The 57,061-nt window shown below is 72.7% G+C and carries 49 protein-coding genes and 1 pseudogene (1 of these 50 cut by a window edge); 13 read left to right on the top strand and 37 right to left on the bottom strand.

Annotation, left to right across the window (positions count from 1 at the left end; translation table 11 throughout):
• A protein-coding gene (locus tag ABZX75_RS27195) for a DUF1684 domain-containing protein (protein WP_355414982.1) crosses the window boundary here: on the bottom strand, positions 1-595 show its 5' portion. The gene continues 221 nt to the left of window position 1, outside the view; 595 of the gene's 816 nt are visible here — the first part of the coding sequence; the start codon lies at positions 593-595; the stop codon falls past the left edge of the window.
• A gap of 78 nt (positions 596-673) precedes the next feature.
• Complete coding sequence (locus ABZX75_RS27190; RefSeq protein ID WP_355414980.1) at positions 674-1,915, bottom strand: DUF5685 family protein; 1,242 nt, start codon at positions 1,913-1,915, stop codon at positions 674-676.
• Between the two features lie 286 nt (positions 1,916-2,201).
• Here ABZX75_RS27190 and sepF point away from each other — a divergent pair, with 286 nt between their 5' ends.
• Positions 2,202-2,651 (top strand): cell division protein SepF, encoded by a 450-nt coding sequence (gene sepF, locus ABZX75_RS27185; RefSeq protein WP_355414978.1) that lies wholly within the window; start codon positions 2,202-2,204, stop codon positions 2,649-2,651.
• Positions 2,652-2,660: 9 nt separating this feature from the next.
• On the opposite strand, the gene ABZX75_RS27180 is transcribed toward sepF, so the two are convergent.
• Positions 2,661-3,833 (bottom strand): acyl-CoA dehydrogenase family protein, encoded by a 1,173-nt coding sequence (locus ABZX75_RS27180; protein ID WP_355414976.1) that lies wholly within the window; start codon positions 3,831-3,833, stop codon positions 2,661-2,663.
• Between the two features lie 619 nt (positions 3,834-4,452).
• Entirely contained in the window at positions 4,453-6,183 is a 1,731-nt protein-coding gene (locus tag ABZX75_RS27175; protein ID WP_355414973.1) for an MFS transporter, read from the bottom strand.
• Positions 6,184-6,471: 288 nt separating this feature from the next.
• On the opposite strand from ABZX75_RS27175, the gene ABZX75_RS27170 reads away from it, so the two are divergent.
• Both ABZX75_RS27170 and ABZX75_RS27165 read left to right on the top strand, forming a co-directional pair.
• The gene (locus tag ABZX75_RS27170; protein WP_355414971.1) at positions 6,472-7,581 is read left to right on the top strand and encodes a glycosyltransferase family 39 protein; all 1,110 of its coding nucleotides are present in this window, start codon (positions 6,472-6,474) and stop codon (positions 7,579-7,581) included.
• A gap of 271 nt (positions 7,582-7,852) precedes the next feature.
• Complete coding sequence (locus ABZX75_RS27165) at positions 7,853-8,971, top strand: phosphatase PAP2 family protein (RefSeq protein WP_355414969.1); 1,119 nt, start codon at positions 7,853-7,855, stop codon at positions 8,969-8,971.
• A 324-nt stretch (positions 8,972-9,295) separates the two neighbouring features.
• Here the strand turns inward: ABZX75_RS27165 and ABZX75_RS27160 are convergent, their stop codons facing one another.
• The 3 genes from ABZX75_RS27160 to ABZX75_RS27150 form a co-directional block, all read right to left on the bottom strand.
• Entirely contained in the window at positions 9,296-10,276 is a 981-nt protein-coding gene (locus ABZX75_RS27160) for a YafY family protein (RefSeq protein ID WP_355414967.1), read from the bottom strand.
• 143 nt (positions 10,277-10,419) lie between these two features.
• Positions 10,420-10,959: a hypothetical protein gene (locus ABZX75_RS27155; protein WP_355414965.1), complete on the bottom strand. Its 540-nt coding sequence runs from the start codon at positions 10,957-10,959 to the stop codon at positions 10,420-10,422.
• Positions 10,960-11,222: 263 nt separating this feature from the next.
• The gene (locus tag ABZX75_RS27150; RefSeq protein ID WP_355414963.1) at positions 11,223-12,083 is read right to left on the bottom strand and encodes a transglycosylase family protein; all 861 of its coding nucleotides are present in this window, start codon (positions 12,081-12,083) and stop codon (positions 11,223-11,225) included.
• 334 nt (positions 12,084-12,417) lie between these two features.
• On the opposite strand from ABZX75_RS27150, the gene ABZX75_RS27145 reads away from it, so the two are divergent.
• Entirely contained in the window at positions 12,418-13,230 is an 813-nt protein-coding gene (locus ABZX75_RS27145; protein ID WP_355414961.1) for a hypothetical protein, read from the top strand.
• Between the two features lie 247 nt (positions 13,231-13,477).
• Positions 13,478-13,876 (top strand): hypothetical protein, encoded by a 399-nt coding sequence (locus ABZX75_RS27140; RefSeq protein WP_355414959.1) that lies wholly within the window; start codon positions 13,478-13,480, stop codon positions 13,874-13,876.
• Positions 13,877-13,891: 15 nt separating this feature from the next.
• On the opposite strand, the gene der is transcribed toward ABZX75_RS27140, so the two are convergent.
• From der to ABZX75_RS27120, 4 genes are all read right to left on the bottom strand, one after another.
• On the bottom strand, positions 13,892-15,352 hold the full coding sequence (gene der, locus ABZX75_RS27135) for a ribosome biogenesis GTPase Der (RefSeq protein ID WP_355414957.1): 1,461 nt from the start codon (positions 15,350-15,352) through the stop codon (positions 13,892-13,894).
• 75 nt (positions 15,353-15,427) lie between these two features.
• On the bottom strand, positions 15,428-16,015 hold the full coding sequence (locus ABZX75_RS27130; protein ID WP_355415006.1) for a lysophospholipid acyltransferase family protein: 588 nt from the start codon (positions 16,013-16,015) through the stop codon (positions 15,428-15,430).
• A gap of 56 nt (positions 16,016-16,071) precedes the next feature.
• Positions 16,072-16,824, bottom strand: a complete 753-nt coding sequence (gene cmk, locus ABZX75_RS27125; RefSeq protein WP_355414955.1) for a (d)CMP kinase — start codon at positions 16,822-16,824, stop codon at positions 16,072-16,074.
• A 305-nt stretch (positions 16,825-17,129) separates the two neighbouring features.
• On the bottom strand, positions 17,130-18,218 hold the full coding sequence (locus ABZX75_RS27120; RefSeq protein WP_355414953.1) for a prephenate dehydrogenase: 1,089 nt from the start codon (positions 18,216-18,218) through the stop codon (positions 17,130-17,132).
• A gap of 255 nt (positions 18,219-18,473) precedes the next feature.
• Here ABZX75_RS27120 and ABZX75_RS27115 point away from each other — a divergent pair, with 255 nt between their 5' ends.
• From ABZX75_RS27115 to ABZX75_RS27105, 3 genes are all read left to right on the top strand, one after another.
• A complete protein-coding gene (locus tag ABZX75_RS27115) occupies positions 18,474-18,815 on the top strand; it encodes a DUF952 domain-containing protein (protein ID WP_355414951.1) in 342 nt (113 codons plus the stop codon).
• 84 nt (positions 18,816-18,899) lie between these two features.
• Positions 18,900-19,340 carry a Rieske (2Fe-2S) protein gene (locus tag ABZX75_RS27110; protein ID WP_355414949.1) on the top strand — a complete coding sequence of 147 codons (441 nt, stop codon included), beginning with the start codon at positions 18,900-18,902 and terminating at the stop codon, positions 19,338-19,340.
• Positions 19,341-19,368: 28 nt separating this feature from the next.
• Complete coding sequence (locus tag ABZX75_RS27105) at positions 19,369-20,052, top strand: nucleotidyltransferase domain-containing protein (RefSeq protein ID WP_355414947.1); 684 nt, start codon at positions 19,369-19,371, stop codon at positions 20,050-20,052.
• Between the two features lie 2 nt (positions 20,053-20,054).
• On the opposite strand, the gene ABZX75_RS27100 is transcribed toward ABZX75_RS27105, so the two are convergent.
• From ABZX75_RS27100 to ABZX75_RS27040, 13 genes are all read right to left on the bottom strand, one after another.
• Positions 20,055-21,092, bottom strand: coding sequence for an ADP-ribosylglycohydrolase family protein (locus ABZX75_RS27100; protein ID WP_355415004.1), 1,038 nt, complete (start codon positions 21,090-21,092; stop codon positions 20,055-20,057).
• 5 nt (positions 21,093-21,097) lie between these two features.
• Entirely contained in the window at positions 21,098-21,826 is a 729-nt protein-coding gene (locus ABZX75_RS27095; RefSeq protein WP_355414945.1) for an NUDIX domain-containing protein, read from the bottom strand.
• Positions 21,823-22,998 (bottom strand): AAA family ATPase, encoded by a 1,176-nt coding sequence (locus ABZX75_RS27090; protein WP_355415002.1) that lies wholly within the window; start codon positions 22,996-22,998, stop codon positions 21,823-21,825. The genes ABZX75_RS27095 and ABZX75_RS27090 overlap by 4 nt, the downstream gene beginning before the upstream one ends.
• Positions 22,917-23,612, bottom strand: coding sequence for a nicotinamide riboside transporter PnuC (gene pnuC / locus ABZX75_RS27085; protein WP_355414943.1), 696 nt, complete (start codon positions 23,610-23,612; stop codon positions 22,917-22,919). Before pnuC ends, ABZX75_RS27090 begins: the two co-directional genes overlap by 82 nt.
• A 147-nt stretch (positions 23,613-23,759) precedes the next feature.
• Positions 23,760-25,274 carry a pseudouridine synthase gene (locus ABZX75_RS27080; protein ID WP_355414941.1) on the bottom strand — a complete coding sequence of 505 codons (1,515 nt, stop codon included), beginning with the start codon at positions 25,272-25,274 and terminating at the stop codon, positions 23,760-23,762.
• A complete protein-coding gene (scpB, locus tag ABZX75_RS27075) occupies positions 25,274-25,903 on the bottom strand; it encodes an SMC-Scp complex subunit ScpB (RefSeq protein WP_355414939.1) in 630 nt (209 codons plus the stop codon). The genes ABZX75_RS27080 and scpB overlap by 1 nt, the downstream gene beginning before the upstream one ends.
• Entirely contained in the window at positions 25,900-27,225 is a 1,326-nt protein-coding gene (locus ABZX75_RS27070; RefSeq protein ID WP_355414937.1) for a segregation/condensation protein A, read from the bottom strand. The genes scpB and ABZX75_RS27070 overlap by 4 nt, the downstream gene beginning before the upstream one ends.
• 46 nt (positions 27,226-27,271) lie before the next feature.
• Complete coding sequence (locus ABZX75_RS27065; RefSeq protein ID WP_355414935.1) at positions 27,272-27,790, bottom strand: hypothetical protein; 519 nt, start codon at positions 27,788-27,790, stop codon at positions 27,272-27,274.
• Positions 27,775-28,893 (bottom strand): ParA family protein, encoded by a 1,119-nt coding sequence (locus tag ABZX75_RS27060; RefSeq protein WP_355414933.1) that lies wholly within the window; start codon positions 28,891-28,893, stop codon positions 27,775-27,777. Before ABZX75_RS27060 ends, ABZX75_RS27065 begins: the two co-directional genes overlap by 16 nt.
• 368 nt (positions 28,894-29,261) lie before the next feature.
• On the bottom strand, positions 29,262-30,377 hold the full coding sequence (gene ald / locus ABZX75_RS27055; RefSeq protein ID WP_355414931.1) for an alanine dehydrogenase: 1,116 nt from the start codon (positions 30,375-30,377) through the stop codon (positions 29,262-29,264).
• A gap of 151 nt (positions 30,378-30,528) precedes the next feature.
• Positions 30,529-32,502, bottom strand: a complete 1,974-nt coding sequence (locus ABZX75_RS27050; RefSeq protein WP_355414929.1) for a tetratricopeptide repeat protein — start codon at positions 32,500-32,502, stop codon at positions 30,529-30,531.
• 328 nt (positions 32,503-32,830) lie between these two features.
• A complete protein-coding gene (locus ABZX75_RS27045; protein WP_355414927.1) occupies positions 32,831-33,493 on the bottom strand; it encodes an NUDIX hydrolase in 663 nt (220 codons plus the stop codon).
• A 79-nt stretch (positions 33,494-33,572) separates the two neighbouring features.
• Positions 33,573-35,225 (bottom strand): CTP synthase, encoded by a 1,653-nt coding sequence (locus ABZX75_RS27040; RefSeq protein ID WP_355414925.1) that lies wholly within the window; start codon positions 35,223-35,225, stop codon positions 33,573-33,575.
• A gap of 459 nt (positions 35,226-35,684) precedes the next feature.
• Here ABZX75_RS27040 and ABZX75_RS27035 point away from each other — a divergent pair, with 459 nt between their 5' ends.
• Together ABZX75_RS27035 and ABZX75_RS27030 are read left to right on the top strand one after the other, a co-directional pair.
• Entirely contained in the window at positions 35,685-37,490 is a 1,806-nt protein-coding gene (locus tag ABZX75_RS27035; protein ID WP_355414923.1) for a glycoside hydrolase family 15 protein, read from the top strand.
• A 93-nt stretch (positions 37,491-37,583) separates the two neighbouring features.
• Positions 37,584-38,966, top strand: coding sequence for an FAD-binding oxidoreductase (locus tag ABZX75_RS27030; RefSeq protein WP_355414921.1), 1,383 nt, complete (start codon positions 37,584-37,586; stop codon positions 38,964-38,966).
• Positions 38,967-39,053: 87 nt separating this feature from the next.
• Here the strand turns inward: ABZX75_RS27030 and ABZX75_RS27025 are convergent, their stop codons facing one another.
• Together ABZX75_RS27025 and ABZX75_RS27020 are read right to left on the bottom strand one after the other, a co-directional pair.
• On the bottom strand, positions 39,054-40,682 hold the full coding sequence (locus tag ABZX75_RS27025) for an NAD(P)/FAD-dependent oxidoreductase (protein WP_355414919.1): 1,629 nt from the start codon (positions 40,680-40,682) through the stop codon (positions 39,054-39,056).
• A 12-nt stretch (positions 40,683-40,694) separates the two neighbouring features.
• Positions 40,695-42,320 (bottom strand): APC family permease, encoded by a 1,626-nt coding sequence (locus ABZX75_RS27020; protein ID WP_355414917.1) that lies wholly within the window; start codon positions 42,318-42,320, stop codon positions 40,695-40,697.
• Between the two features lie 180 nt (positions 42,321-42,500).
• Here ABZX75_RS27020 and ABZX75_RS27015 point away from each other — a divergent pair, with 180 nt between their 5' ends.
• Entirely contained in the window at positions 42,501-44,120 is a 1,620-nt protein-coding gene (locus ABZX75_RS27015) for a PucR family transcriptional regulator (protein WP_355414915.1), read from the top strand.
• Between the two features lie 222 nt (positions 44,121-44,342).
• Here the strand turns inward: ABZX75_RS27015 and ABZX75_RS27010 are convergent, their stop codons facing one another.
• The 5 genes from ABZX75_RS27010 to ABZX75_RS26990 form a co-directional block, all read right to left on the bottom strand.
• Positions 44,343-45,467 (bottom strand): glycosyltransferase family 4 protein, encoded by a 1,125-nt coding sequence (locus ABZX75_RS27010; RefSeq protein WP_355414913.1) that lies wholly within the window; start codon positions 45,465-45,467, stop codon positions 44,343-44,345.
• Positions 45,468-45,769: 302 nt separating this feature from the next.
• Positions 45,770-47,512: a DNA repair protein RecN gene (gene recN / locus ABZX75_RS27005; RefSeq protein WP_355415000.1), complete on the bottom strand. Its 1,743-nt coding sequence runs from the start codon at positions 47,510-47,512 to the stop codon at positions 45,770-45,772.
• Positions 47,513-47,675: 163 nt separating this feature from the next.
• Positions 47,676-48,593, bottom strand: coding sequence for an NAD kinase (locus ABZX75_RS27000; RefSeq protein WP_355414911.1), 918 nt, complete (start codon positions 48,591-48,593; stop codon positions 47,676-47,678).
• The gene (locus ABZX75_RS26995; RefSeq protein ID WP_355414909.1) at positions 48,590-49,405 is read right to left on the bottom strand and encodes a TlyA family RNA methyltransferase; all 816 of its coding nucleotides are present in this window, start codon (positions 49,403-49,405) and stop codon (positions 48,590-48,592) included. Before ABZX75_RS26995 ends, ABZX75_RS27000 begins: the two co-directional genes overlap by 4 nt.
• 7 nt (positions 49,406-49,412) lie before the next feature.
• Positions 49,413-49,691: a hypothetical protein gene (locus ABZX75_RS26990; RefSeq protein WP_355414907.1), complete on the bottom strand. Its 279-nt coding sequence runs from the start codon at positions 49,689-49,691 to the stop codon at positions 49,413-49,415.
• Between the two features lie 64 nt (positions 49,692-49,755).
• Between ABZX75_RS26990 and ABZX75_RS26985 the strand changes: the two genes are divergently transcribed.
• Positions 49,756-50,103 (top strand): SCP2 sterol-binding domain-containing protein, encoded by a 348-nt coding sequence (locus ABZX75_RS26985; protein WP_355414905.1) that lies wholly within the window; start codon positions 49,756-49,758, stop codon positions 50,101-50,103.
• Between the two features lie 46 nt (positions 50,104-50,149).
• On the opposite strand, the gene ABZX75_RS26980 is transcribed toward ABZX75_RS26985, so the two are convergent.
• The 4 genes from ABZX75_RS26980 to ABZX75_RS26965 are packed head-to-tail and all read right to left on the bottom strand — an operon-like array spanning position 50,150 to position 54,236.
• Positions 50,150-50,992 (bottom strand): ABC transporter ATP-binding protein, encoded by an 843-nt coding sequence (locus ABZX75_RS26980; RefSeq protein WP_355414903.1) that lies wholly within the window; start codon positions 50,990-50,992, stop codon positions 50,150-50,152.
• Complete coding sequence (locus ABZX75_RS26975; RefSeq protein ID WP_355414901.1) at positions 50,989-52,065, bottom strand: iron chelate uptake ABC transporter family permease subunit; 1,077 nt, start codon at positions 52,063-52,065, stop codon at positions 50,989-50,991. Before ABZX75_RS26975 ends, ABZX75_RS26980 begins: the two co-directional genes overlap by 4 nt.
• Positions 52,062-53,120 carry an iron chelate uptake ABC transporter family permease subunit gene (locus ABZX75_RS26970; protein ID WP_355414899.1) on the bottom strand — a complete coding sequence of 353 codons (1,059 nt, stop codon included), beginning with the start codon at positions 53,118-53,120 and terminating at the stop codon, positions 52,062-52,064. The genes ABZX75_RS26975 and ABZX75_RS26970 overlap by 4 nt, the downstream gene beginning before the upstream one ends.
• A 48-nt stretch (positions 53,121-53,168) precedes the next feature.
• On the bottom strand, positions 53,169-54,236 hold the full coding sequence (locus ABZX75_RS26965) for an HAD-IIA family hydrolase (RefSeq protein WP_355414897.1): 1,068 nt from the start codon (positions 54,234-54,236) through the stop codon (positions 53,169-53,171).
• Positions 54,237-54,324: 88 nt separating this feature from the next.
• Here ABZX75_RS26965 and ABZX75_RS26960 point away from each other — a divergent pair, with 88 nt between their 5' ends.
• Positions 54,325-55,596, top strand: coding sequence for a DUF1015 domain-containing protein (locus ABZX75_RS26960; RefSeq protein WP_355414895.1), 1,272 nt, complete (start codon positions 54,325-54,327; stop codon positions 55,594-55,596).
• Positions 55,597-55,669: 73 nt separating this feature from the next.
• Here ABZX75_RS26960 and ABZX75_RS26955 read toward each other — a convergent pair whose 3' ends face one another.
• Together ABZX75_RS26955 and ABZX75_RS26950 are read right to left on the bottom strand one after the other, a co-directional pair.
• Complete coding sequence (locus ABZX75_RS26955; protein WP_355414893.1) at positions 55,670-56,539, bottom strand: tetratricopeptide repeat protein; 870 nt, start codon at positions 56,537-56,539, stop codon at positions 55,670-55,672.
• Positions 56,521-57,061, bottom strand: a pseudogene (locus tag ABZX75_RS26950) (hypothetical protein); the annotation flags it as partial. The gene ABZX75_RS26955 and the pseudogene ABZX75_RS26950, both read right to left, overlap by 19 nt.

Below are 57,061 nucleotides of genomic sequence, written 5' to 3'. Positions count from 1 at the left end.
CGCCGAAGACCGCCCACAGGCTGCCGTCACCCTCGTCGACAGCGGCCTGGAGGGTGTGCCGGACACCCTCGAAGGGGAAGCTCAGCTCACCGCCGAGGCCGAGCCCGCGGGCGCGCCCGTCCGCGTTCTCCACCTGGACCGTCCGGTGCTCGCCGTACGGCCGGAATCGCCCCGGCAGCGCGAAGGCCGGAGCATACGGAGTGGCCTCGATGCCGGTGAAGGCCCGGCGGGCCCCGGAGGCGGGGTCGAAGACGCGCACCGCCCACTCGCCTTCGCGCCGGATCACGACGAGCCGCACCTTGCCCACGGTGAGCCGGGAGTGGGCGGGCGGACTCTCGTCTGCGGCGAGTACGGTGTCACCGGTGAAGGGCTCGCCGTCGAGACGGAGGCCGTCCCCGGCCGCCGCGGTCAGCGCCACACCGGCACCAGTCGGGCGCCAGCGCCCCGGAACGGCCGGAATTCGACCTTCCGGGTACTCGGCGAGCCAATGGGTGCCCGTCAGCGCGAGGGGCCCGTAGGAGGCGGAGACGGTGGCCACCCGTTGCTCGTGCCATTTCCGCCAGGCGGCCCCTGGATCCTCTGCGTCATCGCTCATGCCGCTCACCCCTTCCACACCGGCCCGGACGGGAACCCCCGGGTACGCCGTCCGGCCCTGTGCGCGGCTGAGGGGGGATCAGCAGCCGTCGCAGGGGCAGCAGTCACAGCAGTCGCAGGCGTCGCACCAGGGGTCCCGCTTCTTCCGGGACCACGGACCCTCGTGCTCGGTGCAGCAGATCTGGCAGGTGCAGAACAGCCCGATGGCCACCGCGCAGCCGGCGAGCAGCCCGCGGCGCGGCTTGCGCGGAGGGTGCCCGCCCCCGGTACCACCCCCCGGACCCATGGGCGGCGGCATCCCCGGACCGCCGGGCCCTCCGGGGGCTCCGCCGCCGTACGGAGCTCCGCCGTAGGGGTTCTGGCCCGGCGGGTTCTGGCCGTAGGGGTTGTGGCCCGGCGGGTTCTGGCCGTAGGGGCTCTGGCCCTGCCCGGCGGAGGCCGTCCCGGTGTGGCCGTGCCCGCAGCCGCTGGTCCCGAAGGCCCGGTCCACCGAGGTGCGCAGCTCGTGCACCAGCAGCCGGTGGGCCAGTCCCGCGTCCGCGAACTCGACTTCGCGCAGCGCCAGCCGGATCCCCTGGAGGGCGTCGTCGCACAGCCTTCTGGCCTCGGTGAGGGAGGTCCCGGTGGCGGTGAGCGGGTTCCAGGCTCCCGCCGCGGCGTCCGCGGCCCGGTCCTCCACGGCGTCCAGCAGGTGCGCCAGCCGGCCGAAGTACCGGCCCGCCTCGGCGAGTGCGGGGGCGTTGTCCGGCCGTCCGGCCAGTTGCGCGGTATGCGCGAAGGCGGCGGCCGTCGCGGTCTCGGTCGGCTCCGTCACCACGAGCACGGGCGTACCCGGGCCGGCCAGCGTCTCGATGCCCGTCTGCCGGTCCACGGCGTCGACGAGCACCGCCGTGTCGAAGCCGAGCGAGGCCCCGGTGCGGGCACCGGCCCGGTCCCAGCCGCGGGCCACCTTGCGCGCGGCGGCGGCGATGGGGGCGCGGGCCAACAGGCCGTCCCGGTCGGCCACGTGGTCCCGCACCTTGGCGGAGGCCAGGACGAGCGAGACCGCGGCCGCGAGCCGAGCGCCTTCACCGTTGGCCACCGGGGCGGTGCGCATTCCGCGCAGTGGACAGGGTCCCGCGGTCCGCCGGGCGCCGGGAGCGGGACCGGACTGAGCCTCCGTCAGAACGGAGACGAGCAACCCGTCGTAGTTGGTGACGATCCTGGCGAACTGGCCGTGGTCCCCCCGAAGTGCCAGGCACAGCCCGCAAAGATGGGCCATCCACTCCGTCTTGAACCTGTCCCCCAGCCGGTGCGTGCAAGGCCTGACGATGCCGAACAAATCTGCTTCCCCCGTGTGTCATACGCATGCCTGCCGGGCATCGTATCGAGCCGTGTCCTTCACCCGTACGCCCCCACCGGCCACCCGTACGGAGGCACCAGTCGTATTTTCACTCAGTCAGCAGTACTAGCCACCAAATTCCTTGACGGTGCAACGGATGTTCTGCACCAGTACCGTCACGAAAACCCTGCGCGGCGACTATCCACTTGGCGCGTTGTCAGCATCATGGACGACCATAGGGGCAGCGGAGAGAAGACAGATGACCGCACGGTGAAAGGAGGCGTCCATGGGTTCGGTGCGCAAGGCGAGTGCCTGGCTTGGTCTCGTGGAAGACAGCGACGACGAGCGTTACTACGACGACGACTACGCGGAGGCGGCTCAGGGCTCGGTGGCCGGACCCGGCGAGCAGTGGGTCACCGACCCCCGCGTCAGGGTGGCCTCCGAGTCGGCGGTCGACCAGGGCCGCCGGATCGCGACGGTCACCCCGGACGGCTTCCGTGACGCGCGTGGCATCGGCGAGCTGTTCCGCGAGGGCGTCCCGGTGATCGTGAACCTGTCGTCGATGGACCCGAGCGACGCGAAGCGCGTGGTCGACTTCGCGGCCGGACTGACCTTCGGGCTGCGCGGATCGATCGAGCGGGTGGCGACCAGGGTCTTCCTGCTGACCCCGGCCGACACCCAGGTGGTGAACGGCGAGCCCGGCGGCCGCTCACGCGACTTCTTCAACCAGAGCTGAGCAGGGCCCTCACCGGAAGGCGTCCAGCCCGGTGAGCGCCTTACCCAGCACCAGCTGGTGCATCTCGACGGTGCCCTCGTAGGTGAGGACCGATTCGAGGTTGGTGGCGTGCCGCATGACGGGATATTCGAGGGAGATCCCGTTGGCACCCAGGACGGTCCGCGCGGTCCGACAGATCTCGATGGCCTCGCGGACGTTGTTGAGCTTGCCGAAGCTGATCTGCTCCGGCCGCAGGGTGCCCGCGTCCATCCGCCGGCCCAGGTGGTGGGCGAGCAGGATCCCCTTGTGGAGCTCCAGCGCCATGTCCGCGAGCTTGGCCTGCGTGAGCTGGAAGCCGCCGATCGGCTTTCCGAACTGCTCCCGCGTCTTCGCGTAGCCGAGCGCGGACTCGAAACTGGCGCGCGCCGCGCCCATGGCTCCCCAGATGATCCCGTACCGCGCGTGGCTGAGGCAGCCGAGCGGACCCTTGAGGCCGGTGACCTCCGGAAGGACCGCGTCCGCGGGCAGCCGTACGTCGTCCAGCACCAGCTCGCTGGTCACGGAGGCGCGCAGCGACCACTTGTGCTTGATCTCCGGTGCGCAGAAGCCGGCGGTGTCGGTGGGCACCGCGAACCCGCGGATCCCCTCGTCGGTCTGCGCCCAGACCACGGCGACCGCCGCGACGGAACCATTGGTGATCCACATCTTGCGGCCGTTCAGCACCCAGTCGCCGCCGTCCCGCTTCGCGTGGGTACGCATGGCGGCGGGGTCGGAGCCGACGTCGGGCTCGGTCAGCCCGAAGCAGCCGATCAGCTCGCCGGCGGCCATGCCGGGCAGCCAGCGCTGCTTCTGCTCCTCGGAGCCGTACTTCCAGATCGCGTACATGGCGAGGGAACCCTGTACGGAGACCAGCGAGCGGATGCCGGAGTCGGCGGCCTCCAGCTCCAGGCAGGCGAGGCCGTACTGGACCGCGCTGGCGCCCGCGCACCCGTAGCCGGTCAGCGACATCCCGAGCGCCCCGAGCGCGCCGAGCTCCCGGGCCAGCTCCCGGATGCCGGGGAGCTCGCCGCTCTCGTACCACTCGGCGATGTGCGGCAGGACGCGGTCGGCGGCCCAGCCGCGGACGGAGTCACGGATGGCGAGGTCCTCGGGGCCGAGGAGCTCGTCGAGCCCGAGCGGATCGTGGGGCAGGAACGCGGACACGGGGCCTCCCGGCGGCCTGAGTCGGTCGGAGCCCTGCCGTGGGCGGCCTGACGGCCGCCTGCTGCGGGGTGGCTGCGCGGGCCGTCCGCTGCGGGTCGGCAGCCTGCGCGGCCGGGCCCGGCGGGCAGAACCTGGCAGCGCGGGTCGTGCGCTGCACTGCGGACGCTAGACGCCAAGATCCCCCTCGTCCACCCCCACCCCCCGGGGGGAGGCACCGCGCGAAGTCCGACCCGCCCCTCACCCCACCGCCGACCGACGACCCCCCACCCTCAGCCCTGTCGGCGTTCGAGGCGCCCCTCACCCCCACCGGAAGCGAAGCCCCGCTCCTCAGCGCTCACGATGCCGCACACGGCCCGGCACCGAGCCCACCCTCAGCTCCATCGCCGTTCGGGGCGCCTCACCCCCGCCGAACTTGAGGCGCGGGGTCGAGGGCGGAGCCCCGGTCCTCAGCGCTCACCATGCCGCACAGGCCCCGGAATCGAGCCCATCTTCAGCCCCGCCCGGGGGCACCTCGCAGCGGTAGCTGGGGGAGTTTGAGGTGCGGGGTCCGGGGCGGAGCCCCGGCAGGGGCGGCGCAGCGGCGCTCGGCCCCCGGCGGGAGGGGCCGAGCGAGCAGGGGTCAGCTCGGACGGCCCGACAGGCTGCCCGCGGCCGGGTCCGGATGGGCCGGGGCGGGGATCCTCGCGGCGCGCGGCGCAGCCGGACCGGCAGCCGGTCCGGCAGCCGACTCGGCACTCGGCTCCGCGGACGTCTGCGCCGGGAGCCGTACCGCCTCGCCCTCGGCCTCGGCCTCCCCGCACTCCATCACCCGCGGCAGCTTCAGCGCCATCACCGCCCCCGCCAGCAGCAGCCCCGCGCTGACCAGCAGGGTGACGTGCAGCCCGTACACGAAGGAGTGCCGGGCCGCGGCGTAGAGGGATTCGCCCGCCGGTCCGCCGAGGTGCGCGGCGATCTGGTAGGCCTCGCCCAGCGAGTTCCCCGCGCCCGCCGAGTCGGCCTCCGACACCCCCGGCACTCCCACGAGCCCCGGCGCGTACGCGGCGTTCATGACGCTGCCCAGCAGCGCGATGCCCATGCCCGCGCCGAGCTGGTACGAGGTCTCGCCGATCGAGGCCGCGCCGCCCGCGGTGGCGGCCGGTGCCTCGCTCAGCATGGACTCGTACGCGGCGAAGAGCGTGGTCTGGAGCCCGAAGCCGAGCAGGACGAAGCCGACGGTGAGCAGCACGGGCCGGTCCTGCTGGCCCATGAACGTCAGCAGCAGCACGGCGAACGCGGTCAGCAGGAAGCCCAGCGAGACCATCTTGCGCGGGCCGACCCGCGCCAGGGTGTAGGACCCGGTGGCGCCCGCGGCCATGGCGGCGAAGGTGAGCGGCAGCAGCCGCAGGCCGGTCTCCAGCGGGCTGAGGTGCAGCACCAGCTGGAGGTACTGGACGGCGATCAGCTCCAGGCCGACGAGGGCCAGCATGGCGAGCACGATGCAGCCGACGGAGGTCGAGAAGGCAACGCGGGAGAACATCCGCATGTCGATGAGCGGATGCGGACGCCGCTTCTGGCGCCGCACGAAGAGGATGAGCAGGGCGGCACCGATCGCCAGCGGGACCAGCGCCTGCGGGTCGAGCAGGTCCCGCTCGGCTCCCAGCCGCTTGACCCCGAGTACCGATCCGAGCACGCCGGCGGCGGCCGTCAGCGCGCCGACCACGTCCCAGGGCCCGTTCGAGGATCCCTTGGACTCGGGCAGCAGCCAGCGGCCGAGGGGCAGGATCAGGGCCATCAGCGGGATGTTGATGAGGAAGACCGAGCCCCACCAGTAGTGCTGGACGAGGAAGCCGCCGAGTACGGGGCCGCTGGCGGCTCCGATGGCGGCGACGGCCGTCCAGATGCCGATGGCGAGGGCCCGCTCCCGCCGGTCGGGGAAGACCTGGCGCAGGATCGACAGGGTGGCGGGCATGATCATCGCGCCGCCGATGCCGAGCAGGGCGCGGGCGGCGATGAGGACCTGGGCGTTGTCGGCGAGGGCCGCGATGGCGGAGGCCACGCCGAAGAGTCCGTAGCCGAGGAGGAGGACGCGGCGGCGGCCGACCCGGTCGCCGAGGGTGCCGAAGAGGATCAGCAGTGCGGCGCAGACCAGCGGGTAGGCGTCGACGATCCAGAGGAGTTCGATCGAGCCGGGGCGCAGGTCCTCGGTGAGGGAGGGGACGGCGACGTGCAGGATCGTCGCGTCGAGCGCGACGAGGACCAGGCTGACGCACAGGACCGCCAGCACGAGCCAGCGGTTCGCCCCGCCGGAGGCCGCGTGGAGCCGCTGCCAGGGGGAAGGGTTCCTGTCGCCGACCACGTTCGTCCCCGACATGCATGTACCTCCCAGGTGATCCCTCGCGCTCGGCGGACCAGCGTCGTCTGGAGCCACGGGGAGTGTTGCGCTCTGCGGCTTCCTACGGGGTCCGGCATCGACACACGAGTTGAACGGTCAGCGTACGCGAGTTCGCCTGTCCGACACGTGGTCAAGCTCTCATCACGGCGGCGGCGGCGGTGTGGTGTACGCCACTCGCCCCACACCCTCCTTCCCCCCTGTACACGCACGCTCACGGCACGTGGTTCTCGATCGGTCCGCGAGCCCCCGCCCCCGATAATCATGCCCGTGAAAGATCTTGGATTTCGCCGGGCCGCGCCCGCGCTGGCCGTCTTCGCGGCGGTCCGGCTGCTCGGGCTGGCCGTGCTCGGCGGATGGGGGGCGGCCGTCGGCAGCAGCCCGCACACGCTGTTGTCGGCCCGCTGGGACTCGCTCTGGTACGCACGCGTCGCCGCCGAGGGGTACGGGTACGAGGTGGTCCTCCCGAACGGGGACGTCCACTCCAATCTGGCCTTCTTCCCGCTGCTTCCCTGGCTGGAGCGGGTGGTGGCGGCCGCGTCCGGGCTCTCGTACGGCTCCGCGGGCCTGGTGGTGTCGGCGGTCGCGGGGCTCGCCGCCGCCTGGGGGATCTTCGCGGTGGCCGATCTCCTCCACGGCCGCCGGGCCGGGGTGCTGGCGGTCGCGGCCTGGGCCGCGCTGCCCGTCGGCATCGTGCAGTCCATGGCGTACAGCGAGTCGCTGTTCACCGCGCTGGCGGTCTGGGCGCTGTACGGGGCCCTGCGCGGCCGGTGGCTGACGGCGGGGCTGCTCGCGGCCGGGGCGGGACTGACCCGCCCGGTCGGTGCGGCGGTGGTCGCGGCGGTGTGGGTGGCCGTCCTCGTGGCCCGGCGGCGCGGGGAGCGGTCCTGGCGGCTGGCCGGCGGCGCGCTGCTGGCTCCGCTGGGAGCCGGGGCGTACGTGCTGTGGGTCGGCGCGCACACCGGGGAGGGCCTGTTCGGGTACCTGGACGTGCAGGGCGGCTGGGGCAACGGCTTCGACGGGGGCTGGGCCTTCGCCCGGTTCATCGGGGCGAAGCTGGCGTCGTCGGCGTTCGCGGCCGGGGTCGGGCTGCTCGCCGGAGTCGCGCTGGTGCTGTGGCTGTACGGGCGGTGCGTACGGCAGCGGCAGCCCGCGCCGTTGCTCGTGTACTGCGGGATCGTCGTGGCACTGGCGCTGTGCGCGTCCGGGTACTTCGGCTCCAAGCCCCGGCTGCTGCTGCCGGCGTTCCCGCTGCTGCTGCCGGTCGCCGTGGCGATGGCCCGGTGGAGCACCCGCCGGGCGGCCCTGGTGCTGGGCGCGGTGTCCGTGGCGTCGGCGGTCTACGGGGCGTTCTGGCTGAACGGCTCGGGGCCTCCGTAGGACGCGTCGACCGGGCGCACCGACCGGGCGCACCGACCGACATAACGGAATAGATCATTCCTATTCCTCTTCGAGCAAGGGAATCGACCTTGACCGATAAAGCCCGGTTAAGTCTGCGGGGTGAATTCCGGGACGGTGGATCGGACCTGCTCCAAGGACTGCCGAAATACCGTGAATTAAGTCCCGCGTGAGACCAACTCCACATCACATGGTCATCACAAAGCCCGCGGTTCGCCCGGGTCGCCCATCGACGCGCGGTAACGTCGATTGAGTGCGTACCGACCAAATCCCGGCCCGTCTGGAGCGGGTCTTCGCCCGACTGGACCGGGAACCAGAGCGACCGGCTCATCTGCAAACCCCGCAGATGAGCCGGCACCGCGTCGTGCTCCTGGGATCGACCCTCGTGTTCTATCTCGCGATCGTGGTGGCCGTGCTGACCACGTCCTGGCTCGTCCGCCTGGACTGGCAGATCATGTTCTTCCGGCCCTACGAGCAGTGGCCGCAGCTGCACGCCTTCCTCGACTACCTCGTCGTGCTCGGCCAGCGCGGACCCACCGCGGTGATGGTCGCCGCCTGGCTCGGCTGGCGCTCCTGGCGCCAGCACACGCTGCGCCCGCTGATCACCCTCGGCGTGGCGCTGCTGCTGCTCAACATCACCGTCGGGTCGGTCAAGCTCGGCCTCGGCCGGCTCGGCCCGCACTACGCCACCGAGATCGGCTCCGCCGAGCTCTTCGCGGGCGGCGATATATTCCCTTCCGGCCACACCGCCAACGCCGTCGTGACCTGGGGAATCCTGGCCTACCTGGCCTCCACCACGGTCACCCGGCGGGTGCTGTCCGTGGTGTCCGCCGTCGTCTCCCTGAGCGTCGGCGCCACCACCGTGTACCTGGGCACGCACTGGGTCAGCGACGTCCTGCTCGGCTGGTCCGCGGGTCTGCTGATCCTCCTGGCGCTCCCCTGGTTCGAGCCGGTCATCGCCCAGGCCGAGGCCTACGTCTTCGGAGTGCGCGAGCAGCTGCGCCGCCACCTGGAGACCGGGCGCGTGTCCGGACCGGTCGCGGTCGCGCTCACCCCGCTGCTCTCGGCGGGCGGCAAGTGGCAGCTCCAGCTCACCTCCGACGCCGTCGAGGAACCCGCCCCCGCGCCCGCTCCGGCGCCTGCCACGGCCTTGGCGGTCACGGCATCGGCGGCCACCACGGCCGGCGCCCAGAGCGCCGGCCCCGCCGGGCACTCCCCGGCGGCCCGGCCCGCCGCACACCTGGCCGGACGGCCGCACCTGATCCGGTCCGAGCGGACCCCGGTCACGCCCGTCGGCGGCCGCCGCCCGGCGCACGGCGAGCGGGCCGCCACCACCCGCGGGGCCGCCGCCCAGCCGGTCACCGGCGGCTGAACCACAGCCCGCGGGGCGGTACGCACCCCTCCCCCGCGGCACCGAGGCGGGCCCGGTCACCGACCGGGCCCGCCTCGTCCGTTCACGGACCGCCGCCCGGAACCACCGTCAGCGCCACGCCCGGACGTTCGTCCGTCCCGGGTCACACTTGTGTCACGGAATGTCGACAACCGTGGGCCATCTGGGGACAGTCCGCGCAATTGTTTTCCGGGCCGCGACACGCCCTCCGCAGAGATTCTTTGGGATTTCCGCCAATGAACGGGAATTCCGGTCGGACATTTCCACGGCGGTGGACCGGACCAAGGCGAACTCACCTCAGGTTCACTACATTTCCTTCACCGCCGCCGACTCCACGGCCCGCCCCAGGAGATCCCGCGCCGCCTTGATCCGCTCGGTCAGCTCCGGCGGCTCGACGACCTCGAACTCACAGCCGAGCAGCATGACATGAATCACCAGAACATCGAGGTTCACCGCCCCCGTGCGCAGCAGGCAGCTGCTCTCGTCGATCGGCACCAGGGCGCCCGCGCTCGGCCCGATGATCTCTGCCGCCCGCTGCACCGGGATCTTCAGCCGTACCACCGCCCGGGCCGCGTACGCGCGCTGGGCCACGCCCTGGGAGACGTACGCGGCCAGGTCCTCGGCGGGCCCGGGGCGCGGGGTGAACCGCGGGCCGTGCGGCGCTCTGGGCTCGATCCGGTCGGCGCGGAAGGTGCGCCAGGCCTCCCGGTCCAGGTCCCAGGCGACCAGGTACCAGCGCCGCTCGGTGCACACCAGCCGGTGCGGCTCGACGGTGCGGCGCGTGACGTTGCCCTCGTGGTCCCGGTACCCGAAGCGCAGCCGCTCGCTGTCCCGGCAGACGGAGGCGAGCTCGGTCAGGACGGAGGCGTCGACCATGGAACGCTCCGGCCCGCGCAGCATCGGCACCGTGAACTCGTTCAGCGCGGAGACCCGGCGCCGCAGCCGGCCGGGCAGTACCTGTTCGAGCTTCGCGAGGGCCCGTACGGACGCCTCCCCGATCCCCTCGACCCCGTTCCCGGCGGCGGTCCGCAGCCCGACCGCGACGGCCACGGCCTCGTCGTCGTCCAGCAGGAGCGGCGGCAGCTGGGCTCCCGCCCCCAGCTGGTACCCGCCGCCGGTGCCGGGACTGGCGTTCACCGGATACCCGAGCTCCCGCAACCGGTCCACGTCCCGCCGGACCGTACGCGGGGTCACGCCGAGCCGCTCCGCGAGATCTGCCCCGGTCCAGCCGCGGTGGGCCTGCAACAGCGACAGCAGGCGCAACAGTCGTACGGAGGTCTCCAGCATGTCCCGAGTCTGCCAGCGCCCCCGCGGCCGGCCGCCGGAGGGACCGGACCCGCGTCAGGGCCGGTACGGGAGCAGGGGTACGTCGAAGCTGGTGGCGCCTCCGGTCAGGGGGCGCCACCACCAGCAGCAGGGATTCAAGGGATTCAGCAGCCCGGCACCGACGTATTGCCGCTGATCTTGACCAGCGCGCACAGCGTCTTGACCGAGACCTTCCAGACACCGTCCTGGAGGACCGCGGTCCCCTTGCTGCCGGGCAGCGCCGGGGTGCCGCCGACGAGCAGGTCGTACGTCACCTGCGCCTCCTGGGACGAGGTGAAGTCGACGCCGGTCACTTTGGCGGACGACTTGGCGGCATTGGGATCGGCGGCGAAGGCGGTCAGGAGGGGCTTGAGGGTGTCACCGTTCTCCAGCACACCGGCCTTCTGGTCGGTGGAGGCCTCGGGGTCGAAGAAGGTCGTCCAGTTCTTCTCGACCTGCGCCTTGGCGGCCGCCGGGTCGGCGGGCTCGGGCATCTCCGTCGTGGGCACGACGGGCACCACGACCGGTGGTGAGCTCGTACTCGTGCTCGTACCCGTACCGGCCTCGTCTCCGGAATCGGAGGCACATCCCGCGGCGGCGGGTACGAGGAGAAGCACCGCTGCCGCCGCCCACGCGGCGGTGTGGGGGGTTCTGCTCAGGACCATCTGGCTCACCACCGGTGTCCGAGCGAGCCGGTCGGCTCGACGTTTTCAGCGTGGGTGCCTTCCGGGCATAGCGCAAGAAATAGGCGGCCGAGCGCGGCCGAGCGCGTGCCGCCCCTTCCGGTCGGGCCCGGTTGCCCTCGCCCCGCTTCCTGTCGATCCGCTTCCGGTCGGTCCCGTGCCCCGCCCGACCCGCGGGACGGCCCCGCAGTCCAGGTGCCCGCGCTCGCGGTGGTCCTGCCGTCGCTGGTGTCTCGGCGCCGGGCTCACCGCTGCGCACCGACACCACGGTGCTGCTGCTCGACGAGCCCCGGAGTCGCCGACCGGGCGGGAGCGGGCGTCGGGGCAGGCGGCACGGCCACCGGAGGAGCCGTGACCGGAGTGGGGGCGGCGGAACCGGAAGGCGTCGGCGCGGGAACAGCCGGAGGGAGGGTCGACGCCGGTGGAGGAGGAGTAGGCAGAGGTGTAGGAGTGGGCGTGGGCGTGGGAGTCGGTGCGGGCGTAGGAGTCGGTGCGGGCGTAGGAGCGGGAGCGTGGTCGGCCGCGGGCAGCGCCAGCAGCATGCCGGCCGCGAGCCTCTGGGGGGTCTCCCCGATCACCGCCCGGTTCGCCTCGTACAGCGCCTGCCACCCGCCCTTCACCCGGTGCCGACGCGCGATCGACACCAGCGTGTCCCCGCCCCGCACCACATGCATCCGGCCCGCGAGCCCGTACCGCTTCGAGCACACCGGCCACGCTTCCCACCCCTGGGTGCCCAACACGCCCTCAGCGACCCGGATCTGCTGTTCCCGGCTCGCCAGGTCGGCGCGCCGCGCGAAGAGCAGCCCGCCGTACTCCTCCCAGGTCGGCTGCCGGAACTGCAGCCCGCCGTAGAAGCCGTTGCCGGTGTTGACGGCCCATCGCCCGCCGCTCTCGCAGTCGGCCACGCAGTCCCAGGGCCACTCCCCGCCCGGTCCGCAGTCACCGGGCCCGTCCCCGATCACGCCGGACGAGCCGGGGTGCGCCGCACCGGCCGGGCCGGGCGCGGGCGGCGGCGGAGCCGCGGCCGCGCCCGGCGGCAGCACGAGGACCAGCGCGGTGGCGGCGGCGGCCACCGGCGCGGCCCAGCTGTTCCGGAGGTTGGGCATCGGGTCACGCTACGCAGCCCCGCACCGGCTCCCGGACCGCCACGCGGTGTGCCCCCGCGTCCCACCCGGTCGGCCGACGCACCCCGCCTCCCGAAATGACCATCCCCGACTATCAACTGCGCACAAGCAGAAAAGAGTTGGCACGAAAAGGAAGCTCCGATCGGCCGGTTCACTCGTCCGGGGGCCTGGTTCGATTCCGTTCCCTCCAATGGCGTGACCCCGGCCGCCGCTCCCCCGTTGAGCCCGGCGAGCCGGGAACCACCCCGGCCCCGCACGTATGCCGAGACGGGCCGGCCGCACCGGCCGCCCGTCGCCTAGTCCGAGGAGCCACCCCGTGCCGCGCATGCTCGACGTCAGTGATGAGGTACGTGCCGAGATCGGTGACGAAGAAGCCGACAGGCTGCTCGTCGGCGAGGACGCGCCGCGCAGTTACGACTGCACCTCCTGCCGCACCCCGGGCGACCCCGAGAGCGACCGGACCAGCACGGTGCTGTTCGTCGGCGAGGAGACCGCCGTCCTGGCCTTCGCCCACGCCACCTGCATCCCCTCCCAGGTCGTCTCCGTCTCCGAGGAGCAGCTCCAGGGCGCCGTCCGCAGCATCACGAATGACAGCCCGGCCCCCGCCGAGCCCGTCATCGGCGGCGGCCCGCAGAACGTGCCGGGCGGCCAGGCCGTCCTCGGCATCACCAGCGGCCTGGTCCTGATCGGCGGGGAGCTGCACCCGGCCCTGGTGGTCGAGCCGACCGCGCGGATCGCCCGCCCCGGCAGCGACGGCCCCGGCGACGACTTCCTGCCGCTCCTGATCGAGCAGGGCTTCATGCCGGTCACGGACACGGCCGAGGTGCCCTCCGCCCTGAACGGATGGTCGGTCCTGCTCGTCGGCGGCCAGCTGCACGCCGTACTCCAGCCGGGCACCGAGGGCGGCGGTCAGGTCGCCTGGTGGCAGGCGCACCAGGCGCTGTCGGTGACCGAGGGCTGGCGGGCCGCCGTCAACAAGACCCAGCGCGTCCTGATCTACGCCGCCCCGTTCGGCTCGATCGGCCAGCAGCGCCGCGAGGACCTGCTGCGGGACGCTCTGGACAAGGCCGCCGCCGCGGGCAAGCTCGTGGCCGCCTCGATGCCCCTGGCCGGTACGCCGGGCGCCTGAGCCCCTTCGCCTGAGCCCCTTCGGCAGACCCCTTGTCCGGCCCCTTCGGACTCCCAAGTGGCCGTCGGCCCCCGCTCAGGGGGCCCGGCGGCGTGCGCCGGGGGTGCGCGGTCCGTCCCGCGCACCCCCGGCGATCTGCGTTTTCCGCCCGGTCACCCCGCATCCGCAGGGCGCCGGTTTCGTTGGCTGATACGTGCATTCATACGACTCCTCCCGCGCCCCGTCCTACTCGAGCACCGTTCCCCCGATGCGCCCCGCACGGGACCGGGACAGCGCTCCGGCCGCCTCGCACACGCCGATCTACGACACGCTGTACTCGGAGTACCTGCGCGCCTTCCGGGCCCTGCCGGGAGACCGCACGGGCGAAGAGGACCTCGGCTTCACGTCCTTCTCGTACGGCGGCGCGTACAGCGGCGGCACCAGCGGCGGCGCCAGCGGTGCCACCGGCGGCGGCAACGGCTGGAACGGTTCCTCATGGCAGCAGACCGAGAGCTGGCAGCCGTCGTACACCCCGCAGCCGGCGTACTCGTACTCCTACGCCGGCCAGGGCACGGGCGGCCCCGGATACGCCGGCGGGCGACAGCACCAGACCGGGATGCAGCACATCCCGGCGGCCCTGCCGCCCGCTCCGCGCCGGGGCTACTGACCCCGGGACGCCGTACTACTTCTTCTTGTGCTGGGCGCCGCGCTTCTCGCGCACGCGCACCGAGATGTGGATCGGGGTGCCCTCGAAGCCGAACTCCTCACGCAGCCGGCGCTCGATGAAGCGCCGGTAGCCGTGCTCCAGGAAGCCGGAGGCGAAGAGGACGAACCGCGGCGGCTTGCTGCCCGCCTGGGTGCCGAACAGGATGCGGGGCTGCTTGCCGCCACGGACCGGGTGCGGGTGCGCGGCGACGACCTCGCCGAGGAAGGCGTTCAGGCGGCCGGTGGGGACGCGCGTCTCCCAGCCCGCGAGAGCGGCCTCGATCGCCGGGACCAGCTTCTCCATGTGGCGGCCGGTGAGCGCCGAGACGTTCACCCGGGGCGCCCAGGCGACCTGCTGCATCTCGGTCTCGATCTCGCGCTCGAGGTAGTAGCGGCGCTCCTCGTCGAGCTCGTCCCACTTGTTGTACGCGATCACGATCGCGCGGCCCGCCTCGACGGCCATCGTGATGATGCGCTGGTCCTGGACGCTGATGTTCTCGGTCGAGTCGATCAGGATGACCGCGACCTCCGCCTTCTCGACGGCGGCGGCCGTGCGCAAGGAGGCGTAGTAGTCGGCGCCCTGCTGGAGGTGGACGCGCTTGCGGATGCCCGCGGTGTCCACGAACTTCCAGGTGATGCCGCCGAGCTCGATCAGTTCGTCGACCGGGTCGCGGGTGGTGCCGGCCATCTCGTTGACGACGACACGGTCCTCCTTCGCGACCTTGTTGAGCAGCGAGGACTTGCCGACGTTCGGGCGGCCGATCAGCGCGATGCGGCGCGGGCCGCCGGGGGCGGCGGCGCCGAAGGTCTGCGCGGGGGCGTCCGGAAGGGCTTCCAGGACCGCGTCCAGCATGTCTCCGGTGCCGCGCCCGTGCAGGGAGGAGACCGGGTGCGGCAGGCCGAGGCCGAGGGACCACAGCGAGGCCGCGTCGGACTCGCCGCTCTGGCCGTCGACCTTGTTGGCGCACAGCACGACGGGCTTGCCGGCCCGGCGCAGCAGCTTGACGACGGCCTCGTCGGTGTCGGTGGCGCCGACCTTGGCGTCGACGACGAAGACGACCGCGTCGGCGGTCTCGATGGCGTATTCGGCCTGGGCGGCGACGGAGGCGTCGATGCCGAGGACGTCCTGCTCCCAGCCGCCGGTGTCGACGACCTTGAAGCGGCGGCCGGCCCATTCGGCCTCGTACGAGACGCGGTCGCGGGTGACGCCGGGCTTGTCCTCGACGACCGCCTCACGGCGGCCGATGATCCGGTTCACCAGGGTCGACTTGCCGACATTGGGCCGGCCGACGACGGCGAGGACGGGCAGCGGGCCGTGGCCCGCCGCCTCGATCGCGCCTTCGACGTCCTCGATGTCGAAGCCCTCTTCCGCGGCGAGCTCCATGAACTCCGCGTACTCGGCATCGCCAAGTGCTCCGTGGTCGTGCTGGTCGTTCATGAAGTCCGTTCCTCGTCGTTCGTGGTGATCGGTGGCACCCGCGCAGCGCGGTTCCACTACTAGGTCAAGTCTCGCTCAGCGCCCGGTGAGGCGCTTGGCATCGGCCAGGTGGGCGGTCAGCCGGTCCTGGATGCGTACGGTGGCCTCGTCCAGCGCGGTACGGGTACGGCGGCCACTGCCGTCCCCCGCGTCGAAGGCCGAGCCGAAGACGACGTCGACCCGGCTCTTGAAGGGCGGCAGTCCCTTGACCAGCCGGCCCCGGGCCTCGGTGCTGCCCAGCACCGCGACGGGCACGATGGGCGCGCCGCTGCGGACCGCGAAGTACGCGAGGCCCGCCCGCAGCGAGGCGAAGTCGCCATCGCCCCGGGTGCCCTCGGGGAAGATCCCCAGGGCGCCGCCGTTGTCGAGCACGCCCAGGGCGCGGCTTATCGCCGTCCGGTCGGCTCCACCGCGGTCCACCTTCACCTGCCCGATCCCTTCGAGGAAGGGGCCGAGCGGGCCGACGTACGCCTCCTTCTTGATCAGGAAGTGCAGAGGTCGCGGGGCGGTGCCCATCACCATCGGGCCGTCGATGTTGTGCGAGTGGTTCACCGCGAGGATCACGGGGCCCGAGGCGGGCACCTTCCAGGCGCCGAGCACGCGCGGCTTCCACAGCCCGTACATGAGCCCGATGCCGATGCGCCTGCCGACCGCCGCACCCTTGAGGGAGGGCGTTTCGCTCACCTGCGGCCCGCCCGCTTCTCAGTGTCTTCGGTCGCGCTCCGCCTCGACTCCGCTCCGGCCGAGTGCTCAACCACCAGTGTAACGACGCACTCGATGACCTGTTCGAGGCTGAGCTCGGTGGTGTCCACCTCGACGGCGTCGTCGGCCTTGGCGAGCGGGGAGGTCTTGCGGCCGGAGTCGGCCGCGTCGCGCTTGATCAGCGCCTCCCTGGTGGCCGCGAGGTCCACGGCCCCGGCCTCCTTGCCCCGCAGCTCGCCGCTGCGGCGCGCGGCGCGCGCCTCGGGGGATGCGGTCAGGAAGATCTTGATGTCGGCGTCGGGCAGGACGGTGGTACCGATGTCCCGCCCCTCGACGACGATCCCGCCGTCCGCCTCGGCGGCGATGGAGCGCTGGAGTTCGGTGATCAGGGTGCGCACCTCGGGGACGGCGCTGACCGCGCTGACCTTGGAGGTGACCTCCTGGGTCCGGATCGGTCCCGTGGCGTCCAGGCCGTCCACGGTGATCGTGGGAGCGGCCGGATCGGTACCGGACACGATGGCCGGCTTGCCCGCCGCGACCGCGATGGCATGCGGGTCGTCGGTGTCGACGCCGTTGGTGATCATCCACCAGGTGATGGCCCGGTACTGGGCACCGGTGTCCAGGTAGCGCAGCCCGAGCTTGGCGGCCACGGCCTTGGAGGTGCTGGACTTGCCCGTGCCGGAGGGACCGTCGATGGCGACGATCACGGCGGACGGAGCTGCGGTTTCCACGGTGCGGGCACCTTCCTGGTTGCGCGTACGTGTCCGGGCGCGGCAAAGCGCCCCTGCCCAAGGTTACCGGCCCCCGGCACCGCCCGATCCCGGCCGTCACGCCCGGCGGCGCTTCAGGCGCCGGGGCCCGGGACGCAGCCCTGATCCACGGCTCGCCGGCGCCTCGGGCGCGGAGCCCCGTCCACGCCTCGCGGGCGCTTCAGCGGTGGGGGGCTGGGGGGGCTCAGGCTGAGCCCGTCCACGCTCTGGGGGCGCCTCAGGCGCGGCGTTCCCGGGGGCAGCCCCTCATCGGCGTCGCGCCCCGCCTACTGCTGGCGCAGCGCCCAGCCCCGCTCCCGCAGCTCGGCGGTGAGGGCGGCCGCCGCTCGCGGCTCCACCATCAGCTGCACGAGCCCCGCCTGCTGGCCCGTCGCGTGCTCGATCCGTACGTCCTCGATGTTGACCCCGGCCCGCCCGGCGTCGGCGAAGATCCTCGCCAGCTCGCCCGGCTGGTCGCTGATGAGGACGGCCACCGTCTCGTACACGGTGGGCGCCGCGCCGTGCTTGCCCGGCACCCGGACCCGCCCCGCGTTGCCCCGCCGCAGCACGTCCTCGATGCCCGCCGCGCCCCCGCGCCGCTTGTCCTCATCGGCCGACTGGAGGCCCCGTAGGGCTTCCACGGTCTCCTCCAGGTCCGCCGCGATCCCGGAGAGGACATCGGCCACCGGCCCCGGATTGGCGGAGAGAATCTCCACCCACATCCGCGGATCGGACGCCGCGATGCGCGTCACGTCCCGGATCCCCTGCCCGCACAGCCGGACCGCCGTCTCGTCGGCCTCCTCCAGCCGCGCCGCGACCATGCTCGACACCAGCTGAGGCGTGTGCGAGACCAACGCCACCGCCCGGTCGTGGGCGTCCGCGTCCATCACCACCGGTACCGCCCGGCACAGCGCCACCAGCTCCAGCGCGAGGTTCAGCACCTCGTGGTCCGTGTCCCGGGTCGGGGTCAGCACCCATGGCCGGCCCTCGAACAGGTCCGCCGTGGCCGCCAGCGGTCCCGAGCGCTCCTTGCCCGCCATCGGGTGCGTGCCGATGTACGCCGTGACGTCGACCCCGAGCGCCGCGAGCTCCCGGCGCGGACCGGCCTTCACGCTGGCCACGTCCACGTACGCCCGTGCCACTCCCCGCCCGATCACATCCGCCAGGGTCGCGGCCACATGGGCCGGCGGTACGGCGACGATCGCGAGGTCGACCCGGCCCTCCGGGGCCTCGTCCGTGCCGGCGCCGAGCGCGGCCGCCGTGCGGGCCTGGGCCGGGTCGTGGTCGACCAGGTGGACGGTGATCCCGCGGGCGGTCAGGGCGAGCGCCGCGGAGGTGCCGATCAGTCCGGTTCCGATGACGACGGCGGTTCTCACGGTGCGCTCCAGGGTTGCGTGACGGCACGGCGGCGGGACTGCTGCCCAGGGTAGCCAGCGCGGACAGCGCGAGGGCCCGGCGGCCCGCCCGGGGGGCTGCCCTGCCCCTTCGCGGCGGCCCGGGTCGGAGAGCCCGTGCCTCGACGGCGGTGTCGCCCGCCTCCACGACCAGACGGTCCGGCCGGTACCGGACGGACCGGACGGCGTCGCCACGTGTGGTGCGGGCTCTCCCACCCCCGCGGTAGAACGATCGGCATGATCTTCCACATCGTCCCGCTCGCCGACTGGACCGCCGCGCCCCACCGTCCGTACGCCCCGCCCTCGCTCGACTCGGAGGGATTCGTGCACTGCTCGGCGGACGGCCCGACGGCGCTCGCCATCGCCCACGCCGACTACCGGGACGTGCCGGGAACCCTGCTCGCGGTGGAACTGGACGAACGCGTCCTGATCCCTGAGGTCCGCCGGGAGGGTGAATCCGGCGGCCGCTACCCGCATGTCCACGGCCCGTTGAACCGGGACGCCGTGAGCCGCGTGTGGGAGGTCGTACGCACACCCGGCTGTCCTGCCGCACTGGTTCCCTGGCAGCCGGGCCCGTGAAACGGCGCGGCGGGCTTCTCCTGCGGCCCGGCGCAGGCCAGGATGCTGCTTCGCCCATCCGGCCACGAGCGAGGAGACACAGCTATGAGCGAACCCACGCGCACCGCCCGGCGCACGGTACTGGCGGCGAGCGCGGCAGCCCTCGCAGGCAGCGCGCTCACCGCCTGCGGCGGCGGCGGAGAGGACGAGCCCTCGACCGAGCCGGGCACCGCGGCCAATCCGCCCGCGACGGCTCCCAAGGCACTCACCAGCACGGCGGACGTGCCGGTCGGCGGCGGAAGGGTCTTCAAGGAGGAAAAGGTCGTCGTCACCCAGCCCACCGAGGGGTCCTTCCGCTGCTTCACGGCGGTGTGCACCCACCAGGGCTGTCTGGTGAACAAGGTGGAGAACGGCACCATCGACTGCCCCTGCCACGGCAGCAAGTTCCAGATCGCGGACGGTGCGCCGACGGGCGGCCCGGCCACCCGCCCCCTCGCGGAGAAGAACATCACGGTCGCGCCGGACGGCAGTATCTCGCTCGCGTAGCCGCAGGCCGCCCGCCTACGCTCCCCGGATGGACGAACTGACGCTCGTACGGGACCACACGGTCTATCAGTGCGTGATGGGCTCCCGGGCCTTCGGCCTGGCGACGGAGGCGAGCGACACCGACCGGCGCGGTGTCTACCTCGCCCCGACGCCGCTGTTCTGGCGTTTCGAGAAGCCCCCCACCCACGTGGAGGGCCCGCGGGACGAGGAGTTCTCCTGGGAGCTGGAACGCTTCTGCGAACTCGCCCTGCGCGCCAACCCGAACATCCTGGAGTGCCTGCACTCCCCCCTCGTGGAACGGATCAGCCCCGTCGGCGAGGAACTGCTCTCGCTGCGCGAGGCCTTCCTCTCCCGTCACGCCCACACCACCTTCACCCGGTACGCGACCTCCCAGCGCGGCAAACTCCTCGCGGACCTCCGCGTCCACGGCGCCCCCCGCTGGAAACACGCCATGCACCTGCTGCGCCTGCTCCTGTCCTCCCGCGACCTCCTGCGCACGGGCCGCCTCACCATCGACGCGGGCCCGTACCGCGACCGCCTCCTCGCCGTCCGACGCGGCGAACTCACCTGGGACGAGACCGACGCCTGGATGGCCCGCCTCACCGAGGAGAACGAGAGCGCCCTCGCCTCGACCCCCCTCCCCGCGGACCCGGACCACGCCCGCGTCGAGGCCTTCCTGCTGCGCACCCGCCGCGCGTCCGTGCCCGCCTGACGTCACGCGTCCCAGAGGGTTCCGAAGGCGAGGAGTTCGTCGCGGTACTCGATGCGGCCTTCCCAGTCGCGCGGCCAGACGTCCGCGCCGAGGTGGGCGCCCGCGAAGGCGCCGGCCAGGCAGGCGATGGAGTCCGAGTCGCCCGAGGTGCAGGCCGCGCGGCGCAGGGCCGTCAGCGGGTCCTCCGGGAAGAGCAGGAAACACTGGAGGGCGGTGGCCAGGGCCTCCTCCGCGATCCAGCCCTGGCCGGTCGTGAGGCACGGGTCCGTCTCCGGCGAGGGGGTACGGAGCGCCGCGGACAGGCGGTCCAGGACCGCGAGGCATTCGTCCCAGCCGCGGGCGATGAACGACTCCGGCGTCGCGTCCGAGGTCGCGCGCATCCACAGGTCGCCGAGCCAGCGCTGGTGGTAGCGGGTGCGGTTCTCCAGGGCGTAGGAGCGCAGCTGTCCGACCAGGCCCGTCACCTCCGTGCCCTGCGCCAGCAGGTACACCGCCCGCGCCGTCAGGTCGGAGGCCGCGAGCGCCGTCGGGTGGCCGTGGGTGAGGGCCGACTGGAGCTGGGCCGCGCCCGCGCGCTCCTCCTCGGTCCAGCCGGGGACCAGCCCGACGGGGACCACGCGCATGTTCGCGCCGCAGCCCTTGGAGCCGATCTGGCTGGCGTCACGCCAGTCCCGTTCCGGCTGGTCCAGCAGCCGGCAGGCCTCCAGGCAGGTGTTGCCGGGGGCGCGGTTGTTCTCCGGCGAGTGGTACCAGTCGACGTACTCCTCGCGCACCGGCCGGGTCAGCCGCAGCGGACCGATCGGGCCCCTCTCCATGGCCGTCCGTATGCCGCGCGCCAGGGCCAGCGTCATCTGGGTGTCGTCGGTGACGATCGCCGGGCGCGGGAGCTTCATCTCGCGCCACGGGCCGGTCTTGGCCAGGATCGAGGGCACGTCGTTGAACTCCGTCGGGAAGCCGAGGGCGTCCCCCAGGGCCAGACCGATGAGAGCGCCCGTCGCCGCCCGCTTCGTCGTCGTGACCGTCGTGTTCGTCGTGTTCATCGTGTTCATCGCGTAGAACCTTCCGAGGGTCGGAGCAGGGGTGGGTGCAGCGTGGTCGCCGGTCCCGGCCGGTACAGCGCGGCCGGTTTACCGCGGCCGCCGGTCAGCCGGGCGGCTCCCGGTACGGCCTCGACGAAGCCGGGGGTGGCCAGGACCTTGCGGCGGAAGTTCGGGCGGTCCAGGGCGGTGTCCCAGACGGTCTCGTAGACGGCCTGGAGCTCGCCCAGGGTGAATTCGGGCGGGCAGAAAGAGGTGGCCAGGCAGGTGTACTCCAGCTTCGCGCGGACCCGGTCCCGCGCGTCCGCCAGGATCACCGCATGGTCGAAGGCCAGGTCCGGCGCCTCGTGGACGGGCACCCAGCGGGCCCCGTCCGCGTCTCCGCCGCCCTGCTCCGCCGGTTCCGGCAGGTCGGGAACCAGCGCCGTGAAGGCCACCGAGACGACCCGCATCCGGGGATCCCGGTCCGGTTCGCTGTAGGTCCGCAGCTGTTCCAGGTGCAGGGCCGCCACCACGTCCTGCGCCAGGCCGCTCTCCTCGGCGAGTTCGCGGCGGGCGGCCTCCTCCGCGGACTCCCGGGGCAGGATGAAGCCGCCCGGGAGCGCCCAGGCCCCCGCGTACGGCTCCTGGCCGCGCCGGATCACCAGCACGTGCAGGGCCCCGCCGCGCACGGTGAAGACGGCGAGGTCCACGGCCACCGCGAACGGCTCGAAGGCGTGCGGGTCGTAGCCCTTCACCGGCACTCCGGCTGCGTCCGCTGCCGCTCAGGCGACGCCTCCGGCCCGGCCTGCCCCGCCCGGGTCCCCTGCGACTGGGCCCCCTGCGGTGGCTGCGCCTGCGTTTGCGGCGGCTGCGTCTGCTCAGGCAGCGGGTCCGCGAAGTGCCAGCCCTCCGCCAGCAGTTCGTCGACCGCCGCCACCGCCGCCGCGAGCCGCGCCTCGCGGTCCCCCCGTACAACCAGGAAACGCCTCCCGGTGCGCGCGAGTTCCTCCCGGAACCGCCCGGTCATCCAGGGCCTCAGCTGCGGACCGTCCCGCAGCCCGTCGTCCTCGAAGGGCACGTCCGCGTCGTCCGTCAGCAGATACAGGTCCCGCCGCGTGAGACCGGCGATCTTCTCGACCTCCTCGCTGCGCCTTCCCGTGTACCGCTCGTGCCAGACGCCGGTCGCGAAGGAGTCGGTGTCGCAGAACAGCACCGGCGAGCCCAGCCGGGCCGCCCGCTCCTCCTCGGCGTCCTGCCGCCGCGCGATCACCGGGAACTCCTCCGACGCGAAGGACACGTCCGGCCATGACGCCGCCGGGTCCGCCGCCCGCGCCGCCGCGAGCTTCTCCTCGCTGTACCGGCGCCCGTACTCGGCGACCCATCCCGTCGCGGCCCACACCCCGCCGCGCCGCCGGTAGTGGGCCGCCAGCGCCCGCGACAGCGTCGTCGTCCCCGTCGACTCGGCGCCCAGTACGACGACCCTCCGTGCCAGGGAGGCCCGTACGGCCGGCCCCAGGAAATCCCAGCAGCCGACGGGGTCCGCCCGTACCGCCGTCCCGGACACCGGGAAGACCGTCCGCCCGGGGTCCACGCAGACCTCCTCGGCGCCGAACCGCCGCGCGAGTTCGGCCCCGTACGCCTCGGAGGTGAAGACGGCGTCCACCCGGCCGGTCACCGCGCCCCGGAAGATCGCCATGTGCGCCTCCCAGACCGCCGGGTCGTGCAGGTCGACCGGAATGTCGTCCACCGCGCCGACGACCTCCGCCTCCGGGTGCGCCTCCCGCATCCAGGCGACCCGGTCCGCCAGCGGCACCGACTCCACGGAGGCCGCGCACACCAGCACGGTCAGCCGCTCGCAGTGGTCCTGAGCGGTGCGCACCAGGTGGTGGTGGCCGGCGTGCGGCGGATAGAACTTGCCGAGGACCAGGCCGTGTCCGTAGCGCCTCCTGCCGTCGCCTCCAGGGCCGTACGGTCGCCTCGTGCCGCCAGGCTCCGCCGCCAGCCGAACAGCCCCGCCACGCAGAGCGCGAGGAAGCCGACGTACAGGGCGGAGGTGAGGTAGAGCCCCTTGTGGGCGTAGAGCGGGACGTAGACGAGGTCGGCGGCGATCCACAGCCACCAGGACTCGACGAGCTTGCGGCACTGGCCGTAGGTGGCCATCAGCGACAGGCCCGTGGTGGCCGCGTCCCAGAAGGGGACGGTGGAGTCGGTGGCCCGGCTCAGCAGCAGGGTGAGGGCGAGGACCCCCACCGCCCCCGTCGTGGTCAGCCAGACCCACTCGGTGCGGGTGGTGCGGCGCACCGGCAGGGCCTCGGCCGTTCCTGGTCCACCCCCGTGGGTCCAGGACCACCAGCCGTACGCGGCGAGGGCGATGAAGACGATCTGCAGCCCGGCGTCGGCGTAGAGGCCGGCCTGGGCGAAGAGCACGATGAAGAAGATGTTGTTGGCGATGCCGATCGGCCAGTTGGCGATGTGCTGCCGGGCGACCAGCCAGACGCACACGGCGCCGGTGGCGAAGCCGAGCACCTCGGTCCAGCTCATGGTCCACCTCATGCCGACCCCCGCTCCCTTTAATAGTCAGCTTGACTATAAACAGGGACGGGGGCCCGGGGCAAGGGAGAAGCCCGCAGCGCCTTCAGGCACTGCGGGCTTCTCGTAGCCGGGATCAGCGGTGCTGATCGGGCATGGCTACAGACCGACCTCGCGCATGAGCATGCCGACCTCGGTGTTGGTCAGGCGGCGCAGCCAGCCGGACTTCTGGTCGCCCAGCTCGATCGGCCCGAAGGAGGTCCGTACGAGCTTCTCGACCGGGAAGCCGGCCTCCGCCATCATCCGGCGGACGATGTGCTTGCGGCCCTCGTGGAGGGTGACCTCGACCAGGTAGTTCTTGCCGACCTGGTCGACGACGCGGAAGTGGTCGGCGCGGGCGTAGCCGTCCTCCAGCTCGATGCCGTCCTTCAGCCGCTTGCCGATCTCACGCGGCAGCGGGCCGGTGATCGCGGCGACGTAGGTCTTCTTCACGCCGTACTTCGGGTGCGTGAGGCGGTGGGCCAGCTCACCGTGGTTGGTGAGCAGGATGATGCCCTCGGTCTCGGTGTCGAGCCGGCCGACGTGGAAGAGACGCGTCTCACGGTTGGTGACGTAGTCGCCGAGGCACTGGCGGCCGTCCGGGTCCTCCATGGTGGAGACGACGCCGGCGGGCTTGTTCAGCGCGAAGAAGAGGTACGACTGGGTGGCGACGGTCAGGCCGTCCACCTTGATCTCGTCCTTGGGCAGGACGCGCTTGCCCTGCTCCAGCACGATCTCCCCGTTGACCTCGACACGGGCCTGCTCGATCAGCTCCTCGCAGGCGCGGCGCGAGCCCATGCCGGCGCGGGCGAGCACCTTCTGCAGACGCTCACCCTCCTCCTCGGCGCCCGGGAAGGTCTTGGGGGTCTTGATCTCGGGCTTGTCCGCGTACCGGTCGCGCACCCGCTCCTCGATCCGCGCTTCCAGCTCACGCGGACGGGACTGGCCGCTGCGGCTGCCCGGACCGCGACGGGGGCCGCCGGCTCCGCCGATGCCCGGGGTCTTGGAGGTCTTGGGACCGCCCTTGGCGCCACCGCGCGCGGCCGCGCCACGGGCGCCGGAACCACCCCGGCCGCCGTCAGCCGCACCGCGGGCACCGCCGCCGCCGGCCTTGGCGCCGCCACGGCCGTTGCGCTCGCCCTCGGGGCCGACGTCGTAACGGCGCTCCTCGGGGCGCGGGTTACGGGGGCGCTGCGGCGCGCTCTGGTCGCGGTCACGCTCTCGCGAGCCGCCCGCGCCACTGGAGCTGCCGCCGCGGTAGCCACCGCCACTGCCACCGCTGCTGCCGCCGCCGCGGTAGCCACCGCCGCTGCCACTGCCACCGCTGGAGCTGCCGCCGCGGTAACCTCCGCCACCGCCACTGCCACCGCTGCTGCCGCCGCCGCGGTAGCCACCGCCGCTGCCACTGCCACCGCTGGAGCTGCCGCCGCGGTAACCTCCGCCGCCGCTGCTGCCACCGCTGGAGCTGCCACCGCGGTAACCTCCGCCGCCGCTGCTGCCACCGCTGGAGCTGCCACCGCGGTAGCCACCGCCCGCGCCGGAGCTGCCGCCGCGGGAGTTACCACGTCCGCCACCACCGCCGCCGCCGCTGTTCCTGTTGCCGCCGCCGTTGCTGCTGCTGCCGTTGCTTCGCATCAAAGTTCCGTCGTCTTGTCGTCTTTATCGGTGTCCGGTGCGTCCGGATCGAACGACGGAACACCCTCTTGCGTCTCGGCTTCGATCGCGTCCGCCTCGGGGAGGAAGGGCGCGAGCTCCGGGAGCTCGTCCAGGCCACGCAGGCCCATCCGCTCCAGAAAGTAGTTCGTCGTCCTGTACAGGATCGCACCTGTTTCGGGTTCCGTCCCCGCCTCCTCCACCAGAGCGCGCTGGAGGAGGGTCCGCATGACCCCGTCACAGTTCACTCCGCGGACCGCCGAGCCCCGTGACCGGCTCACCGGCTGGCGGTACGCGACGACCGCCAGGGTCTCCAGGGCCGCCTGCGTGAGCCGGGCCTGCTGGCCGTCCAGGACGAAGCCCTCGACCGCCGGGGCGTAGCGCGCCCGCGTGTAGAACCGCCACCCTCCGGCGACCAGGCGCAGCTCGAAGCCCCTGCCCGCGGTCGTGTACTCGTCGGCGAGCTCACGCAGCGCGTCCGCGACCTCGCGCGGGGTGCGCGCCAGCACCTTGGCGAGGTGCGCCTCCGTCGCCGGCTCGTCCACGACCATGAGTACGGCTTCCAGCGCCGGCTTCAGCGCCAGTGCGGCCACGTCGCTCGCGTCGCTCATTCCTTCGCCTCCACGATCTGGTCGAACTCGTCGGTCACGGTCGGCATGCCGTCGCCGTCCCCGCCGCTCCAGCGCACGGTGAGGGTCTTCAGGGCCTCTTCCTGGTCCAGGACCACCGCCTTCTCCCGGTAGAGCTCCAGGAGGGCCAGGAAGCGCGCGACCACGGTGAGGGTGTCCGCGGCGTCCTCGGTGAGCTCCTGGAAGGTCGCCTCGCCGCGGGCCTTCAGCATCCGTACGACGAGCCCGGCCTGCTCCCGCACGCTGACGAGCGGTGCGTGGATGTGGTCGACGTACACCTGGGGCCGGGCCTTGGGCTGCATGGCCTTGACGGCGAGGCGAGCGAAGCCTTCCGGACCGAGGCTGATGACGACCTCGGGCAGCAGCTCGGCGTGGTGGGGCTCCAGGCCGACGGTGCGGGGATAGCGCTTGCCCTCGGCTTCCGCCCGCCCCTCGAAGATCTCCGCGATCCGCTTGTACGCCCGGTACTGGAGCAGGCGTGCGAAGAGGAGGTCCCGCGCCTCCAGCAGGGCGAGGTCGCCCTCGTCCTCGACCTCGGCGGCCGGCAGCAGCCGGGCGGCCTTCAGGTCGAGCAGCGTGGCGGCGACGACGAGGAACTCGGTGGTCTGGTCGAGGTCCCAGTCGGGGCCCATGGCCCGGATGTGCGCCATGAACTCGTCGGTGACCTTGGACAGCGCGACCTCGGTGACGTCGAGCTTGTGCCGCGAGATCAGCTGGAGCAGGAGGTCGAAGGGCCCCTCGAAATTGGCGAGCCTCAAGGTGAACCGCCCGTCGCCTCCGGCGGGGTCCACGGTGGAGACTTCTGCGGGGGCGCCCCACGGGTGGTCGTCTGCGGCGGGGGCCTTGCTCTCGGAGACCTCTGCCGGGGCGCCGCACCGGCGGTCGTCTGCGGCGGGAGCCACGGTGTCAGGGGCCACGGCCGCGCAGCCGCTCGGGCCGACGCCTCCGGCGGGTCCAGAGGGCTCGGGCGACGCCGTGCCGGGGGCTCCGACAGACCCGGAGCGGGCCTCTGGCCCCCCGGTCGGCGCCTCAGCACCCCGGGGGCCGGCCTGAGGCCGCCGCGCCACGGGCTCGGCCCGTACGGACTCGTCAGCGGCCCGGTGGCCCCGCGGGAGCTCCGCCCCCTCCACGGCCGCTCCGGGCTCCTCAGCGCTTCGGTGGCCCTCCTGGGGCTCCGCCCCCTCCTCGGTCGGCGTGCGCCGCCCAGCGGGCGCTTCAGGGCCTGCGGGGCCCTCCTCCGGCGTACCGGGACCGCGTCCCAGCGGGCGGCGGGTCGGTCGGCCGGATTCGGCGGGGAGGGGCATCGCGGTCCAGGGGGGTGCGCACGGGCGGGGTACGGGTACGGCCGGGTCAGCGGCCGCGCAGTCGCCGTACGAGGATGCTCGCGTCGCCCCGGGATTCGAGGTCGGCGAGGACGACCGCCACCGCCTCACGGACGATACGCCCGCGGTCGACCGCCAGCCCGTGCTCCCCGCGCAGCACCAGCCGCGCGTGTTCCAGGTCCATGAGCTCCTCGGCGGAGACGTAGACCGTGATCTTCTCGTCGTGCCGCTCGCGCCCGCTGGGCCGCCGGTTCGCGCCCCGGCCCTGGCCCTTGACGCGCCGGTCCGGCTGGGCAGCTCCGTTGACGGGGCCGCCCGAGCCGGCAGAACCTTCCTGCGGCCGCCTGGGCGCGCCCACGACGGGCTCCGTGCCGGCCTCGGCCTCCCGGCCGCGGCCCTCCCCCGCCGTGCCCTGCGCCGACCCGGCCGCGTGTTCCGCGGCGGGCGCCTCCGCGGCCCCTCGTCGCGGCGAGGACGCCTGGAGGGCCATCCCGCCGGTCGTTCGGAACAGCTCGTCGGCTCCGGGCAGACTCACTCGGCGTGACACCGGGCGAGCACCTCCCTGGCCAGCTGGCGGTAGGCGGCGGCGCCGACGGAGTTCGAGGCGTACGTGGTGATCGGCTCACCGGCGACCGTGGTCTCCGGGAAGCGCACCGTGCGGCCGATGACCGTGTGGTAGACGTGGTCGTCGAAGGCCTCGACGACGCGCGCCAGCACCTCACGGCTGTGGACCGTACGGGAGTCGTACATCGTGGCGAGGATGCCGTCGAGCTCCAGCTCCGGGTTGAGCCGCTCCTGCACCTTCTCGATGGTCTCGGTCAGCAGCGCCACTCCGCGCAGCGCGAAGAACTCGCACTCCAGCGGCACGATGACCTTGTGAGCCGCCGTCAGGGCGTTGACGGTGAGCAGGCCGAGCGAGGGCTGACAGTCGATCACGATGTAGTCGTAGTCGGCCATCAGGGGCTTGAGCGCCCGCTGCAGCGTGGACTCGCGCGCGACCTCGCTGACCAACTGCACTTCGGCGGCGGACAGGTCGATGTTGCTGGGCAGCAGGTCCATGTTGGGGACCGCCGTCTTGAGCAGCACCTCGTCGGCCGACATGCCCCGCTCCATGAGCAGGTTGTAGACCGTCAGGTCGAGTTCCATCGGGTTCACGCCGAGGCCCACGGACAGTGCGCCCTGCGGGTCGAAGTCGACGAGCAGTACGCGGCGCCCGTACTCGGCGAGCGCGGCGCCCAGGTTGATGGTCGACGTGGTCTTGCCCACGCCGCCCTTCTGGTTGCACATCGCGATGATCTTCGCCGGACCGTGGTCGGTCAGCGGACCCGGGATGGGGAAGTAGGGCAGCGGGCGTCCGGTCGGGCCGATCCGCTCACGGCGCTGGCGGGCAGCGTCGGGGGCGAGAGTGGCCGCGTACTCGGGGTCCGGCTCGTACTCCGCGTCGGGGTCGTAGAAGTGCCCCTCGGGCACATTGTCGTAGTCGGCGAAACCAGTGGGCTTTTCGCCGCTCAGGTCGCCGGCCCTGGAGTTCACGTCTAGGCCGTCCATGCTCTTTCGGGGCGTCGTCATGTGCTGGTGGTTCGCGAAGGTGCGGACCGCGACGGAGCCGACAGCTTCGAGCCCGGCAGGGCCCTGGCCCGGCGCAGGCACACCTGCTTGACCACCTCCAGGAGCAAATGTCGACTCATTCACAAGTCGTCTTACCTCCTCGGACGTGACCAGGACACTTATCGATAGGTCAGCGTGGCACCATGCCGACGGTTGGCGACTCTATGGCGTGTCACCACTCAGCGGCAACACAATCCGCCGGACCCGGCACGATGTGTCGGCAACCGAACACCACTCTGTCAAGGGCGTGCGAGCTGTCACTGCGAAGTTTCGCGGGTGTGCGAAAGGGTTAAAGGGTTACGTTCGAGGCGAGTTGAGCCGCTTCGCCGGGCACGCCGCGAACACGTCCGGCCGGACCTTGCGGGCAAGGTCCGGCCGGATACGTGAGATTGACGTCAGTCGTTGACGCTTCAGCCGAGCAGCGCGCTCAGTTCAAGCGTCTGCAGACCGTGCGCCTCGGCGACCGGGCCGTAAACGACCTGGCCGTCGTGGGTGTTGAGGCCCAGCGCGAGCGCGGGGTCACGACGCAGCGCCTCCACCCAGCCGAGGTTCGCGAGCTGCACGATGTAGGGCAGCGTGGCGTTCGTCAGCGCGTAGGTGGAGGTGTTCGGCACCGCGCCCGGCATGTTGGCGACGCAGTAGAAGACCGAGTTGTGGACCTGGAAGGTCGGCTCGGCGTGGGTGGTCGGACGGGAGTCCTCGAAGCAGCCGCCCTGGTCGATCGCAATGTCGACAAGGACACTTCCGGGCTTCATCCGGGAGACGAGCTCGTTGGTGACCAGCTTCGGGGCCTTCGCACCCGGGATCAGCACGGCGCCGATGACGAGGTCGGCCTCGAGGACGGCCTTCTCCAGCTCGAAGGCGTTGGAGACGATCGTCTGGATCTTCGTGCCGAAGATCTTGTCGGCCTCGCGGAGCTTGTTGATGTCGCGGTCGAGCAGGGTCACGTGGAAGCCCATGCCGATGGCGATCTGCGCGGCGTTCCAGCCGGAGACGCCACCGCCGATGACGACGGCCTTGCCGGCCGTGGTGCCGGGCACGCCGCCCGGGAGCACGCCGCGGCCGCCGGCCGAGCGCATCAGGTGGTAGGCGCCGACCTGCGGGGCCAGGCGGCCCGCGACCTCGGACATCGGGGCGAGCAGGGGCAGCGCGCGGTTGGCGAGCTCGACCGTCTCGTACGCGATGGCGGTGGTGCCGGACTCCAGCAGGGCGTCCGTGCACTCGCGGGAGGCCGCGAGGTGCAGGTAGGTGAAGAGGGTCTGGTCCTTGCGGAGGCGGTGGTACTCCTCCGCGATCGGCTCCTTGACCTTCAGCAGCAGGTCAGCGGTGGCCCAGACCTCGTCGGCGGTGCCGAGGATCTCGGCGCCGGCGGAGACGTACTCGGCGTCCGTGATCGAGGAACCCACACCGGCGTTCTGCTCGATGAAGACCTGGTGGCCGTTACGGACCAGCTCATGCACGCCGGCGGGCGTGATGGCGACCCGGAACTCGTTGTTCTTGACCTCGCGGGGGATGCCGACCTTCATCGTCGATCACGGTCCTTGGCTCAGGGAAATCTCGGGGCAATGACATACATACCCGCCCACAAGAACGCGCAACGGGATGCACCACAGGATGACGTGGTGGAGCCAGTCTAATGAAGGATGAGTCGCTGTCTAGCCTTGCAAACGAATAATCTCAGTCGGAAGTACTGCGGATTTCGCAGGCTGCGGGGTCGTCTCCCAGCAATCTGTCGGCCGCGGAGCGGTGCAGCCTCGCGGCTGCCGGGTCGCCCAGCCTGTCCAGCGTGTCGGCCAACCGCACCTGGAGCGCGGCCTGAAGCCGCTGATCCCCCGCCTTGCGCGCCAGTTCCACCGCCTCCCGGCAGGTGTGCAGGGACTCCTCGGGCCGCCCCGCGTATTCCTGGATCCGCGCCATCTCGCTCAACGCCTTTGCCTGGCCCGGGACATCGGCGAGCTTCCGGTACCCGGCCGCCGCGGCGCGCCAGCTGCGCAGCGCGTCCCCGTACCGGCCGGCGTACGTGTGGACGTTGCCGAGCCGCCCGTACAGGCGGGCCTCGTCGGCGCGTTCGCCGCGGGCGAGGGCCTGGGAGAGGGCGCGGCCGAACCAGTCGGCGGCCCGGTGCCAGTCCGCCATCTCCTGGTACGCACCGCCTACGGATTCCATCGCGCGGCCCGTCGCGTACGGATCTTTCGCGGCCCGTCCGGCGTCCAGCGCGGCCCGGTAGCGGTCGAGGGCCTCCTGGGTCCGGCCGGTTTCGGCGTCCAGGTCGGCCAGATTCAGCAGCGCGGCGGCCTGCTCGCGGTGCAGGTTGCGGCGCTCGGCGACGTCGAGGACCAGCCGGTGCAGCCCGTACAGCTCGGGGGCGGCCTCGGCGGTGCCGCGGTGATCGGCCAGGGCCCGTACGAGGGCGGCGACCAGCCGCCGGGCCAGGGTGTCCAGCTCGCCGTCGGCCACGGCCAGCGAGGCCGCCGCGGACAGCGCGGGCAGCCGGGTGTTCAGCCAGGTCGCGGCGGCCCGGCGGTCGGGGAAGCGCAGCGCGCGCGGGAATCCGTCCAGCTTCTCCGGTCCACCGAGGCGCGGGTCCTCGTCCGCCTCGGCCATGGCCCGGCAGGAGTGCAGCAGCCGTACGGTGCGCTCCAGCATCCGGGCCCGCGCCAGCTGGACCTCGGCGGGGCGCTCCCTGGCTTCGAGCAGTGCCTGGAGCAGGGGAGCGAGGCAGCCGGGCAGAAGGAACAGCCCGTCGTGGGCATGGCGTACGAGGCCCAGCCCGGCGAAATCGTCCAGGGTGGACTGGGCGGCGGCCACGGAGCAGCCGGCCAGCGCGGACGCGGTGTGCGAGTCGATCACGCCCGCGGGGGCGAGCGGCAGCAGCCGCAGGGTGCGCTGGGCGGGCTGGGGCAGGGACTCGTAGACGAGCCGGAAGCCGCGGGCGAGCGGCCCGCCGGTGCTGACCGGCATGTCGTGCAGTTGCTTGGCCACGTCGGCGACGGAGGCCTTGGGGTGTGCGGCCAGCCAGCCGCCGACGAGGCTGAGCGCGGCGGGCTGGCCCCCGCACTCCTCGGCGAGGGTCTCGGCGGCGCGGGGGTCGGCGGTGACACGGGTGTCACCGATGCGCTGGACGAGCATCTCGACGGCGGAGGGGGTGTCGAGCCCGCCGAGGGTGCAGGGCCGCACGTCGGGGATCCCGGTGAGCGGGCCCTCGGCGGTGACCACGACGAGGCACTCGGGGGTGTCGGGCAGCAGCGCGTCGACCTGGTGCGGGTCGGCGGCGTCGTCGACGAGGATGATCACCCGCCGGCCGGCGAGCGCGCCGCGCAGGGCGGAGCTCAGCTCATCCTCCCCGGCCCCGGCGGGAGTGTGCTGCCCCAGCCCTTCGAGCAGGCCCCGGACGGCGCGCTCGGTGTCGACGGTCTCCCCGCCGGGAGCGGTCAGCCGCGTCCGGAGCACCCCGTCGGGATACTGGCCGGCGACCTCGCGCACGAACGCCTCGGCGAGCGCGGTCCGCCCGGACCCCGGCCGCCCCGCGATGAGCAGCACCCGTGCCCGCGGCGCCTTGGCCTTCCGGCCCGAGAGGGTGTCGAGCCCGGTCCGTGCGATGTCCTCGCGCAGCTCCTTGAGCTCACGCCGCCGCCCGACGAAATCCGTCACGGATCCGCTCCTCTCCCTGCCTTCGGGTTGCGAGCGTAGTTCACGCAGAGCGACGACCCGGGTGGAGCGCGGCGGGCAAATCCCCCAATCGGATCAGCGGATGGTCACACCGATGGCGTTTGCCACGCGGGCCCGTTCGCGGAAAACCGGCCGTCGCGGCCAGCCCCCGGAACGCTCCCCGCCGCTTCCGGGGCTCCCCCCGGACGGAGTCTGGGGGAGGCAGCCGGGTGAGTTTGCGGCGCGGGGTCCGGGACAGAGTCCCGGGAGCGGCGCTGGACCCGCCAGGGCTAAGCGCGGACCGCCAGGGCTAGACCTGGGCCCGCCCGGGCTACGCCTCGTACGGGCGGGCCGGCCAGGGGGCGAGGGCGGGTCGGAGCGCGTCCAGGCCGTCTCCCGCGAGCGCGGCGGAGACGGCCAGCACGCCCGCCACCAGGCCCGGATTGCCCAGCCGCCCTTCCAGGACGCCGGTCACCAGCTCCGCGAGCGGAACCCTGGCGATCTCCATGTCCGACTCCTCCTCGGAGACCTCGTAGCGCGCCCCCTCCGCCTCCGACAGCTCACGCGCCAGGAAGACCCGTACCGCTTCGTCCGACCCTCCCGGCGAGGAGAAGAAGTCGACCAGCACGCGCCAGTCCTCCGCCTTGACGTGCGCCTCCTCGTACAGCTCCCGCTGCGCCGCGCGCAGCGGGTTCTCCCCCTGCATGTCCAGCAGCCCCGCCGGGAGCTCCCACAGCCGGTGCCGCACCGGGTGCCGGAACTGGCTCAGCACCAGCACCCGCTGCTGGTCGTCGAGGGCGAGTACGCACACCGACCCGGGGTGTGCCTGGTAGTCGCGGCGCACCACGGCGCGGTCCGGCATCCGGACCTGGTCCGAGCGGACCGCCGTCTTCGCGCCCTGGAACGGGGTCCGCGAGGCGACGACTTCCCACGACTCCGGAGTGTCCTTGATGCCGCCGTCGTTGCCGTTGCCGTTGTCGTTGCCCTTGGCCATGGCCGGTACCTTCCCGAAAACATGAAAACAGCCGGGGCACGATGCGTGCCCCGGCTGCCTACGTTATGCGGTCGGGCTCTTACTTGGCGGCCTGCTGCCGCTCGACGGCGGCCTTGACCAGCCCGGCGAAGAGCGGGTGCGGGCGCGTCGGGCGCGAGCGCAGCTCCGGGTGGGCCTGGGTGGCCACCAGGTAGGGGTGCACCTCGCGCGGGTACTCGACGTACTCGACCAGCTTGTTGTCCGGGGAGGTGCCGGAGAAGACGAGGCCCGCCTTCTTCTCCAGTTCGCCGCGGTAGGCGTTGTTCACCTCGTAGCGGTGCCGGTGGCGCTCGTCCACGTACGCCTGGTCACCGTAGACCTCGCGCACGATGGAGCCCTCGGCGAGCTTCGCCGGGTACATGCCCAGGCGCATGGTGCCGCCCAGGTCGCCCGCGCCCTCGACGAAGGCCAGCTGCTCCTCCATGGTCGAGATGACCGGGTGCGGGGTGGACGCGTCGAACTCGGTGGAGTTGGCGTCCGCGATGCCCGCGAGGTTCCGCGCGGCCTCGATGACCACGCACTGCAGGCCGAGGCAGAGGCCCAGCAGCGGGATCTTGTTCTCGCGGGCGTAGGTGATCGCGCCCACCTTGCCGTTCACACCGCGGTCGCCGAAGCCGCCGGGGACGCAGATCGCGTCCACGTCGGCCAGCTGCGCCGCGGCGTCGGCCGGGGTCTTGCAGTCGTCGGAGGTGACCCACTTGATGTTGACGCGGGCCTTGTTGGCGAAGCCGCCGGCGCGCAGCGCCTCGGTCACCGACAGGTAGGCGTCCGGCAGGTCGATGTACTTGCCGACGAGTGCGACCTTGACCTCGTGGTCGGGGTTGTGGACGCGGTCCAGGAGGTCTTCCCAGACCCTCCAGTCCACGTCGCGGAAGGGCAGGTCGAGCTTGCGCACGACGTACGCGTCCAGGCCCTCGGTGTGCAGCACCTTCGGGATGTCGTAGATCGACTTGGCGTCGATGGCGGCGACCACGGCGGCCTCGTCGACGTCGCACATCAGCGAGATCTTGCGCTTGATGGAGGTCGGGACCTCGCGGTCGGCGCGCAGCACGATCGCGTCGGGCTGGATGCCGATGTTGCGGAGGGCCGCGACCGAGTGCTGGGTCGGCTTGGTCTTCAGCTCACCGGAGGGGCCGATGTAGGGCAGCAGCGAGATGTGCACGACGAAGACGTTGTCGCGGCCGACCTCGTGGCGGACCTGGCGGACGGTCTCCAGGAAGGGCAGCGACTCGATGTCGCCGACCGTGCCGCCGACCTCGGTGATGACGACGTCGACGTCATCGGTCGCCATCCGCCGGATGCGGTGCTTGATCTCGTTGGTGATGTGCGGGATGACCTGCACGGTGTCACCGAGGTACTCGCCGCGCCGCTCCTTGGCGATGACCTGCGAGTAGACCTGGCCGGTGGTGACGTTGGCCGAGCCGTCGAGGTCGACGTCGAGGAAGCGCTCGTAGTGACCGATGTCCAGGTCGGTCTCGGCGCCGTCGTTGGTGACGAACACCTCACCGTGCTGGAAGGGGTTCATGGTGCCGGGGTCGACGTTCAGGTACGGGTCGAGCTTCTGCATCGTGACCCGAAGACCGCGCGCCTTCAGCAGCGCACCCAGGCTGGAGGCCGTCAGCCCCTTGCCGAGGGACGAAGCGACACCCCCGGTGACGAAGATGTGCTTGGTCGTCATGGATTTGGGCGGCATCGCCAAGAGGGGGCTCCCGTGGTCGCGAAGTGAGGTGCGTCCGGCGCCGTTCCGCGGAGATCCGGAGGGTCTCAGGGGGCGCCGAAGCTGCGGTTTCGGGGCTCCTGATTCGCACAGGCAGACCACCGGTCCACGGGGTACCAGCCTATCAGCGCCCGGGCCGGTCCGCCTCCGGCCACGCGGCGAGGGCCTCCCCGCGACGCCGCCGAGGTGACGGACCAGCTGCTCACCCGTTTGGCGGAGCCGCATTCTTGTCAGGATTAAGGAGATCACTAGGGTGCCGTCATATCCTGCTCGGATATTGCACACATCGCCGCCGAGCAGACCGGCAGACGGCCAGATGGAGCCGGCATACGGAATCATGGGCTGCACGCGGGCATCCCTGTACACAGGAAGCCCGCGCAACCGCAATGCAAGCGCCCTTCGGGGCGGACGTGGCCGTTCGACTGGAGATGCAACGTGTCCGGGCGCATCGAGGATTACGCACTGATCGGGGACATGCAGACCGCGGCGTTGGTCTGCCGGGACGGGGCAGTGGATTGGATGTGTCTGCCCCGTTTCGACTCCCATGCCGTCTTCGCGAGCATTCTCGGCACCGAGGATCACGGGTTCTGGCGGATCGGCCCGGCCTTCGCGGCCGGTTCCGAGGCTCCGCGTGCCACTCGCCGCCGCTACCGCGGTGACTCGCTGGTGCTGGAGTCGGAGTGGGAGACCCCGCGCGGCACGGTCCGCGTGATCGACTTCATGCCGCCGCGCGAGGACCACGCCCCGCAGCTGATCCGCATCGTGGAGGGCGTCAGCGGACGCGTCCCGATGCGCTCCGCGCTGCGCATGCGGTTCAGCTACGGGCGCGTCGTGCCCTGGGTGCACAAGGTCGACGGGCGCACCGTCGCCGTCGCCGGCCCCGACTCGGTGTGGCTGGACACCGAGGCGCAGACGTACGGCAAGGACCTGACGACGTACTCCGACTTCACCGTCGGGCCGGGCGACCGGATGGCCTTCAGCATCAGCTGGCAGCGTTCGCACCGTGGCGCCCCGGAGGCTCCCGACGCCGAGGCGGCCCTGGAGGCGACCACCGAGTTCTGGCGCGAGTGGGTCGAGCAGTGCACGTACCACGGGCCCTACCGGGAGGCCGTGGTCCGCTCCCTGATCACGCTCAAGGGCCTCACGTACGGCCCCACGGGCGGGATCGTCGCCGCGCCGACCACATCCCTCCCGGAGGAGATCGGCGGCGTCCGGAACTGGGACTACCGCTACACCTGGCTGCGCGACGCCGCCATCACCCTGTCCTCCCTGCTGCGCACCGGCTACCGCGAGGAGGCCCGCGCCTGGCGCGAATGGCTGCTGCGCGCGGTCGCCGGCGACCCGGAGAACCTGCAGATCATGTACGGGATCGCGGGCGAGCGCGAGCTCGGCGAGACCGAGCTGGACTGGCTGCCGGGCTACGAGAACTCCCGCCCGGTCCGCGTCGGCAACGGGGCCGCGGGCCAGCTCCAGCTCGACGTGTACGGCGAGGTCACCGAGGCCCTGCACCTGGGCCACATGACGGGCCTGGCCCGCAGCGATTACGCCTCGCTGCTCCAGCTCAAGCTGATCCGCTATCTGGAGACCCACTGGGACCAGCCGGACGAGGGCATCTGGGAGGTGCGCGGTCCGCGCCGCCACTTCGTGCACTCGAAGGTGATGGCCTGGGTGGCCGTGGACCGCACGATCAAGCTGATCGAGAGCGGGGACGCGGACGGCCCGCTGGAGCGCTGGCGCGAGCTGCGCGACGAGATCCACCAGGACGTGTGCGAGAAGGGCTACGACAAGGAGCGCAACACCTTCACCCAGTCGTACGGGTCGAAGGAGCTGGACGCCTCCCTGCTGCTGATTCCGCAGATGGGCTTCCTGCCGCCGGACGACAAGCGGGTCATCGGCACCATCGAGGCGATCCAGCGCGAGCTGTCCACGCCCGACGGTTTCATCCTGCGCTATCCGACGGCGGGCGAGGAGGCCGGCGTGGACGGTCTGGAGGGGGACGAGGGGGCTTTCCTCGCGTGCTCGTTCTGGATGGCCGACGACCTGGCGATGATCGGGCGGGTGGACGAGGCGCGGCGGCTCTTCGAGAAGCTGCTGGCGCTCCGCAACGACGTGGGGCTGCTGGCCGAGGAGTGGGATCCGCGGCTGCAGCGGCAGGTGGGGAACTTCCCGCAGGCCTTCAGTCACGTTCCGCTCATCGACACGGCGCTGCGGCTGACGGCGAGCGGGGCGTACGGGGGCTGACGCGCGGGCCGGCGGCCCGGGTCCCGGGATGCTCGTGGCGGTGCGCGCGCCTAGCCTGAAAAGGTCTTGTGCCCTTCTCGGAAGGCGGCGGCCATGGCTTTCCCCTCGAAGGCGGGCACGGCGCTGGCCGCGCTCCGCGACGACCTCCCGGGCGCGGTCTTCGCTCCCGGGGACAGCGGCTACGAAGAGGCCCGGACCGTCTTCAACGCCATGATCGACCGGCGTCCGGCCGTGATCGCCCAGTGCGAGAGCGAGGCGGACGTCGTCACGGCCGTCCGCTTCGCCCGGGATCTGGACCTTTCGATCGCGGTCCGCGGCGGCGGCCACAGCGTGGCGGGAATGGGCCTGGGGGACGCGGCGCTCGTCATCGACCTGCGCCGGATGACCGAGGTGACGGTCGATCCGGCGGCCAGGACCGTGCGGGTCCGCGGCGGCGCCACCATGAGCCACCTGGACCGGGCCTGCGAGCCGTACGGCCTGGCCACGACCGGCGGGCGCGCCTCGACCACCGGCGTCGGCGGCTTCGTGCTGGGCGGCGGCTCCGGCTGGCTGGACCGCAAGTTCGGCCTGGCGGTGGACAACCTCCTCGGCGTGGACCTGGTCATCGCCGACGGCAGCACGCTCACGGCGACCGCCGAGGACCATCCGGACCTGTTCTGGGCCCTGCACGGCGGCGGCGGCAACTTCGGTGTGGCGACCGCGCTGACCCTGCGCCTGCACGAGCTGCCCCACATGTCGATCGCGCTCGTCCTGTACCTGCCGGAGCACGGGCCCGAGGCGGTCCGCAGATACCGGGACGTCATCGAGTCCGGGCCGCCGGAGGCGAGCGGCGGGGTCCTGTACATGACCGGCCCGCCCGAGGAGTTCGTACCGCCGCACCTGGTCGGACAGCTGCTGAGCGGCGTGCTGCTGACGTACGCGGGTCCCGAGGAGGAGATGCGGCGGCTCGCCGAGCCGCTGCTGGCGCTGCCGCACGTGTCCGAGATCGTCACGGCCATCCCCTACGCCGATCTGCAGTGCATGATCGACGACCCGCCGGGGATGCGGAACTACTGGTCGGCGGAGTACCTGACCGGGGTGCCCGACGACTTCGTGGACGTCTTCTGCGGTCTCGCCGGGGCCATGCCGGTACCGACGGGCACCCAGCACTTCCTGTGGCCGCAGGGTGGCGCCATCGCCGCCGGCCCGGCCGAGTACCCGGTGCCGTACCGCGGCGCGCCCTGGGCCGTGCACCCGTTCGGGATCTGGGAGAAGCCGGCGGACGACGAGCGGGTCCGCCGGTGGGTGCACGACGTACGTGCCGCGGTCCAGCCCTGGTCCACCGGCGCGGTCTACCTCAACTTCACGGGGAACGAGGGCTCGCAGCGTGTGGTGGCCGGGCTGGGCGAGGAGAACATGCGCCGCCTGGGCGAGGTGAAGCGTACGTACGACCCGGACAACGTCTTCCGCTTCAACCACAACATCAAGCCCGCCTGAGACTCAGGCGGGCTCGACGTCCGGGCGGCTCGACGTTCAGGTGCGTGCGGTGATCAGGTGCGCGCGGTAATCAGGTGCTTTGGATGATCAGGTGAGCGCGGTGATCACCTCACGCGCCGCCCGCTCGCCCTCGGTGGCGCCGCCCTCCATGAACCCCTGGAAGTCGTAGCTGGTGTGCTCGCCGCCGATGTGGATGTTGCCCTGGGCGGTGCCCTCGTACTTGGCGTAGCGGTGCAGGTATCCGGTGGGCCAGTACGAGTACGCCCCCAGCGAGTAGGGGCTGCGGTGCCACGCCGAGAGCTGCGCCCTCCCGTTCCAGACCGCCTTGGTGCCCGGGTAGAAGGCGTCGATGCCGGTGAGCATGCGGTCGGCGAGGCCGCGGACGTAGGGGTCGGACTCGGTGGCGAAGGGGGTGGCCGGGGCGAGCGAGGCGGCCAGGCTGCCGCCCGCGTACTGGAGCAGGATGCCCCCGGTGCCGGGCTGCACCTTGGTGGTGTCCCAGGTCTGCTGGACGTCGGAGTCGGTGAAGCAGTCCCCGGCGGACACGCCCGGCCAGGCTCCGGTGCCGCGCCACGGCCGCGCGGTGAACTGCATGTTGAGCTTGGTGCAGTGGCCCATCCGGGCGTCCCGCAGGAGATTGCGCATGAGCGGGTCGAAGCCGGCCCCGGCGGTGTCCACGCGTTGGAGGACCGGGAGCGGCAGACACAGGATGGTGTGGTCCGCGGTCGCGGTGCGGATCGCCCCGGAGTCGTTGAAGGTGAGGGTCTGGGTGCCGTCGGCGTTGGCGCGTACGGCGACGAGTTCGCGGCCCATGACCAGGCAGCCGGCGGGGAGCGCCGCGGCGATGGCGTTCGGCAGCTGGTCGTTGCCGCCGGCGATGTGGTAGCGCTCGTTGGACAGGCCCCAGACGTTGAAGTGGCCGGGGTTGGGCTGATAGCCCATCAGGAGGACCAGTGCGAGGGCGGACTGCTGGTCGGTGTCGGCTCCGTACTCGACGTTGTAGGCCACGTCGATGAAGCGGCCGAGCTGGGAGCCGTGGCCGCCGGGGACCCGGGTCTCGATCCACTCGTAGATGGTCATGTTGTCGAGGGCCGTGCCGGTGGGGGTGGTGCTGTTCCAGCTGACCTCGCCGGCCTCCTGGAGGTCGCGGTGCAGCCGTTGGAAGACGGCCTTGAAGTCCTCGTCGGCCTGGTGGCGCGGGTAGTACTCGCCGTTGAACCAGAGGACTTCTTCCGCCCCAATGGGGCCGCCGCCGAGGAAGTCCTCGGTGCGCAGGCCGAAGCGGCGGCACAGCGCCAGGATCTTCTTGTGGCTGGTGTCGATCAGCTCGCCGCCGATCTCGGAGGCCTGGCCGTGGGCCCAGTGGTCGCGCTGGGTCCACATGCGGCCGCCGACCCGGCCGGGGTTGGCCTCGTAGAGGGTGCAGGCGACGCCGGCGTCCTGGAGGGTGAGCGCGGCGGTCAGGCCGGATATGCCGGCGCCGACGACGGCGACCCGGGCGGGGGTGACGCGCTTCCTCTTGTCGGGGAGGGCCTCGGCGGCGTAGGCGGTCGCGGAGGAGGCGAGGGCGGTGCCGAGGCCGAGGGCGGCGGCGCGGCCGAGGAGTTCACGGCGGGTGGAGCCGCGGACCTCGGCGGCGGGCAGCGCGAGCCTCGTGGCGGCGGCGTGTTCGGCGGCGAGTCGCCGCAGGGCGTGCATGACGGGGGTACGGGCCATGGCGGGGGCTCCTCAGACGTTCGCGGCGGTCGGGTCGGACGGCGCGGAGGGGGTGGTGGGAGTGGAGGCGGTGGAGGGGGTGGAGGGTGACGAAGGGTCGGACGAGGCGGCGGCCGAGTCCGGGGGGGCGGTGTCACCGGTGCGCTCGGCGGCGTCCTCCAGAACGATCCGGCCGATGATCTCGTAGCGCTCGGGCGCCTTGGCCTTGAGCCAGAAGCCGAGCCCGAGCCCGCCGAGGAAGACGCCGCCGACGATCCACGGGATCAGGGTGAAGAAGACGGAGCCGGCGGCGCTTCCCGCCGCGGTCTCCATGTTGAGCACGAGCAGGACCACGACGGCGGTCATGCCGACGCCGCCGAGCAGCGGGGCGGTCATGGTCTTGAACCAGTGCCGGTCCTCGGGGTGGTTCTTGCGGAAGTACCCGATGACGGCGAAGGAGCACAGTGTCTGCACGATCAGGATGGCCATCGTGCCGAGGATCGCGAGCAGCGTGTAGAGGTGCAGGTACGGGTCCTGGCCGGTGAGCCAGAAGCCGGCGACGAGCGCGGTGGCGATGGCGGTCTGCACCACGGAGGCGATGTACGGGGAACCGTGCTTGGCGTGCGTGCGGCCGAGCTTCGGGGAGAGGAAGCCCTCCCGGCCGATGGCGTAGAGGTAGCGGGCGGCGCACTGGTGGAACGCCATCCCGCAGGCGAAGGATCCGGTGAGCAGGAGCCACTGGAAGGCGTCGACCGCCCAGGCGCCGATGAAGGCTTGGGTGGGCGCGAAGAAGAGGTCGAGGGGGCTGGCGGAGGCGGACAGTTCCACGGACTTGGTCAGGCCGTTGCCCGCGATGGCCATCCAGGAGACGTAGATGTAGAAGAGGCCGACGCCGACGACCGAGATGAGGGTGGCCCTGGGGATGACCCGCTTCGGGTCGCGCGACTCCTCCCCGTACATGGCGGTGGATTCGAAGCCGACCCAGGACCAGAAGGCGAAGAAGAGGCCGAGCCCTGCGGAGGTGCCGGTGAAGGCGTTCTTCGGGTTGACGGGTTCGAGCGGGATCCCGTCCGGGCCGCCGCCGGCGATCAGGACCGCGGTGGCGACGGCGAACAGCACGGCGATCTCCGCGACGAGCATCACGCCGAGCGCCCGGGCGGTGAGGTTGATGTCGAAGTGCGCGAGGGCGGCCGTGACGGCCAGCATGGCGGCCGCGTAGAGCACCCAGGGCAGGTCGACCCCGAGCTGGTCCTGGACGGTGGTCTTGGCGAAGTAGGAGAACACCCCGACGATCGAGGCCTCGAAGACGATGTACGCGAGGACGGCGAGCATCCCGGAGGCCATTCCGGCGATCCGTCCCAGGCCGTGCGAGATGTATCCGTAGAAGGCGCCGGCGGCGGTGATGCGCTTGGCCATCGCGACGTAGCCGACGGCGAAGACGGTCAGGACGAGGGTCGCGAAGAGATAGCCGGCCGGGGCGCCGACGCCGTTTCCGAAACCGACCGCGATGGGGAGGTTGCCGGTCATGGCGGTGATCGGGGCGGCGGTGGCGACCGCCATGAACACGACGCCGACCAACCCGACCGAGTTGGCCTTCAGCCGCTGCACCTGCGGGGTTGCGGCTGTCTCGGGCGACTTGCCGGTGTTGTCTCTGCTCATGGCGTCCTCTTCTGTGTGGAGGGCGCCACTCTCTCCCCGCGTGACGCAGACCACAATCGGCATGTAGTCCGATAATCTCCTTGCAGGGAAGACGAGTTGTCGGGCCGGATGGGGGCATATCGGTCTCCGTAACCGATGAGTGATGTGTTCGGAACAGCCAGGCCGGTACCGTCCCGCGATATGGACGACCAGGGCGGGATCACGGTTCAGCGTGCGTTGGAGCTGCCGGGGCTGCGCAGCGGCCTTCCGGAGGTGGTGGCCTGCGCCGATCGCCTGGGCCGGACGGTCCGCTGGGTGCACGCGGGCGAGGTGCCCAACATCGCCTCCCTGCTCAAGGGCGGCGAGCTGCTGCTGACCACGGGGCTCGGCCTCGGCACCCGGCCCGCCGAGCAGCGTGCCTTCGTACGCCGCCTCGCGGACCGGGGGATCGCCGCGCTCGTGGTCGAACTGGGCCCGCGCTTCACCCGCCTTCCGGCGACCATCGTGGACACCGCACGCGCCGCGGGCCTCCCGCTGGTGCAACTCCACCGGGAAGTCCCCTTCGTCACCGTCACGGAGGAGGTCCACACCGAGATCGTCAACGGCCACTACGCCCTGCTGCAGCGCGCCGAGGAAGTCCACCGGCGCTGCACGGAAGCACTGCTGGGCGGCGGCGGCATCCCCCAGGTCCTGCGCATCCTGGCCGACTTCAGCGCGAACCCGGTCTTCCTGGAGACCCCCGACGGACAGCTGCTGTACGCGGCCGGCAGCTCGGCCGGGGACCCGGGCGCGGACCCCCTCCAGGTGTGGGAGGGCCTACGGGGCCAGCGCGAGGCCGAGCCGTCGGCCAACGCGGTGGTCGTCGACGTACCGGGCGGGGGCCACGGCACGGGCTCGGTCCGGGCGCGGGTCGTACTGCTGGGCGTCTCGGCCCCCCTCCTGCCCGTGCACCGCATGGCGGCGGAACGCACGGCGGGCGTCCTCGCGGTGGTACTGATGCAGGCCAGGCAGGAGGAAGAACTGGCGGCGCGCGGCCGCGGCGACTTCCTGACGGACCTGGCGGAGGGCCGCATCTCGGCGGAGGACGCCCCGGCGCAGGCCCGCGTCCTGGGCTTCAAGCCGGGCGCCGGGCCGCTGCTGCCGGTGGTCATGCGGCTGTCCCCGGAGCTGAGCCCCTCCGGCAACTGGGCCGTCCTGGCCCGGGCCGTCCTGGAGGAGCTGTCGTCCGTCGGGGTCCCGGTCCTGCTGGGCGTCCGCCCGGTCGAGGGCCGGGTCCCGCTCCTGGTCTCCCTGCGCGCGGAGTCCGAACGTACGGCCGTGGCGGACCGGGTCGCCGCCGCGCTGCGGGCAGGCGTCGACCGCGCGGGCCTCGACCGCGCCACCGCCCCGCCCGCCGTGGTCGTCGGCGTCCCGGGCGGCTGGGCGGCCGCCTCGTCGGGCCTGCGCCACGCCGCGGAGACCGCCACGGCCGCCCACGGCCTCCCGCCCCGCCCCTGGTACGACGCCCGGCGCCTGGACATCGACCTGCTGCTGTGGCGGCTGCGCGAACAGCCCGACCTGGCGGCCTTCGTGGACCGCGCGATCGGCCCGCTCCGGGCGCACGACGTGACCTCGCGGCCGCCGCTGCTGCCCACCCTGGAGACGTACCTCGCCCACGCGGGCCGCAAAGCGGAAACGGCCCGCGAGCTCCACCTCAACCGCCAGACCCTCTACAACCGCCTGGCCCGCATCTCGGAACTCCTGGGCACCGACCTGGACGACCCCGAAACGGTCCTCTCCCTCAGCCTGGCCCTCCGCGCCCGCCGCCACGTCCCTTCTTGACGCATCCCCCGCGTCACCGCGCAGCGGAACATCCACCCGGCCGGGCACATCCAGCCCCGGCATATTCAGCCCCGCCGGCGTTTGAGGCGCGGGGTCCGGGGCGGAGCCCCGGGTTGCCGCGCAGCGGCACTTCCGCCCCGCCGGCACATCCACCCGCCGGGCACATTCGGCCCCGCCGGCGTGTGAGGCGCGGGGTCCCGGCCGAACCCAGGGGAAGCCGCGTCAGCGGCGGGCCCGTTCCATCAGCTCGTCGTAGACGGACAGGACCTGCGCGACCGTGTCGTCCTCCGACGGCCACGTCGCGGCCTGGGCGCGCCCGGCAGCGGCCAGCTCCGCCCGCCGTTCCGGATCTCCCAGCAGCCCGGCAACGGCCTCGGCCAACGCCCCCGCGTCCCCGTACGGCACCAGCACCGCCCCCTCCCCCACCAGCTCCGGCACTCCCCCCACCGCCGTGGCCACCAACGGCACACCCGCCCGCAGCGCCTCCTGCGCCAGCGGCGCCCGCGCCTCCCACCGGCTCGGCAGCACCGCCAGGTCCGCCGCCGCCAGCAGCTGCGCCGCATCCCGGCGCCGCCCCAGCAGCCGCACCGGCAGCCCCTCCGCCTCGATCCGCCGGGACAGTTCGGCCCGCAGCGGCCCCTCCCCCGCGATCACCAGCAGCGGTACGGGATCCAGCGCCCGCCACGCCCGCGCCGCGTCGAGGAGTACGGAGTACCCCCGGTGCGGCACCAGGCTCCCGACGGCGATCAGCAACGGCCTTTCCACCGCCCCGAGTTCCGCCCGCGCCTTGCCGGGATCCGGAGCCGGCTCCGGCCACCCGGGCGCGGGCGCGGGCACCGCCACCGGCGCCAGCCGCGCGTCCCGCGCCCCCCGCAGGCGCGCGAGGTCCACCTGGTCCGAGGAGGCTCCCAGCACGACCGCCGCGGCCCGCGCCACATGGCGTTCCAGGATCCGGCTCAGCCGCCCGAGCGCACCGGCGGCCTCGGGGCCGTCACCGTGCCAGCTCACCACCAGCGGCACGCGCCGCCCCCGCAGCGCCAGCGCGGCCCGCATCCCGGCCCGTACGCCGTGCGCGTGGACAACGTCCGCGCCGGCGCACGCGGCCCGCAGCGCGCTCACCGCGTCGGGCGCGAACCGCGCCCCGGCTCCGGTGAAGTCGTACTCCCCCTCCGCTTCGACGGGCGCGCACACCGTGACCCGTACCCCGCGCGCGGCGAGCCCGGTCGCGAGCGACCGTACGTGCGCGCCGCTGTCCGCGCCCGCCCCGCCGAGTACGTGGACGGTCCGCAGCGGCGGCCGCCCGTAGGGCTGGGCGGGGACCGGGGCGGAGACCGGGGAGCTGCTCACGGGCCGAAGCTCCTGGGTGAGGGAGTCAGAGACGTCGCCCAGGATGCCAGCCCGCACGCGCGTTCCGGGACCATACGGGTGCGGATCCCGTGTGAGATCGCGTCAGACACCCTCCAGCCTCACCCACACGGGCTATCGCCGCGTCCTCCCGGCGCGTTCCGGTTCGGGCCCGTCACTTCGCCCCGCGGGACCTATCCGGCGGGGCGAAGTGCTGTGAAGTGGCTGGTGCGGGTGCGGGCCCGGGGTGTGTCGGTGAGGTGGGCGTCGATGCGGGCGAGGTTGAGGTCGCCTCGGTCGTCGCCTTACGTGACCGCGTCCGCGTCGGCGTCGGCGTGCGCCGCCGCCAGCAGTTCCTCGGCGTGGGCCCGTGCCGAGGCCGAGTCCTCGTGGCCCGCGAGCATGCGCGACAGCTCGCGGATCCGGTCCTCGCCCTCCAGGACGGTGACCCCGCTGCGCGTCACGGAGCCGTCGTTGGTCTTCTCGACCAGCAGCTGCCGGTCCGCGAAGGCCGCCACCTGCGGCAGGTGCGTGACGACGACGACCTGCGCCGACTTGGCCAGCTTGGCCAGGCGTCGGCCCACCTCGACCGCCGCCTTGCCGCCGACGCCCGCGTCGACCTCGTCGAAGAGGTACGTCGGCACCGGGTCGGAGCCCGCGAAGACGACCTCCACGGCCAGCATCACCCGGGACAGCTCACCGCCCGAGGCGCCCTTGGCGATCGGCCGGGGCTGGGCTCCGGGGTGCGGGGCCAGCAGCAGTTCCACCTCGTCCGCGCCCGAAGGGCCGTAGGCGACGCGGCGGCCGTCCACCTCCACGCCGTCGGGGTCCTCGACCTGCCGGACGTCGATCGTGACCCGCGCGTGCGGCATGGCCAGGGAGGCCAGCTCCTCGGTGACGGCCGAGGCGAAGCGCGTCGCCGCCTCCACCCGGGCGTCCGTCAACGCCTGCGCCAGCAGGGAGAGTTCGGAGCGCAGCCCGTCCCGCTCCGCGGTCAGCTCGGCGATCCGCTCGTCGTCGCCGTCCAGCTCCAGCAGCCGCGCCGCGCCCTGCTCGGCCCACTCCAGCACCGCGTCCACGGTGCCCGCGGAGCCGTACTTGCGCGTCAGCTGGGTCAGGGCCGCCCGCCGCTCCTCCACCGCGGCGAGCCGCAGCGGATCGGCGTCCAGGTCGTCGGCGTACCCCGCGAGTTCCCCGGCCACATCCGCCAGCAGGATCCCCAGCTCCGCGATCCGCTCGGCGAGCGAGCCGAGCGCCGGGTCGTGGGACCGTACGGATTCCAGTGCCCGGTGGGCGCCCGCGACGAGGGTGTTGGCGTCGATGCCCTCGGGGTCCTCGGGATTGCCCGCGAGTGCTGCGTGCGCCACCTGCGCCGCCGAGGCCAGCGACTCGGCGTGGCCGAGCCGCTCCGCCTCCGCCGCCAGTTCGGTGTCCTCACCGGCCACCGGTTCCACGGCCGCGATCTCGTCCAGCCCGAAGCGCAGCAGGTCGGCCTCCTGGGCCCGTTCCCGGGCCCGGGTGGTGATGGTCTCCAGTTCGACGGCGACCGCGCGGAGCCGCCGGTAGGCGGCCGCGTACTTCTCCAGCGGAACGGCGACGGCGTCCCCGGCGTAGCGGTCGAGCGCCTGCCGCTGGCGGGCCGGCCTCAGCAGCCCCTGCTGGTCGGTCTGTCCGTGGACGGCGACCAGGTCGTCCGCGAGTTCGGCGAGCAGGCCGACGGGCACGGATCGGCCGCCGACGTGGGCGCGTGAGCGTCCCTCGGCGGACACGGTGCGGCTGATCAGCAGGGCGCCGTCGTCGAGCTCCGCCCCGGCCTCCTCGGCGCGCAGGGCGGCGGGAGCGCCCGGGCGCAGCACGATGCGCCCCTCGACGACCGCGGCCTTGGCCCCGACGCGTACGAGGGCCGCGTCGGCGCGACCGCCGAGCAGCAGCCCGAGGCTGGTGACGACCATCGTCTTGCCCGCGCCGGTCTCGCCGGTCACCGCGGTGAAACCGGGCGACAGCTCGACCACCGCGTCGTCGATGACCCCGAGCGACCGTATCCGCATCTCCTCAAGCACGGGACGACGATACCGAGGTTTCATGGGTGCCATGTGACGTCACCCGCCGAGAGTTCTCCGAACGGACGTGCTATTAGGGCGCCCCTCAAGGCGCGCCCCGAGAGACGGCGGGCGCGAGAAGAGGCGCTACGTCGGGCGCCGGAAGAGGTCGCTAGTGGGGCGCTCCACGCCAGCCCGACACCGGCAGCGCGAACTTCGCGACGAGCCGGTCCGTGAAGGACGCGTGGTGCAGGCGGGCGAGTCGCACGGGCACCGCGCCCCGCCGGACCTCCACCCGGGCCCCGTCCGGCAGCTCCAGCATGCGACGGCCGTCGCACCACAGCACCCCGTGCGGAGTCCCCGTCTGCACCTCCACCGCCAGCACCGAGGTCGGCGAGGTCACCAGCGGCTTCGCGAACAGCGCGTGCGCACTGATCGGCACCATCAGCAGCGCCTCCACCTCCGGCCAGACCACCGGCCCGCCCGCGGAGAAGGCGTACGCCGTCGAGCCGGTCGGAGTCGCGCAGACGATGCCGTCGCAGCCGAAACCGGACACCGGGCGCCCGTCGACCTCCAGGACCACCTCCAGCATCCGCTCCGGCGACACCTTCTGGACGGCGGCCTCGTTCAGCGCCCAGTCCCGGTGGACGACATCGCCGTTCCTGCGCACGATCACGTCGAGGGTCATCCGCTCCTCGACCTCGTACTCGCGCGTCACGACCCGGTCCACGACCTTGTCCAGGTCGTCCCGCTCGGCCTCGGCGAGGAATCCCACCCGGCCCAGGTTGACGCCCAGCATCGGCACCCCGGAAGCACGCGCGAACTCCGCGCCGCGCAGCAGCGTCCCGTCCCCGCCCAGGACGATCAGCAGCTCGCAGCCGTCGAGCACCCCGGGATCCGACTCCCTGACGAGCTCCACCTCGGGTGGCAGCGGCAGGTCCACCGCCTCGTGCTGGAAGACCCGTACGCCCAGCCCGCACCGCAGCAGGCCCTGGACGACGAGCTCGGCGCTGCGGATGGCCGCCGGCCGCCCGGTGTGCGCGAGGAGGAACACCTTGCGCACCACTGATGAAGTTGATGAATGTGTCACTGCGGCCCCTCCGCCACTGCCCGCTCGACATCCGCCGGGTCGAGTTCGGGTGCCCCCGCCCGCAACCACAGAAAGTACTCGACGTTCCCCGACGGCCCCGGCAGCGGACTGGCGGTCACCCCGAGCACGCCCAGCCCCAGCTTCGCCGCCTGCGCCGCGACCTCGCGCACGGCCTCCGCCCGCAGCTCCGGGCTGCGCACCACACCACCGCTGCCCAGCCGGTCCTTGCCGACCTCGAACTGCGGCTTCACCATCAGCACGAGGTCCGCGTCCGGCGCCGTGCACCGCACCAGCGCGGGCAGCACCAGGCCGATCGAGATGAAGGACAGGTCGCCGACGACCACGTCGGCCGGGACTCCGCCGATCTGCTCGACCGTCAGCTCGCGGACGTTCGTACGGTCCTTGACGGTGACCCGGTCGTCGCTCTGCAGCGACCAGGCGAGCTGCCCGTAGCCCACGTCCACGGCGACGACATGGTCGACGCCCGCGCGCAGCAGTACGTCGGTGAACCCGCCGGTCGAGGCGCCGGCGTCCAGCGCCCGGCGGCCCTCCACGCGCAGCCCCAGCGGCTGGAAGGCCGCGAGCGCGCCCGCGAGTTTGTGGCCGCCGCGGGAGACGTAGTCGGGGTCGCTGTCGTCCTTGAGGACGACCAGAGCCGCGCTGGTCTCGACCTGGGTGGCCGCCTTGGTCGCGGTGGTGCCGCCCACGGTCACCCGGCCCGCGGCGATCAGCTGCGCGGCGTGCTCGCGGGAGCGGGCCATGCTGCGGCGTACCAGTTCGGCGTCCAGGCGGCGGCGTGCCACTCCTGCCACGTTCGGTTCAGCTCCTGTTTTCGTACGGTCCGGGGACGGGCGGTGCGTCCAGCGCGGTCAGCGCCTCGCGCAGCCCCCTGTGGACATCCTCGTACACCGCGAGGTGGCCCTCCGCGGCGAGGTGGTCGGCGTCCGCCAGCCGCGCCAGGTGCCCGTCCACACCGGCGTGGCCGGTGGTGGTGCGTACGACGCCCAGTGCCGCGGGCCCGGCGGGCTCGGCGGCGGCTTCGGCGGCAGGCGCCCGCGGGGCACCGGCAGGCACGGCATCGGGCACTTCGTCGCTCATGCCCCGACGCTACCCCGAAGCGCCCCGCGACCACGCATGGCTCTGCGGTACGGTCGTGATCACGATGGCTACGATCCAGGAGTGCCGCGAAGCACTCGACCAACTCTCCGGCAGTCTCGCGCGGGCCGAAGGCGGCGTGCGCGGCACTGCCGCGCTCGACCGCTCCTTGAGCTGCCACATCACCGACCTGGACCGCACCTTCACGGGCCGCCTCCAGGACGGCCGGATCCTGGTGGAGACGCTCACCCCCGGCCCGCCGGCCGCCAAGGCCGAGATCCGGCTCGCGATGGCCGGCGACGACCTGGTCGCGATGGTCGCGGGCGAGCTGAAGTTCGCCAAGGCCTGGGCCTCGGGCCGGGTCAGTCTGGAGGCGGGCTTCCGCGACCTGCTCCGGCTGAAGAGCCTGCTCTAGCAGGGTCGCGATCGCGGTGGAGCCCCGCGGGGCGGGCCCGCGCCCGCTATACGGCGCGAGCCACCGCCCGGACGCCCCGCGCCGCCGGAATCACCAGCGGCGTCCCCGTCTCCGGGTCGTCGATGATCTGGCAGCGCAGCCCGAACACCTTCTCCACCAGCTCGGCCGTGACCACCTCCGCCGGCGGCCCCTCGGCGACGACCTCGCCGCCCCGCATCGCGATCAGGTGCGTGGCGTACCGGGCCGCGTGGTTGAGGTCGTGCAGCACCGCGACCAGGGTCCGCCCCTGGTTCTCGTGCAGCTCGGCGCACAGGTCGAGCACGTCGATCTGGTGCTGGATGTCCAGGTAGGTCGTCGGCTCGTCCAGCAGCAGCAGCGGGGTCTGCTGGGCCAGCGCCATCGCGATCCACACGCGCTGCCGCTGCCCGCCCGACAGCTCGTCCACGGCCCGGTCCGCGAGCTCGGCGACCCCGGTGGAGACCATCGACTCCACCACGATCCGCTCGTCCTCCTGCGACCACTGCCGCAGCAGCCCCTGGTGCGGGTACCGGCCGCGCGAGACCAGATCGGCCACCGTGATGCCGTCGGGCGCGATCGAGGACTGCGGCAGCAGGCCGAGGGTCTTGGCCACCTTCTTCGCCGGCATGGACCCGATGGCCTGCCCGTCCAGCAGCACCCGTCCGGCGGCCGGCTTCAGCATCCGCGAGAGGGCGCGCAGCAGCGTGGACTTGCCGCAGGCGTTGGGACCGACGATCACCGTGAAGGAGTTGTCGGGGATCTCCACCGACAGGTTCTCGGCGATGACCCGCTGGTCGTAGCCGAGGGTCACGTTCTCCGCGGTCAGCCGCTGCACTTGCCCACTCCTCAGGTTCCGATACGTCGCAGTCATATACGTCCCGCCTTGCGCTCGGTGACGAGCAGCCAGAGCAGATAGACACCGCCGACCAGCCCGGTCACCACACCCACCGGGAGCTGGTCGGAGCCGAAGGCCCGCTGCGAGGCCCAGTCGGACACCAGCAGCAGCACCGAGCCCATGAGGGCGGCGGTCAGCAGGCTCCCCCCGGGTGAGCGGGTCAGCCGCCGGGCCAGCTGCGGCGCGGCCAGCGCGACGAAGCTGATGGGCCCGGCCGCGGCGCTCGCCGCGGTGGTGAGCAGGATCGCCGCCAGCATCAGCAGCAGGCGCGTGCGTTCCACCCGTACTCCCAGGGCGTACGCGGCGTCGTCGCCCATCTCCATCATCCGCAGGGCCCGGCCCTGCCCGAGGACCAGGGGGAAGAGCACCGCGCAGGTCACGAGGAGCGGCCACACCTGAGCCCAGTCCCGGCCGGCCAGTGAACCGGTCAGCCAGACCATCGCCCGGGTGGCCTCGACCAGTTGGGCCTTTGTGAGCAGGTACTGGATGACGGCGACGAGCATGGCGGAGGCCCCGATGCCCACCAGCACCAGCCGGTAGCCCTGGACCCCCTGCTTGTAGGCCAGCAGGTAGACGGCGACACCGGCCAGCAGGCCGCCGACCAGCGCGCCCGCGGCCACCGCGGTGGCGCTGCCGTTGAACACGATGATGACCGTGAGCGCGCCGACCGCCGAGCCGTAGCCGAAGCCGAGCAGGTCCGGGGAGCCGAGCGGGTTGCGGGAGACGGACTGGAAGACGGCTCCCGACATTCCGAGGGCCGCGCCGACGAGCACGGCGACCAGGACCCTCGGCAGGCGCAGGTCGTTGACGATGAAGTCGTCGGCGGGGGTGCCGTTGCCCAGCAGGGTCCGTACGACGTCCCAGGGCGCGATCTGGAAGTCGCCGGTGCCGATGAGTACGACGGCCATCGCGAGCACCGCGGCGGTGAGCAGTGCCCCGGTGGCCAGGGCACGCCGCTCCACGCGCAGGGACACCCCGCCGGGCAGGCGCAGCGGGCGGGGCCCGGACCGGCCGGCCCGTTCTTTCCGGGGTGCGGCGGTCACTGTCACAGCTGGGCCATCCTCTTGCGCCGAACCAGATAGATGAAGACGGGACCGCCGATGAGGGCGGTGACGATGCCGACCTGGAGTTCGGCGGGCCGGGTCACGACCCGGCCGATGACGTCGGCGCCCAGCAGCAGGACGGGCGAGAGGACGGCCGAGTAGGCGAGCACCCAGCGCATGTCCGGCCCGGTGAACACCCGTACTAGGTGCGGGATCATGAGCCCGATGAAGACGATGGGCCCGCAGGCGGCGGTCGCCGCACCGCAGAGCAGCGTGATGGCGAGCATGGCGCCGATCCGGGTCCGCGTCAGGTTGGCGCCCAGCGCCCGTGCGGTGTCGTCGCCCATGGCCATCGCGTTCAGCGGCCGGCCCAGCGACAGCGCGAGCACCGCGCCCACCAGCAGGAAGGGCGCCACCTGCCGGACGGTGTCCATGTTCGCCGAGGCCAGCGAACCCACCGTCCAGAAGCGCAGCTTGTCGAGCGCCTTGCTGTCCATCAGCTGCACGGCGTTGATGTAGCCGACGAGGGCCGCGCTGGCCGCCGTACCGGCGAGCGCGAGGCGCACCGGCGTGGCGCTGCGGCTGCCGCCGAGGACGTACACGACCACCGAGACGAGGGCGGCGCCGAGGAAGGCCCACCACACGAACTCGCTCAGGGAGTTCGCGCCGAGGAAGCTGATCGCGGAGACGACGGCGGCCGCGGCGCCCGCATTGACGCCGAGGATGCCGGGCTCGGCCAGCGGGTTGCGGGTCAGCGCCTGCATGACGGCGCCGGACAGGCCGAGCCCGAGACCGACCATCAGCCCGAGGAGGGTGCGCGGGATCCTCAGGTCCCGCACCACCACGTCGGAGGGCGTCCCCGAGTAGTCGAACAGGCCGTGCCAGACCTGGTCGAGCGGCATCTGCTTGGCGCCGACGGCGATGCTCGCCACCGCGACCAGCGCCAGCAGCGCGAGGGCGGCGAGCAGGCCGACGGCCCGCGCGGCGTGGCGCGGGCGGGCGACGACGACCGGCGCCGTGCTCTGTTCGGGTTCGGGTTCGGGGGGACTCTCAACCAACACGCAGGTTAGGTTAGCCTACCCTCCGCGCTCTTTGATCCCCCCGGCCGCTCAAAGACCCCGCCTGGCCAGGGCCTTCTCCGCGTCCAGCGTGCAGACCCCGTCCCCGGCCGCCGTCCAGGCCGCCGCGCACAGCGCCCGCAGCCCGTCGATCGGATCGGCGTCCGGCATCGCGGGCTCACCCGTCTCCAGGTTGATGAGCATGCTCACGTCCAGCCTGTGATCCATCGCCACCGCCGACCAGCCACCGCAACGCCAGGCGCCCGCGTGCTCCCGTACCGGCGGCTGCCCGGTCAGCAGTCCCCGCAGGTCCCGGTCCACATACGTCGGCCGGTGCCTGGGCTCGGCGCGCACCAGCTGCTCCGCGTCCGTCACCCCGGTCAGCACCAGCAGCGAGTCCACCTCCCCGTTGAAGGCGCCCTCGATGTCGGTGTCCAGCCGGTCCCCGACCACCAGCGGCCGCTTCGCCCCGGTCCGCAGCACCGTCTCCCGGTGCATCGGGGGCAGCGGCTTGCCCGCCACCTGCGGCTCCGCTCCCGTGGCGATGCGTACGACCTCCACCGCGGCCCCGTTGCCCGGCGCGATCCCGCGCGCCCCCGGAATCGTCAGGTCGGTGTTGGACGCGTACCACGGCACCCCGCGGTTGATCGCGTACGAGGCCTCCGCGAACCGTCCCCACGCCAGATCCGGACCGCCGTACCCCTGGACGACCGCCGCGAGCCCCTCCTCGTCGGCCGACTCCACCGGCACCAGCCCCCGCTCGCGCAACGCGACCCGCAGCCCCTCGCCACCGATCACCAGCACCTTCGACCCCGGCTCCACCTGCTCCGAGATCAGCCGGGCCACCGCCTGCGCGGAAGTGATCACCTCGCCCGCCTCGGTCGGGATGCCGAGCTCGCCCAGGTGCTCCGCGACGGCGTCCGGGGTCCGCAGCGCGTTGTTGGTGACGTACGCGAGGTGCATCCCCTCGGCCCGAGCGACCGCCAGCGACTCCACGGCGTGCTCGATGGCCTCCCCGCCCGCGTACACCACCCCGTCCAGGTCCAGCAGAGCGGTGTCGTACGCCTGGTGCAGACTCCGCTCACTGGCCGCGGGACTGGTCCTGCTCTGCCCGGTCATCCTGTCCGCTCCTCATACGATCGGTCTTGTCTGATTCCGTACTCCCCCCGATCATCCCGCACTGCGAGACGGGTCTTACCATGCACCAATGACCACATCTGGCACCGCGGACCATGGGCTGCGCCTGATTCCCTTCCATGGCCTGCGCTATGTCCCGGAGCGTGTCGGCAGCCTGGCCGCCGTCACCTCTCCGCCGTACGACGTGGTCGTACGCCCCGACGGAGTCGACTACCTCGAATCCGCCGACCCGCACAACATCGTCCGCCTGATCCTTCCGCAGGCCGGCACCCCGGCGGCGCGCAACGAACAGGCCGCGCTCACCCTGCACGACTGGCTCGCCGAGGGAATCCTCAGCGCCGACCCGGAGCCCGCGCTCTACGTCTACGAGCAGCGCAAGGGCAGTCTGCTCCAGCGCGGCATCATCGGCGCCCTCGCCCTGTCCACCGCCGAAGCCGGCATCGTCCTGCCCCACGAGGACGTCATGCCGGACGTGGTCACCGACCGGGCCGGCCTGATGCGGGCCACCTCCGCCAATCTCGAACCCCTCCTCCTCACCTACCGCGGAGAAGAGCCCGGCGGCGGCGCCGCAGCGGTGGTCGAGGCCGCGGCCGGCCGCGCCCCGCTCCTGTCGACCATCACGGAGGACGGCTTCTGCCACCGGCTCTGGGCCGTCACCGACCCCGCCGAACTGGCCGCCGTCGCCGCCGACCTCGGCCACCGCCAGGCCCTCATCGCGGACGGCCACCACCGCTGGGCGACGTACCTGCGCCTCCAGGAGGAACACCGGTCGCCCACCCCGTGGGACTTCGGCCTGGTCCTCCTCGTGGACACCGCCCGCTACCCGCTCCAGGTCCGCGCGATCCACCGGATGCTGCGCCGCCTCCCGGTCGCGCAGGCCCTCGCCGCACTCGAAGGCCACTTCCAGGTCCGTACGGTCGACGGCCCGCTCCCGCTCGCCCTGGAGACCCTCGCGGACGCGGCGGAACGCGGCAACGCCTTCCTCCTGACCGGCGACGGCACCTTCCACCTGGTCACCGACCCCGACCTGGAGCTCCTCGAACGGACCGTCCGCCACGACCGCCCCGAGGCCTGGCGCCGACTGGACGCCACCGTCCTGCACGCGACGCTGCTCGACGAGCTGTGGAACGTCCCGGACGCCCCCGAGCACATCGCGTACATCCACGACGCGGCGGCCAGCGTCGCCATGGCCGAACGCCACGGCGGCACCGCGGTCCTGCTCCACCCGGTACGGGAGGAAGTCGTCCGGGACCTGGCCCGCCAAGGCGTCACGATGCCCCGCAAGTCCACGTCCTTCGGCCCGAAACCGGCCACCGGCCTGGTCCTGCGCAGCCTGGACTGACGGATACCGGCCATCCCGGATATGCGGAAGGGCGGTACCCCGAGGGGTACCGCCCTTCTCATCTCACCCGATATCAGGCCTTGTCGCGGCCCGTGTCCTGCTCGTCGTCCTCGATGACGACGACCTCGTCGGCGACATCCGCGTGGACGTCGTCGACATCGACATCGGCATCGACGTCGACGTCAGCCTCGGACTGCTCGAGGGGCTCGTACTCGTCGTCGTCCTCGTCGTAGTACTCGGCCACGTCCGAGGCACGCTCGGCCGCCGCCACCTCGGCGTCGTCCGTGTCATCGTCGTCGTCCTCGTCGTGCGCCGCGGCGTCGACGAACTCGACCCCGTCCAGCTCGGCGAGCCGGTCCGACGCGTCCATGGCCCCGTCCTTGTCCGCCTCGACGGTCTTGGCGAACCACTCACGTGCCTCGTCCTCACGACCGGCCGCCAGCAGGGCGTCGGCGTAGGCGTACCGCAGACGAGCGGTCCAGGGCTGTACGGCACTGGATGCCAGCTCCGGGCTCTGCAGCGTCACGATGGCGGCATCGAGCTGCCCCATGTCACGCCGCGCACCGGCGGCGACCAGACGCATCTCGACCTGGGCCGCCTTGTCCAGCTTCTGCACCTCGGGCTCGCCGGCCATGGCCAGCGCCCGCTCCGGACGGCCGAGGCCGCGCTCGCAGTCGGCCATGACGGGCCACAGCTCGACCGAGCCGGTCATGCGCTTGGCGGCGCGGAACTCCGCGAGCGCCTCGCTGTACTTCTGCGTGGCGTACGCGGCGAAGCCGGCGGCCTCGCGCACGGCGGCGACACGGGAGGCCAGTCGCAGGGCGATGCGCGCGTACGCGTACGCCTGCTCGGGGTCCTCGTCGATCAGCCGGGCGACCATGACCAGGTTGCGGGAGACTTCCTCGGCCAGCCCCTTGGGCAGGCTCAGGAGCTCCTGACGCACATCGGCGTCGATCTCGAGGCCGGTGACGTCGTCGTCGATCGGAAGCCGCTTGACCGGGTCCCGGTCGCGGTCCGCGCGGAAGTCGCGGTCGCCACCACGGTCATCGCGACCACGGAAGCCACCACGGTCACCACCCGTGGGGCGGTCGCCACGGTCGTCACGACGCGGGTAGGACGGACGGTCCCCACCACGGTCATCACGACGCGGGAAGGACGGCCGGTCGCCACCACGGTCATCACGACCACCGCGGAAACCACCGCGCTCGTCGTCCCGACGCGGGTAGGACGGACGGTCGCCACCACGGTCGTCACGACGGAAACCGCCGCCGCCACCGGCAGGCCGGTCACCACGGTCGTCACGACGGAACGGCGGACGATCGCCACCACGGTCGTCACGACGCGGGAAGGACGGGCGGTCCCCACCGCCGCTGGAAGGACGACCACCACGGTCATCGTCACGGCGGGGGTAGCTGGGCCGGTCGCCACCACGGTCGTCGCGACGGAAACCGCCGCCGCCACCGGC

It is taken from the genome of Streptomyces sp. NPDC003038 (assembly GCF_040611115.1).
GTDB lineage: Bacteria > Actinomycetota > Actinomycetes > Streptomycetales > Streptomycetaceae > Streptomyces.
This window is presented reverse-complemented; position numbering and strand designations above follow the sequence as displayed.

What these genes read in the sequence shown, in the direction of transcription:
- sepF (WP_355414978.1), top strand. Translation starts at nt 2,202, where the DNA reads ATGGGTTCGGTGCGCAAGGCGAGTGCCTGGCTTGGTCTCGTGGAAGAC.
- ABZX75_RS27175 (WP_355414973.1), bottom strand. Translation starts at nt 6,183, where the DNA reads ATGTCGGGGACGAACGTGGTCGGCGACAGGAACCCTTCCCCCTGGCAG.
- ABZX75_RS27160 (WP_355414967.1), bottom strand. Translation starts at nt 10,276, where the DNA reads ATGCTGGAGACCTCCGTACGACTGTTGCGCCTGCTGTCGCTGTTGCAG.
- ABZX75_RS27155 (WP_355414965.1), bottom strand. Translation starts at nt 10,959, where the DNA reads ATGGTCCTGAGCAGAACCCCCCACACCGCCGCGTGGGCGGCGGCAGCG.
- ABZX75_RS27150 (WP_355414963.1), bottom strand. Translation starts at nt 12,083, where the DNA reads ATGCCCAACCTCCGGAACAGCTGGGCCGCGCCGGTGGCCGCCGCCGCC.
- ABZX75_RS27140 (WP_355414959.1), top strand. Translation starts at nt 13,478, where the DNA reads ATGCGCCCCGCACGGGACCGGGACAGCGCTCCGGCCGCCTCGCACACG.
- der (WP_355414957.1), bottom strand. Translation starts at nt 15,352, where the DNA reads ATGAACGACCAGCACGACCACGGAGCACTTGGCGATGCCGAGTACGCG.
- ABZX75_RS27130 (WP_355415006.1), bottom strand. Translation starts at nt 16,015, where the DNA reads ATGTACGGGCTGTGGAAGCCGCGCGTGCTCGGCGCCTGGAAGGTGCCC.
- ABZX75_RS27115 (WP_355414951.1), top strand. Translation starts at nt 18,474, where the DNA reads ATGATCTTCCACATCGTCCCGCTCGCCGACTGGACCGCCGCGCCCCAC.
- ABZX75_RS27110 (WP_355414949.1), top strand. Translation starts at nt 18,900, where the DNA reads ATGAGCGAACCCACGCGCACCGCCCGGCGCACGGTACTGGCGGCGAGC.
- ABZX75_RS27105 (WP_355414947.1), top strand. Translation starts at nt 19,369, where the DNA reads ATGGACGAACTGACGCTCGTACGGGACCACACGGTCTATCAGTGCGTG.
- ABZX75_RS27100 (WP_355415004.1), bottom strand. Translation starts at nt 21,092, where the DNA reads ATGAACACGACGAACACGACGGTCACGACGACGAAGCGGGCGGCGACG.
- pnuC (WP_355414943.1), bottom strand. Translation starts at nt 23,612, where the DNA reads ATGAGCTGGACCGAGGTGCTCGGCTTCGCCACCGGCGCCGTGTGCGTC.
- ABZX75_RS27080 (WP_355414941.1), bottom strand. Translation starts at nt 25,274, where the DNA reads ATGCGAAGCAACGGCAGCAGCAGCAACGGCGGCGGCAACAGGAACAGC.
- scpB (WP_355414939.1), bottom strand. Translation starts at nt 25,903, where the DNA reads ATGAGCGACGCGAGCGACGTGGCCGCACTGGCGCTGAAGCCGGCGCTG.
- ABZX75_RS27070 (WP_355414937.1), bottom strand. Translation starts at nt 27,225, where the DNA reads ATGCCCCTCCCCGCCGAATCCGGCCGACCGACCCGCCGCCCGCTGGGA.
- ald (WP_355414931.1), bottom strand. Translation starts at nt 30,377, where the DNA reads ATGAAGGTCGGCATCCCCCGCGAGGTCAAGAACAACGAGTTCCGGGTC.
- ABZX75_RS27045 (WP_355414927.1), bottom strand. Translation starts at nt 33,493, where the DNA reads ATGGCCAAGGGCAACGACAACGGCAACGGCAACGACGGCGGCATCAAG.
- ABZX75_RS27040 (WP_355414925.1), bottom strand. Translation starts at nt 35,225, where the DNA reads ATGCCGCCCAAATCCATGACGACCAAGCACATCTTCGTCACCGGGGGT.
- ABZX75_RS27030 (WP_355414921.1), top strand. Translation starts at nt 37,584, where the DNA reads ATGGCTTTCCCCTCGAAGGCGGGCACGGCGCTGGCCGCGCTCCGCGAC.
- ABZX75_RS27025 (WP_355414919.1), bottom strand. Translation starts at nt 40,682, where the DNA reads ATGGCCCGTACCCCCGTCATGCACGCCCTGCGGCGACTCGCCGCCGAA.
- ABZX75_RS27020 (WP_355414917.1), bottom strand. Translation starts at nt 42,320, where the DNA reads ATGAGCAGAGACAACACCGGCAAGTCGCCCGAGACAGCCGCAACCCCG.
- ABZX75_RS27015 (WP_355414915.1), top strand. Translation starts at nt 42,501, where the DNA reads ATGGACGACCAGGGCGGGATCACGGTTCAGCGTGCGTTGGAGCTGCCG.
- recN (WP_355415000.1), bottom strand. Translation starts at nt 47,512, where the DNA reads ATGCGGATACGGTCGCTCGGGGTCATCGACGACGCGGTGGTCGAGCTG.
- ABZX75_RS26990 (WP_355414907.1), bottom strand. Translation starts at nt 49,691, where the DNA reads ATGAGCGACGAAGTGCCCGATGCCGTGCCTGCCGGTGCCCCGCGGGCG.
- ABZX75_RS26985 (WP_355414905.1), top strand. Translation starts at nt 49,756, where the DNA reads ATGGCTACGATCCAGGAGTGCCGCGAAGCACTCGACCAACTCTCCGGC.
- ABZX75_RS26980 (WP_355414903.1), bottom strand. Translation starts at nt 50,992, where the DNA reads ATGACTGCGACGTATCGGAACCTGAGGAGTGGGCAAGTGCAGCGGCTG.
- ABZX75_RS26965 (WP_355414897.1), bottom strand. Translation starts at nt 54,236, where the DNA reads ATGACCGGGCAGAGCAGGACCAGTCCCGCGGCCAGTGAGCGGAGTCTG.
- ABZX75_RS26960 (WP_355414895.1), top strand. Translation starts at nt 54,325, where the DNA reads ATGACCACATCTGGCACCGCGGACCATGGGCTGCGCCTGATTCCCTTC.